This window comes from Alteromonas sp. a30, assembly GCF_026788005.1.
Lineage (GTDB): Bacteria > Pseudomonadota > Gammaproteobacteria > Enterobacterales > Alteromonadaceae > Paraneptunicella.
This window is the reverse complement of sequence record NZ_JABEPE010000003.1, coordinates 230,686-288,356: the sequence shown is the minus strand read 5'-3', so window position 1 is coordinate 288,356 and position 57,671 is coordinate 230,686. Positions and strand designations below refer to the sequence as shown.

The window sequence follows — 57,671 nt, the reverse complement described above, 5'->3', positions numbered from 1 at the left end:
ACCCCACCCATGCTCGGTACGATGGTATTAAGAATCGCGAGCACTGCTAGCTGACTCAGGGTTTCTTCAAACATGTTACTGACTGCTGCGGCCATTAGTGCGGTGGCTAGGTTTACCCCAAGCCAGACGGAACGCCTTTGGGTACTTTTTACAACAGGGGCGAAGGTATCCTCTTCATCTTCCAAACCTGCCATACTCATCATGGAGTGTTCGGCGTCTTCGCGGATAATGTCGACGACATCATCGATGGTGATTCGGCCCTTGAGTGTACCGTTATCATCGACTACCGGAGCAGAAAGCCAGTTATGGCGTTCGAACAGTTTGGCAATTTCCCCTTCTTCCATATCAACGGGGATAGTTTCTGGTTCCTCTTCCATGACTTCTTCAACGGATAAGTCCGGTGCAGAGGTCAGCAAGGTTGCGAGAGAAATTGTGCCAATTAACTTATCGTGGCGATTCGTGACGTAAAGTGTGTCAGTGCCTTCGGGAAGCGTGTTCTTAAGACGTAAATAGCGCAATATGACATCAATTGTCACTTCTGGGCGCAAGGTAATGGTATCGGTGTTCATTATGAAACCCGCAGTACCATCGCCGTAAGATAATGCTTGTTCAGCCCTCGCTCTATCTTGTGTAGCCATGCTGCGGAGTACATCCTGCACGACCTTGTCTGGCAAACCATTGAGTAGCTCGGCTAAGTCATCGGTGTCCATTTCCTCAAGGACTTCCGCGAGCTTTTCGGGGACCATGTTTCGGATGATGCCATTACGAACGTCTTCTGAAAGTTCTTCTAAAACGTCGCTGTGATAGTCAGGATCAAGCATCTGCCAAAGTACAGCGCGGCTGCGCGCTGGAGAGGACTCTAGAATGAGGGCGACATCTGCTGGAGGCATATGCTGCATCATTTTACGGACATGAACATACATACCGCTACCAAGTGCAGCATTGATTGCTTCTAATTGGTCTACGACTTGTTGTCTATCCGGTGCTTCTGGCATTGAATCCTTTGGAAGGGGTTGTTTTTATTAGTGTTTTATTAGTTTAGCGTTGAATTGTGAATTTGACGAGTTAATTAACTTTACTCATCTTCATTAAATCGAGCGCAGATTAACGTCTCTATTGCGTTCAATGCGTCTTGTGCATCATCACCTTCACTGACAACCGTCACCTCTTTTCCTTGAGAGCTTTCAAGCATCATTAATCCTAAAACGCTGGCTGCGGAAGCGGACTTTTCGCCTTGTATAATGGTGATTTCGGCATTAAAGGTTTGTGCAAGCTTGGCCAGTTGGGTTGCGGCTCTGGCATGTAATCCTAATTTATTAATGATGGTTAACTGCTTCTCGAGTCTCATGAGTTCAGTTCTCTGTGCCTAACTTGTACATCCGGGTAGGTTGTGCGAAAGACTTCGGCGAGCGTTTCAACAACATACACTGAACGATGTTGACCACCCGTGCAACCAATGGCAACGGTAACATAACTACGATTGTTACGTTCTAAGTGTGGCAACCAAGTGGAAATGAGCGTTTGTATCTGCCAAACAAACTTTGTCACTAGGGGCTGTGATCCTAAATACAGTTGCACGGGGGCATCGAGTCCCGTTAGTGGTTTAAGTTCAGGCTCCCAGTGTGGATTGGGTAAAAAGCGAACATCAAATACATAATCGGCATCTTTCGGGATCCCGTGTTTATAACCAAAAGATTCAAATACCAAAACCATCTTAGCGCTTTTCTTACCTAGAATACGTTCTCTGATAAGTTCCGATAGCTGGTGGACAGAAAGTGAATCAGTATCGATGTATAAGTCAGCTCGTTCAGCGATTGGACCAAGCAATTCGCGTTCTGCTTTGATTGCTTCAGGTAGTGAACGATTGTCTTTGGAAAGTGGATGGAGGCGTCGAGTTTCACTGAATCGTTTTAATAACACATCGTCGCTGGAATCAAGAAAAACGACAGTGAGTTCCATGTTGGCCGGCAAGTAATCCAGAATATCCGACAGATCTTCTGGCCTCTTAGGAATGTTTCTCACATCAACACTGACGGCGACTTTATCAAATTCTTCACCGACGGTATGAGTTAGTGCTGGCAGCAAATTAACGGGAATGTTGTCGACGCAGTAGTAACCTAAATCTTCTAATGAGCGCAATACAATGGTTTTACCTGAGCCTGAATGTCCACTAATGACAATAAGCTTCATATTAACGCCTCGTATAATGCGGAATCGGTTTGTGCTGTTCTTAGTTTTGCTACTACATGTTTGTCGTTGAGTTTACTGGCGACGCTAGAAAGAACTTTGAGATAGTTCTGGTTTTCATTTTCAGGAACAAGGAGAGCGAAGAACACATCGACAGGTTGATTATCTATAGCGTCGAATTCAATTGCAGGACTACAGGTAATGGCGACCGCTATTGGCTTGCTTAAGCCCGCGATGCGTCCGTGGGGAAGGGCGATGCCTTCTCCAATGCCTGTACTGCCCATTCTTTCACGACTAATTAAACTATTGAGAACCATTTCTGCGTCTATATCGACGGAGGCCTCTGCTGCAATAGCGCTTAGGGTTTCGAGTACACGTTTTTTACTTGTCCCCGGGATAGCGCTTTTTGCACTCCCAGGGGCCAAGATGTCTTTAATTTCCATTATTAAAAATTAAGAGCGTTCAAAATTAATGTTTTTTCATTTTTTCTTTGTGCTTGATAACTTGACGGTCAAGTTTATCAATTAAAGAATCAATAGCGGCATACATGTCATCATTTTCAGATGCTGCAAAGATTTCGCCACCATCAACATTAAGTTTCGCTTCTGCTTTTTGATTCAGTTTTTCAACGTTAAGAATGACATGTACGTTGTTGATGTGATCAAAATGACGTTCTAATTTTTCGAATTTGGTGTCCACATAGCTACGTAAAGAGTCAGTGATTTCGATGTGGTGGCCTGTAAGATTTATTTGCATGATCGTCTTCCTTTTATGAAGTAGCTTTACCTATATTAAGCTTTTACGTTGGTTAGACGGTGGGATCGATAACGATTCCCGGTATTTTGCAATTGTCCGCCGGGCAACTTTAATGCCTTGTTCGGCCAACAAGTCTGCAATCTTGCTGTCGCTCAGGGGTTTAGCCTGATTTTCTGCTGCAACGAGTTTTTTAATTAATGCGCGAATTGCCGTACTTGAACATTCGCCTCCAGTATCGGTTGCAACATGACTACTGAAGAAATATTTTAGTTCGAAAATGCCCCTAGGGGTATGCATGTATTTTTGTGTTGTTACCCGCGAAATAGTGGATTCGTGCATATCGACCATTTCTGCCACGTCATTCAATACCATGGGCTTCATCATCTCTGGGCCATGCTCAAAGAAACCTTGCTGTTGTTGCACAATACAGTTAGCTACTTTTAACAAGGTTTCGTTACGACTTTCAATACTTTTAATAAACCAGCGAGCTTCTTGAACATGATTGCGAATGAATTGGCTATCGTTAGCATTAGTCGCGCTTTTGCTCATGGCTGCATACGTTTGATTCACGTTCAATTTGGGAACGCTGTCTGGATTTAACTCGACAATCCAGCGTCCATTGCGCTTTGTGACGGAAACATCAGGAATGACATAATCGGGCTGTTGAGTGTTAATTTCACTGCCCGGATGCGGGTTCAATGTTTGTAGCAGGCGCATGACTTCTCTCAACTGATCTTCTTTGAGTTTCGCTTTGCGCATGAGCGTGCGGTAGTCCTTACTCATTAATAGATCTGAGTGCTCAACTAGCAAGGCTTTTGCTTCTGTAAGCCAAGGCATTTGTGAATCAAACTGAGATAGTTGTACCAATAAACACTCCTGAGGAGTAATGGAGCCGCAACCCACCGGATCAAACCATTGGATGCGTTTACGCACACATTCCACTTCATCCAGTTCAACGTCTTCAATATCAAGACTTTGTAGTATTTCTTCGCTGCTAACTTTCAAATAACCTGAGTCGTCGATAGCTTCAATTATAGCAAAAGCGATGGCTTGGTCAGTTTCTGAAAAGGGCGTTAAACGCATTTGCCACAATAAGTGGTCTTGAATAGAGTCGACAGTTTCTCCCTGATAGACATAATCGTCATCAAGGCTTCCCGAACTTGAAGAGGTGACTGGCGCGGGAGCTGAGGACGCACTAATGTATTCATCCCAAGTGGTATCCATCGGGAGTTCTTCAGGCATATTGTTCGCTTCCAGCGCATCGCTGCTGTCCATAGACTCGTTTTCACTACTGATCCCTTGTTCAGATTCAGAACTCATTTTTTTATCGAAATCATCAAGACTTTCGAAGCTCTCATTGCTTTCCTCGACTTCGAGTAGCGGGTTGTTGTCCAGCGCTTCTTGTATTTCTAGCTGTAAGTCAAGCGTCGACAACTGCAACAATCGAATGGCCTGTTGCAGTTGTGGCGTCATTGTTAGTTGCTGACTGAACTTAAGCTGTAATGATGGTTTCATCTAGTCTCAGCATTTATCATTATTTGGGTTGTTATAGGGGGCATTAAAGTTTGAACTGATCCCCTAGGTATACATCTCTTACTCGTTGATTACCGAGAATGGCTTCCGAAGTGCCTTCTGCAATAACTTGTCCATGACTAACAATATAAGCATGTTCACAGACATCGAGCGTTTCTCTTACGTTGTGATCCGTGATGAGTACACCGATACCACGATCCTTTAAGTGTTGGATTATCTTCTTTATATCATTTACCGAAATAGGGTCAACTCCCGCGAAGGGCTCATCGAGTAAAATAAATCGAGGATTTGCTGCTAAGGCTCTCGCAATCTCGACTCTGCGGCGCTCTCCACCTGATAAACTCATACCTACACTGTTACGGATGTGATTGATATTAAATTCATCAATAAGCTCATCCGCAATCTGCTCACGTTGACCATTTGCCAGTTCTTTTCGAGTTTGCAAGATGGCCATGAGGTTTTGATAAACCGTTAATTTTCTAAAAATAGATGATTCTTGAGGCAAGTAACCAATACCGTGACGCGCTCGAATGTGCATGGGTTGAAGTGTTAAATCTTGCTGATCGATATAAATATTACCTTGGTCTAAAGGAACAAGGCCGACAATCATATAAAATGTTGTGGTTTTACCTGCTCCATTAGGCCCAAGTAAGCCAACGATTTGCCCGGAGCTGACTTTTATCGATACATCTTTAACAACTTGGCGTGATTTGTAGGATTTGGCTAATCCCATTGCACACAAGGTCGACTTCACTATTGTTTATCTCCTGTTTCCTCAGGCTGACTTTCAGGGTTAAATACGGTTGTGACGCGTCCATTTTCACCGTCTTGACCCTCTGCCAATAATTGTTGTTTATCCAAATTAAAGGTAATAGATTCGCCTTTCACCATGCTGCTATTTTGGTGTAACTCTGCCTCACCTGATAGCTTAAGTGTGCGAGTGGAAACTTGATAACGTATTTCTGAGGCAACGGCTTTTATGGTGGAGCCATCTTCCATATCTTGGGTATAAACCGCAGGTTTGCCTCGAGCAATAAATACTTCTTTACCTTCTCCTTTTGATGCGTTGACTTCCACCTCGTCTGCATCAATGGCAAGGGAGCCTTGTTGTACATGGACATCTTCTCGAAAGATAGAAGTTTTGCGTTTACCATCAACAAAGTGGCTTTTCGAGTCAACGGTAATAGGCTTTTTGAAATCATCATCTTTTGCATTGACTGCGTTAACGCTAAGAACACAGCAAAGGGTGATGACAGATAAATTAAGTTTACTGTGCATTTTCTGTAGTCGGTGTAAAAATGGTTTGAACATGATCCAATAACTCAAACTTTCTGGTTAACATGTTGGCGACAAATCCATTGCTATGAATAACGTAGTCTTGTCCCGTAATGACGACAGGTTGGTCTGACGTCATGGTTTTTTCGTCGAGATTGATTTCGATAAAACTGGTGGTAATTTGCTGTACAAACTCCCCTTCACCAATACTCTTTATTTGTACGTTCTTTTCGAGTTGAATGCGATTATCTTCGTATAAGGTGCCTTCTTCCGCTATGACACTCCATGGATTTTCCGTGCGTTCAGTGAAGATGGTGTAATTGGGCTTCTCAAATAATGTAAACCCAAGTTCTTCAAAATGCTCCATTTTTTCAGCATACACCTTATGCGTTACCATACCTTTATCATTATATAAGGTACTAAGCATTTTATTCGCCAAATAATTTGGTTGGAAGCTAGAAATAGCATCCGATTTTTCCGATTCCTCGGTATCGTGCTGCCAAATAGGTAGGTTCAGCAACAAAATCAGTAAAAACAGTAGGGTGATGCTTATCGACACTCGATTCATGAGTTATCTCCCCAACCGTAGGCTGAGCTGAGCAATTGCCTGATAAGCGCTCATTAAGCCACACCTGCCTTTAAGAGATCTAGCATATTGAAAGCGCCAATCGGAACGTTGTTGTCATCCAATACAACCAAACCATTTATGCGCTTGGTTTCCAGTATATTTAAAGCCTCGGCCGCCAGCATATCTTTTCGTGCTGTTACCGCGTTGCGGGTAATCACATCACCGATAGGGGTTTGATGAATGTCGACTTTCGCATCGATAACGCGGCGTAAGTCACCGTCAGTGAAAATACCGGCAAACTGACCTGCTTGGTCAATTATGGCGGCCATGCCGAGCCCTTTAGCTGAAATCTCAAATAACGCTTCGCTAATGGTGGCGCTTTCCAGTACCAGAGGAAGTTGCTCGCCGGTGTGCATGATGTTGTCCAGCCGCAAAAGAAGACGTCTGCCCAGTGCCCCTTGTGGATGAGAAAGTGCGAAGTCATCGGAAGAAAATCCTCGGGCTTCAAGAAGCGCGATAGCTAACGCGTCACCCATAGCTAGGCTAGCCGTGGTGCTGGAAGTGGGGGCAAGTCCCAACGGACACGCTTCTTTACTGACTTTAATGCACAAGTGCATGTCGGAGTATTGGGCCAATTTTGACTTCGGATTACCCGTCATCGAGATAATTTTGTTGCCCAGCCGTTTTACAACAGGCAACAAAGACAGGATTTCATCGGTTTCCCCGGAGTTAGAAATGGTAATTAAGATGTCTTGCTTGGCGAGCATACCCAAGTCGCCATGGCCGGCTTCTCCCGGATGCATATAAAAAGCCGGTGTGCCTGTACTTGCCATTGTCGCTGCAATTTTGTTAGCAATATGACCGGATTTCCCCATGCCTGTAACAACCACTTTGCCCTGACAAGCCAAAATGAGCTCGCAAGCTAATGCAAAATCACTATCGATATATTGTTTAAGGTCGCTAATGGCTTGCTGTTCAATTTCAAGCACTTGCAAAGCTGATTCGATGAAGGAATTGGATGTATTCATAAAGGTAATAAACTATAAGCTCTGAAACAACATAACTTGATACCCGATAAAACAGGCTAACAATAAGCCGCCTTGCCATCGGTTAATGTTACGCATTCCTCCGATATTCAGGCTAAACACGACTAATAATACTGTAGCACCTAACATGACAGGCATGTCGCGACTGATTGCATTAGGGTCTATGCTTCCTGGGGCGATAATTCCGGGCATGGATAAAACCGCTAGAATATTAAAAATGTTAGAGCCGATAATATTGCCCATTGCTAGATCATCTTCGCCTTTTAATACACCCGCAATACTCGCAGCGAGTTCCGGCAAGCTGGTGCCAATGGCAATAATGGTCAAACCAATCACCAAGTCACTTAAGCCAAAATGTCGGGCGATGACAACCGCTGAGTCCACCATAAAGTCTGCGCTAACAGGTAAAGCAATTAAGCCAACGATAACCCAAAAGACAGCCTTGGTTGTGGAGACGCCATCAGGAATTTCTTCTAGCGTCTCTTTGGCTAGTGGATCTTTGCGATCTGCTTTAATGGACAGCCAAGTGACGCCGCCAATGGTGACGAAAAAAAGCAACATTAGGACAGCGCCTTCCCATTCTTGAAAAAAACTGTCTGCTAAAAACAGTGCTGCAATGATAGAAATAATGAGTAAAACAGGCAGTTCACGCTTCACCGTTGCTGAGCCCACAACGATTGGCTTCATTAGCGCTGTAAGTGCTAATACAAGTGTAATGTTAGTAATGTTTGAACCAATGGCGTTACCGATGGCGGTATCGGGTGTTCCTGCTAATGAGGCAGTCGCAGATACCATAATCTCTGGGGCTGATGACCCCATAGCTACAATCGTCATACCAATCACCATAGGAGAAATTCCTATGTTTTTCGCTAGTGCTGACGCACCAAACACAAACCTATCTGCACCCCAGCTTAGGACAACGAGACCTGCAACAAAAATGACTATTTCAATTAGCATTGTTTACTTTATCTTGACTTCAAATTGACAGCGCGGATTGTCGCAAATTGTTAGCCACATTCCTATTAGCAATAGCAGTAAATTTTGCATTTGTTCCGTTTTGTCGTTAACCATTTGACAATTTCATACATAATCGAGTGCTACCTTGCTTTAACATTGCGATACTTGAAAGGAATGCAAGGGTGACAGAGCAAAGATTATTCGAATTATTAGCAAATAAGTTGTTACTTTTTGATTTTGTCGCTAAATCTTGAAAAACGTTAAAATAGTGCATATATGTAGCACCTCTCCAAGTGAATAGCATCCTGACTGTCTTGTTCTAAGATTTAACCAAAGAGCTGAAATGGAATATCTGGTAGAAATTGAAAATATGAGCTTCAGTCGTGGCCAGCGCCCGATTTATGAAGATATTAACGTGCGTATTCCTGCCGGGAAGACTACCGCGGTGATGGGGCCAAGTGGTATCGGCAAAACGACCTTGCTGAAATTAATTGGTGGTCAGCTTACGCCGGATAGCGGTGACATCCGATTTAAAGGGCACTCTATTCCCAAGATGAGGCGTAATGCGCTATTTGCTGCGCGTCGTGATATGAGTATGTTATTCCAAAGTGGTGCATTGTTTACTGATATGACGGTATTCGACAATGTTGCTTATCCCATTCGCGAACATACTCGATTGCCGGAAGATATTATCCGAACAATGGTGCTGATGAAGCTACAGTCAGTTGGACTGCGAGGTGCGTCAGAGCTAATGCCCAGTGAGTTATCTGGCGGAATGGCAAGGCGTGCAGCTTTAGCGAGATCCATTGCGCTTGATCCAGAATTGATTATGTACGATGAGCCCTTCGCAGGCCAAGACCCTATTTCAATGGGGGTACTCGTTAAATTGATTAAAGAACTCAATGATGCATTGAATTTGACTAGCATTGTGGTTACGCACGATGTAACAGAAGTATTAACTATAGCTGATTATGTGTACGTGATGGCGGATAAACGCATAATTGGAGAAGGGACGACAGAAGAAATTCAATCTTCCGATTCCCCATTAGTGCAACAGTTTTTGAAAGGAAATGCCGATGGGCCGGTTCCTTTCCATTTCCCTGCTAGGGACTTTGCAACTGTGCTAGGAGAAGGTCGCTAATGGCGTTTTTGGCAAGTCTTGGAAGGAAAACCTTAAATATTTTTTCAACTGTGGGGCGGGCTTTTCTGATCCTTGTTGGAGCTATTGTCGCTCGACCTCAGCCGCTTAAAAATACGTCGTTGGTGATCAAACAAATTTATATCGTCGGTGTTCAATCACTATTGATTATCGGTGTTTCGGGTTTGTTCATCGGTATGGTTATGGCGTTACAAGGATATACCGTTCTGGTCGATTATGGTGCGGAAGAAAGCCTTGGCCCGATGGTGGCTTTATCGTTAATTCGGGAATTAGGCCCGGTAGTGACAGCGTTGCTGTTTGCAGGACGAGCAGGTTCGGCACTGACTGCTGAAATTGGTTTAATGAAAGCTACTGAGCAACTTAGTAGTTTAGAAATGATGGCTATTGATCCCTTGCGTCGTGTGATTGCCCCTCGCTTTTGGGCGGGCGTTATTTCGATGCCAATGTTGGCCTTAATTTTTAGTGCCGTTGGTATTTTGGGCGGTCACTTGGTTGGTGTGGATTGGTTAGGCGTAGATTCAGGTAGTTACTGGTCTATTATGCAGTCTTCCGTTGATTTTGAGGAAGACGTGCTAAACGGCGTCATAAAGAGTTTTGTTTTTGCCGTGGTAGTCACTTGGATTGCCGTTTTTAGAGGTTATGACTTAATACCCACTTCAGAGGGAATTAGTGCAGCAACAACGCAGACTGTCGTGCATTCATCCTTGGCTGTATTAGGTTTGGATTTTGTGTTAACTGCGCTGATGTTTGGTACGAATTAGGAGGCATTTGTGACATCGAGAAAAGTAGAAGTTGGTGTTGGTTTTTTTGTTGCTTTAGCTTTTGCATCGCTATTGATGATGGCGTTAAAAGTAGCGGATCAAGGCGTCAGCGGCACAGGGGAAACCTATAATCTGTATGCTAAGTTCGACAATATTGGCGGGTTAAAACCGCGTTCTCCTATTAAAGTGGGCGGTGTGGTTATTGGCCGAGTTGGTGATATTCATTTAGACAAAGAAGACTTCACTCCAGTCGTAACATTAGTGATCAGCGAAGAATACCGAGATTTTCCAGACACAAGTTCGGTCTCGATACTCACATCGGGCTTATTAGGAGAGCAATTCGTTGGTTTTCATCCCGGATTTTCGTTCGATGGAATCGAAACATTAAATGAGGGTGACTATATTGCGGATACTAAGTCGGCCTTGGTTCTAGAAGATTTAATTGGTCAGTTTTTATTTAGTCAGAATAAAGACGATTAAAAAGAGTAGGAATAGATTAAATGCATACAGTAAAAACAAGAAATGGGTTAACACTAAAAGGATTTTTAGTCGCTTTGATGTTTGTTTTTAGTGGTAACGTGCTCGCTCAAGACAACCCGTATTTGTTGTTAGAGGAAGTTGCAAGCAAGACATTTGACAGAATTAAAACGAGTCAGAAAAAAATCAAGTCAAACCCTGAAGAGTTGAAAGCCATTGTTGAGGAAGAGTTACTTCCTTATATTGATTATCAGTTTGCAGCTTTGAAGGTGCTTGGAAAATATTTTAGGAAGGTTCCTAAAGAACGAATTCCTGAATATATTGAAGTATTTAGAACCTATTTGATTGCGACTTACGCAATTGCACTAGGACAGTATGAAGATCAAACAGTAGAGTTTGAGCCACCAAAAGATTACGATAAGCGTAAAGATGTAACCGTTAGAGCGATAATTTCTGACGGAGAGCGCCCCGATATAAAAATAGCGTTTAAAGTACGCCGAAACTCTAAGACGAATGAGTGGAAGGCTTATGACATGGTGGCAGAAGGGATCAGTTTGCTATCAAGTAAGCGCAGTGAACTAGAAGGCATTCTTCGTCAAGACGGAATTGAAAAGGTAATTGAAGAGCTAAGCAAGAAAAATAGCCAACCAATTAGCTTGCAAAAAGAGACTGCTGAGGGTTAGTGAATGGCATCTGCGTGTGAAGTATTAAAAATTTCGGAAAATCAAATCCAGCTAAAAGGTATCCTAGATTGGCAGAGTGTCGCTGACGCGCTGTTCAAGGTAAGAGAAAGCTTTAAGCAAATTAGCGATGATACGATTATTCTAGAATTATCGGAGTTAAAACACGCAGATACTGCCGGTGTTGCAGGGCTCATCAATGCCAGCATCGATTGCATTAAAGACGGAAAGAAGTTGCAGTTATTGAATGCTCCTGAGATTGTTTCGACTCTTGCGAAAATTAGCGATCTTGAAGCCGTGTTAGGGTTACAATAGGCACAACTATTCAGTAAATAGTATTATTGGTTATGCAAGCAGAAGATATTAAAAAAATTCTCGAAGATAAATTAGCGCTAGATGAGATTCATGTCACGGGGGAAGGTTCTCACTTCCAAATCCTAGCTGTAAGCGATGCGTTTGAGGGCATGTCACGAGTCAAAAAACAGCAAATGATTTATGCACCATTAAACGAGTTTATCGCTGATGGTACGCTTCATGCGCTTTCGATTAAAACCTTCAATCAAGAGCAATGGCAAAAAGATAAAAAGTTATTATTGCCGGACGCTTAACATACCTATTCAACCGATTTTGATTTGGGATTAGAGACAATATTTGTTCTAATCCCTTTTTAGTTTTTATTACCTTCAAGTTACGAGGCCATTGATGGATAAGCTTCTTATTCGTGGCGGCAGACCCTTGTCTGGCGATGTTGAAATTTCCGGTGCGAAAAATGCCGCGTTGCCAATTCTCTTAGCAAGCTTGCTAGCCGACACCCCATGCCGCTTTAGTAACGTTCCCGAACTTCGTGACGTAAATACGAGTTTGGCCCTATTGAACCAATTGGGCGCAAAAGCAAAGCGCCTGTCTGATGGATGTGTGGAGATTGATGCGAGCTGCGTAAACAACCAAGTTGCTTCTTATGAGCTAGTGAAAACGATGCGAGCCTCTGTACTTGTTCTTGGCCCGTTACTGGCGAAGTTTGGAGAAGCGACAGTCTCCTTGCCCGGAGGCTGTGCGATTGGCGCGCGACCTGTCAATTTGCATTTGTCTGGAATGGAACAAATGGGCGCTGAAATTAGCGTAGAGGGTGGGTATATCAAAGCCCAAGTAAAGGGTCGCCTGAAAGGGTGTCATATTTTTATGGACATGGTGAGTGTTGGTGCAACCGAAAACCTGATGATGGCAGCGGTACTTGCAGAGGGCGTGACCGTAATTGAAAATGCGGCAAGAGAGCCTGAAATTGTTGACTTAGCAAATTGTTTGAATGCAATGGGCGCAAAAGTAACTGGAGCAGGAACACCGAAAGTCAGTATTAAAGGCGTAGCCTCTTTAAAGGGGTGTGATTATCAAGTGCTTCCCGATCGGATTGAAACCGGAACTTTTTTGGTGGCTGCTGCGGCGACACGAGGTCATATTCGTTGTCTTCATGCTGCGCCTGAGACTTTGGATGCCGTTATCGATAAGCTCAGAAAAATGGGAGCTGAGGTGGCTACAGGTCCCGATTGGATTGAACTTAATATGCACGGAAAGCAGGCAAAGGCTGTGAATATCAGCACCGATCCTCATCCCGGTTTCCCGACTGATATGCAGGCGCAGTTTGTTGCCTTAAACGCCATTGCATCTGGTGCTGCGACAGTGACTGAAACGATTTTTGAAAACCGATTTATGCATGTTCCAGAGTTGCATAGAATGGGCGCAGAAATAGAGCTAAGAGGCAATAGCGCTGTTACTAATGGTGATTCAAAGTTGAAAGGTGCGCCTGTGATGGCAACAGACTTGAGGGCGTCAGCAAGCTTGATTATCGCTGCGTTAGTTGCCTCAGAGTGTGAAACCACGATAGACAGGATTTATCACTTAGACCGAGGCTATGAAAAAATTGAAGAGAAGCTAAGCCGTTTAGGTGCTGATATTAAAAGAATCAAAGAGTAATTGGTGATTAGCTGTTACGTAGTTCGGCGATGTTAACAGGAATGGTTATGACGGCATCGTCCCTACTAATTTTGAAGCTGAGTGTCGTTCCCGGTGTCGTTTCAGCAACCAGTTCCAATGCATGTGCAGCGCCTTCAAGTTGAATTCCATTTACGGAAAGGACCACATCATTCGGTTGCAAGCCTGCAAGTGCCGCCGGGCCTCTTGGTGTAATGCTGGTAATCAAAAATCCTTGTTGCCCCGGTAGATCGTTTCCTGATACTCCTAAATAACCGCGAATTACCCTGCCATTGGAGATGATCTGGTCCATAACTTTCTTGGCAAGCTTATAAGGGACGGCAAAGAAGACGCCAGGCACATCTTTAATGCGTCGTTGTGTATCTAAGGTTTTATAATTGGCGTTGTTTATGCCGACTAAAACCCCATTACTATCGACCAACGCGCCGCCAGAGTTGCCTTCATTTAAAACGGCGTCGGTTTGGATAAAGTTCGCATAACCAGCAACGTTACTATTGATTTGCGCGCGCCCAGTAGCGCCAACAATACCCTGTGTGATCGTTTGTCCAAGGTTGTACGGGTTCCCGATGGCTAACACTAAATCACCAACCTGCGTATTAGGTTCTTCTAGTTGAGGAATAACCGGAGCATTTTCAATATTGATTTTTAAGACTGCAAGGTCAGTTAAGGGGTCGTTGCCAACTTGGTGAGCTTCGTAAAATTGACCATCAGAAAGCACTACGCCAATATAATCGGCATCTTGAATGACATGTAGGCAGGTTAAAATATGACCGCTATGGGTCATCACAACGCCTGAGCCTAAGCTGGTTCTCTCATTAGGTCTGCGACTGTAAAGAACAGAGCGAGTGTCGTAACTAAAGCTATAGATGTTGACAACTGCGGGGCCTGCATTGTGAATTGCATTGTTAAAAGAAAGCTTATCTTGAGTGTATTTGGGGCCGAATAGCCCTGAAACAGAAAAACCCTCTCCACTGCGTAATGTTGGCACTAATAATAATAAGACTCCTGAAAGAATGAGTCCTAAAGCAATAGATCTAATGAGAAAGGAAAACCAAGATTGCAAGGGTATTTGTTCCAATCAAATAGGGTTAGTATCAAACCCGCGAGCATACCACTGAATACGAATTGATAACAGGATCTGATAAAGGTTAGTGCTAAAGTGGATATAAATAAATGTTTTAGATAAAGAAAAGCCCCGAATGTATTCACAAACGAGGCTTTAGATGGGTTAACTTTTATCGGTGTGTTTTACCGGATAACTAAATAAAGTGAAGAACGACCCCGTTTTACATTTAGAGCGATAACGCCTCTTTCATCAGCGTTCAGGATGCGACGAAGTTCAGCAACATTGTTAATACGCTGACGGTTAACACCAACAATTACATCTCCTTGCTTCAAGCCAAGTCTGTCGGCATTTGAGCGAGCTGCAACATCAGAAATCTCTACGCCAGGTTCGTTGCTTTCAGTCGTACCATCTGCGAGTGTGGCTCCATCCAGCGCTGGGTGGATTTCTTCTGCTTCAATATTTCTTGCTGAGAAATCTTCCAGTACAACGTCAACTTCTTTGTGTTTGCCTTCACGTAACAAGCCTAATTCTACTTCGGCACCAGCACCTAAAGATCCAATTTTAGCTCTTAATTCATTAAAGCTTTCAATCTTCTTGCCATTGATTTCAACGATAATATCACCCGGTTCAATGCCGCCTTTTGATGCAGCAGAGTCTTCCGCGACTTCTCTAACGAAAGCACCTTGGTTTACATCTAATCCCATTGCCTTGGCAAGACCCGAGTCGACATTTTGGCCTGTAATGCCCAGTAAGCCGCGTCTAACTTCACCATATTTGATGATTTGATCAACTAGACTCTTCATCATATTGGAGGGGATTGCAAAACCGATCCCAACGTTACCGCCATTTGGGCCCACTATCGCAGTATTAATACCAACAAGTTCACCTTTGAGGTTGACAAGTGCTCCGCCGGAGTTGCCTCGGTTGATAGCAGCATCGGTTTGGATATAGTCCTCGTAGGCGTTAATACTCATTGCGGTGGAGCGGCCTAATGCACTAACGATACCAGAAGTGACGGTTTTACCTATGCCAAATGGGTTTCCGATGGCGACCACAAAGTCACCGACTCTGATAGCATCCGAGTTGGCTAATTTAACTTCACTTAGGTTATCAGGGCTGACTTTTAATAATGCAATGTCACTTCCCTTATCTTCACCAATCTTTTTAGCTTCGATTTCACGGCCATCACCCAGCGATACAATAATTTCGTCTGCGTTATCAACAACATGTGCATTGGTGACAATATAACCTTCATCAGCATCAATAATAACGCCACTGCCTAAACCTCGGAATGGTTGCTCTTGCACTTGCTCCCGTGGTGCATTGGGACCGTAGAAGTAGCGAAAAAGGTCAGGTACTCGTTGCCTGATCTTATGCTTGCCTTCAACCGAAATACTGACGACGGCGGGAGAGGTTTTCTCAAGCATTGGGGCCAAGGTCGGTACCCCATCTTCGCCGAAAGGTATCGCCGCTTGAGAGGGTAAGCTGATAGTTAAACTACTAGCGAAAATTGCCGCACAAAGAGTGGCACAAGATACAATTTTTTTCATTTGCAGATTTTCTCCGTCTTTGAATCTACTCAAGTGACTGCTGTAGTAAGGCCAAAGTTCAATGCTTCAAGTCACCCTATGACTTTTGTTCATTTTCAGTTTGGTTTTGTTGTCCACCTTTCAATAAACCAGAGGCACCCTCTGAATAATCTGGTGGCTGAAATCCAGCGTTTGAACTGACTGGCTTGGCTTCCTTTTGTTGATTCTTCAAAAAGGTCATGGCTTGATCACCAAAGAAGTTGAATGACTCCCCGTCTTTTACTTGTTTTGAACTGACTAACAAGTCTTCGTAGGCGTCCAACTGAGATTTAAGAGCGCCGCTTTGACGCTGAATTTCGTCTAACATTTTGCGTGTGCTGGCAACGTGAATGAGTGCTTGTTCGGTTAACATTTCACGTTCAGAAATAGCGTTATGCGAGACTTTTTTTGAGGTGTTAGATTGTGTAAGAAAGTATTTCGCAACGAAAAAACCAACTATAGCTCCCACAACTAAAAGTAAAGCTCCGATAGTCCAATCCATCTTTTTTCCTCTTTCAATAACCTATGCTTCGTTCTAAGCCTCTGTTTAGGCTAGAACCCAGTAGTCAATAGCTAGCTATTATCGGCATATTCTAGCTGCTGTGAAGTAGTTTATTATCATATGTCCTACTGGTTGGATGGGTTCCCTTATTTTTTTGTAACCTTATAATGCAAGATTCCGATCGAATGAAGCATTCCAGAGTCTTTATAAAGAATTGAGAGAACCAAACTTATGTTGAATCTAACGCCGTTGCAGAAGTATCAAGAAGATTTGCAGCGGGATGATTTCCAATTTGATGCGGCTCAAGAGAACGCAGTCAAAGAACTACAACGTTTATATGATGATTTAGTTGCTATTCAAAATCAGACCGGCTGGAAACATAAATTCAAAGGCATATTGCCGGGTAAGAAAAGGCATGTCAGTCGAGCAATAGCTAACATTCAGGGGATTTACTTTTGGGGTGGGGTTGGTCGAGGAAAAACCTATTTAGTCGACACCTTTTATGATTGCTTACCCTTAACAAACAAAATGCGTGTGCATTTCCATCGGTTTATGCACCGAGTGCATGAAGAAATGAAGTTGTTAGCAGGGCAAAGTGACCCCTTAAAAATCATTGCTAAAAAGCTGGCGAAAGAAACACGCATTATTTGCTTCGATGAATTTTTTGTTTCCGATATTACTGACGCCATGATTTTGGGAACCTTATTTGAGTTGCTGTTCGCAGAAGGTATTGTTTTGGTAGCAACATCTAACATCGAACCTGATCATTTATATAAAAATGGGTTACAGCGAGCTCGTTTCCTGCCAGCAATTGCTTTGCTTAACAAACACACCAATGTTGTGAATGTGGATAGTGGTATTGATTACCGATTGCGAACACTCGAACAAGCAGAGATTTATCACTACCCACTTGATGAGCAAGCAACGAAAAATTTACATGCGTATTTTACCCAGCTTGCCCCCGAAGCTGTTGAACAAGATGAAGCACTATCCATTTTAGGACGTGAGATTGCCACCATTCGCAATGCAGATGGGGTGGTGATGTTCGATTTTGAAGTGCTTTGTGGGGGACCACGTAGCTCAAATGACTACATGGAATTGAGCCGTATTTATCATACCGTCTTGCTTGCGGACGTGACTCAAATGGGGGCAATGGTTGATGACAAGGCGCGTCGTTTTATTGCTATGGTTGATGAATTTTATGAGCGCAACGTGAAGTTGATTATTGCCGCAGAAGTGGCGATTGATGAGCTTTATACTTCTGGTCAATTAACCTTTGAATTTAAACGATGCATCAGTCGCTTGAAGGAAATGCAGTCCCATGAGTTTTTGGCGCGCGAGCATCTGCCTTAATTTGCATGTTTTTTATCAATAAAGGGGTGTAATTTTAGTGGAGTTCTGTATAATTCGCGCCCTGCCCAGTTACGGCTACATGGATTGTGCGTACAAACCAGTGTGCTCGAAGGGGTAATCAAACTGGTCTTTAGGCGTCTCCGATTCGGATAGATGCCGGGTTGATGAGATAACGTTAACGTCTGAATTTTGGGTAATTTTAAGATGAAAACATATGTAGCAAAACCAGAAACGGTAAAACGTGAATGGTTTGTGATTGATGCCACCGACAAAACTTTAGGTCGATTGGCAACCGAGGCTGCGCGTCGTTTGCGTGGCAAGCATAAGCCAGAATATACGCCTCACGTAGATACTGGTGATTACATTGTTGTTGTTAATGCTGAAAAAGTTGTTGTAACAGGCAACAAAAAGCAAGACAAAATGTACTACTCTCACTCTGGTTATCCAGGTGGCTTGAAAGAAGTAAACTTTGAAAAGTTACAAGCTTCTAAGCCTGAAATGATCATTGAGAAAGCAGTTAAGGGTATGTTGCCTAAAGGTCCTTTGGGTCGTGCAATGTTCCGTAAGTTAAAAGTTTATGCTGGTACTGAGCACGGTCATGCTGCTCAAAAACCACAAGTTTTGGACATTTAAGGAGCACTGATCAATGGCTGATAATCAATATTACGGTACTGGTCGTCGCAAAAGCTCAACTGCTCGCGTATTTTTGCGTCCAGGCACAGGCAGCATTACTGTAAATAAGCGTCCCCTAGAAGAGTTCTTTGGTCGCGAAACTGCACGTATGGTTGTTCGTCAACCGCTTGAGTTGGTTGAGATGACTGAAAAGTTTGACCTTTACATCACTGTTACTGGTGGTGGAATTAGTGGTCAAGCAGGTGCGATTCGTCACGGTATTACACGTGCGTTGATGGAGTTTGACGAAACATTACGTCCTGCTCTTCGCCAAGCTGGCTTCGTTACTCGTGACGCGCGTCGCGTTGAGCGTAAGAAAGTTGGTCTTCATAAAGCACGTAAGAGACCTCAGTTCTCCAAGCGTTAAAAGCTTTATATTGTTTCAAAAAACCCGGTTTATCCGGGTTTTTTATTGTCTATTGTTTGTCAAATAGCACTTATTTGTTTCAAAAATTTACCTAGCGGTAAAATAAAAGGTCATTAATCTTCAATTGACCGTTAAAATTCCCTAGCAAATCTAATTTGATTATTACTGCATTATGAATGAATCCCTTGAGATCCATAGGGGTTTTATTTATCATGCAGCCCGGGTAAAAACCGGAATATTATTTGTTACAAAGTCGAGAGTTAGCCTATAGTTCATCTTGCGCTGATGATCATATTTAGTGGGCTAATTTTTAGAGCCCAAAAATATTGTTAATCGATATTTAGTAGATTGCGTATCAAATTAGAATAACTCACAAAATCCAACCTCTGGGGAAAATTGGATGAGCAACACGCCTGTAGATAATAGCCGGCGACGCTTCTTAACTGTGGCTACATCAGTAGTTGGCGGTGTGGGAGTGGTTGGAGCCGCAGTACCATTTATCGCTTCGTGGAATCCGAGTGAACGAGCTAAAGCAGCTGGTGCGGATGTTGAAGTTGATATTAGTAAGTTAGAACCTGGTCAGATGATGCGTGTAGAATGGCGCTCTAAGCCCGTTTGGATCGTTCGTCGTACCAAAGCCATTCTTGATGCTTTAGCTGGTCATGAAGATCAACTCAGAGATCCAAACTCTGAAGAAGATCAACAGCCTGCATTCGCAAAAAACCGTTACCGAGCTTTGAAAGAAGAGTATTTGGTATTGGTTGGTGTGTGCACACACTTAGGCTGCTCTCCTCAGCACATGAAAAACGGCCAGTTCGAAGAATTTGTAGAAGGCGTTCCAGATGGGTTCTTTTGTCCATGTCACGGCTCTAAATTCGATATGGCTGGGCGTGTATTCCAAAGTGTTCCTGCTCCACTAAACCTAGTTGTTCCTCCTTACTACTACATTGATGACAATCGAATTTTGATCGGTCAAGAAGGGGAGGTTGCTTAACATGTGGAAAAATCTTTTAGATTGGATTGAATATCGCATTCCTATGATGCGCGTTGCGAACATGCACGCCATTCAATATCCAGCACCGAGAAATATGAACTTCTGGTATGTATTTGGCTTTTTAGCCACTATCGTACTGGTTAACCAAATCGTCACCGGTATCTGGTTGACGATGAATTTTGTACCAAGTGCAGAAGGCGCTTTTGCTTCCGTTGAATACATCATGCGCGATGTTGAGTATGGCTGGCTACTGCGGTACATGCACTCAACAGGTGCGTCTGCCTTCTTTATTGTCGTTTACATGCACATGTTCCGCGGCATGATTTACGGCTCCTATCAGAAACCAAGGGAATTGCTTTGGTTATTTGGTATGTTCATTTATTTAGCGCTTATGGCCGAAGCCTTCATGGGTTACGTGTTACCTTGGGGACAAATGTCTTATTGGGGCGCGCAGGTAATTGTATCTTTATTCAGTGCAATTCCTGTTATTGGACCAGGTTTAGTTGAGTGGATTCAGGGTGACTTTGTTATCTCTGGGGCAACACTTAACCGTTTCTTTGCGTTACACGTTATCGCGCTCCCGCTTGTTATTGTGATTCTGGTGTTCTTGCACATTGTTGCGTTGCACGAAGTGGGCTCTAATAACCCCGATGGTATCGAAGTTAAGCGTCCTAAAGGTTCTTTAAAAGAAGAAGAAAAAACTAAGTTCGCAATGCATGAGTATTACACAAACAGGTACGATATTATCGATGACGTAGTACCTTTCTTCCCTCACATTGTGTTGAAAGATTTGGTTGCCTTTACAGTGTTCTTGGCCTTGTTCTCTTATGTCATGTTCTTCAATCCCGAAATGTGGGGCAAATTCCTAGAACATCCAAACTTTGAAATTGCCAACCCATTGAAAACGCCTGCACATATTTTCCCTGTGTGGTATTTCACGCCGTTCTACGCAATTTTGAAGGCCGTTCCTAACAAGTTGTTCGGTGTTATTGCCATGTTTGCGGCTATCGCAGCGTTAGCATTATTACCTTGGTTAGATCGCGGGAAAGTTCGCTCATGGCGTTACCGTTCAGGTTTGCACAAATGGAATCTAATTATTTTCGCGATTGTTTTCATTTTCCTAGGTTACTTAGGTGGTACACCTCAAGCTAACTGGAAGATCCTTGCCTCTCAGATTTTGACTGTAATGTACTTTGGGTTCTTCGGTTTACTGTGGTTATACAGTAAAAACGAAAGCACTAGGCCACTACCTACGAGGATCACGAAATGAAAAAGCTGATTTTATTAGTTTGTTTATTAGTGCCCGGTTTAGCCTCGGCAGCGGGTAGCGAATATCCATTAGATCACGCTGACTATGATTTGACAGACAAAGCATCATTACAGCGCGGTGCTCAGACTTTTATGAACTATTGTTTGGGCTGTCACCAAATGCAATATCAGCGTTATCAACGCACATTTAAGGATTTAGGGATCCCTGACGACATTGGTCAAGAGAACCTACAATTCACAGGTGAAAAGGTGTTTGAGCATATTAAAAATGCGATGCCTGTTGATTCTGCGAAAAAGTGGTTTGGTGCACCGCCGCCAGATTTAACTTTGGTTGCGCGTGTTCGAGGACCAGATTGGTTGTATACCTATTTACGTACTTTCTATGAGGACCCATCAAAACCGTTTGGTGTGAACAACAAGGTTTTTCCTGATGTTGGTATGCCTCACGTTCTTCAAGAGCTGCAAGGCTTGCCTCGTGAAACCTCTGAAGAGCAACTGGTCGATGGTGAGAAAGTGATGCGTGAAGTTGGTATTAAGACTGATGGTTCAGGCTTACTCAGTGACGCCGAATATGACAAGGTCGTTTTAGATTTAGTTAACTTCTTAGTTTATACAGGTGAACCTGTTACCTTGGAGCGTCAAGCGCTTGGTAAGAAAGTCTTGATATTTATTTTAGTGTTGTTTGTGTTTGTATTCTTGTTGAAAAAAGAATATTGGCGTGACGTGCACTAAACAGACTAAATTCTGTTAAAATTACTGGGGGCATCACTGCCCCCTTTTTTGCTATGTACGCACGAGTTTATTTGTCACCTTGCTGATAAAATCATCAGAGTGTGTAGGGCATTGAAAGAATTAAAAATTGACGGCATACGATGCGTATTTCCGTTAATAATTAGCTATCGAATATTATCGGAGGAGTGTTAATGGCTGTAGCCACAAATAAGCGATCAATCATGACTTTGTTTTCAGGAACACTGGATATTGACAGTCATCAAGTGCGTATTGTTCTCGCTGAAAAAGGTGTTGGAGTTGAAATCAACTATGTTGATGTGAACAACCTTCCTGAAGATTTGTTTGAAGTTAACCCTTATGGCACCATTCCTACGTTGGTTGACAGAGAGTTAGTGCTTTATCAATCTAACATCATTATGGAATATTTGGATGAGCGCTTCCCGCATCCTCCTCTTATGCCTGTTTATCCCGTAGCGCGTGGTACAAGCCGCTTGATGATGCACCGTATTGAGAGTGATTGGTACTCTCTCGCTCATCAAGTGTTATCTGGCGAAGGTGATGTTGTTGCTGCACGTAATGACCTACGTGAGCAAATTTTGGCATTAGCGCCAGTGTTTAATGAGCAGCCATTCTTCATGAGTGAAGAGTTTAGCTTGGTCGATTGCTACTTAGCACCGTTATTATGGCGCTTACCTGCTCTCGGTATTGAGCTTACAGGAAACGGTAGTCGTGAGATTAAGAATTATATGACGCGTGTATTTGAGCGTGATTCATTCAAAGCCTCTTTGACTGATCAAGAGCGCGAAATTCACAATCCGTTGTAAGGTTATCCATGACGTCAAATCAACCTTATCTTATTAGAGCTTATTATGAATGGATCATTGATAATGAGCTAACACCGCATTTAGCCGTTGACGCGACGGTTGATGGGGTTGAGGTACCAATGGAGCACGTTAAGGACGGGCAAATTGTGCTTAATGTAGCGCCATCTGCTTGTGCTGATATGCAAATGAGTAATGAGTGGATTATGTTTAATGCCCGGTTTGGTGGCGTTTCACGTAAGCTCATTGTTCCGGTGGACGCTGTTATAGCGATTTTTGCACGTGAGAATGGTGTAGGTACTGTTTTCATGCAAGAAGAGCAAGATATGCAGCAAGAGGATGCTGAGCTGGAAGATACGCCGGTTAGTCAACCAGAACCCACTTTGCAAGGTGTGCCAAGCAACAATGTTGAAGACGATAAGGAAAACACTTCGGCATCAGCTTCTAAGCCTCCGGCCAAGGGGAAGCCTACCTTAAAAGTCGTCAAGTAAGCGCTGTTTTTTGCTTCAAGCAAAGACAAACAAAAAAGCCGCCTAACAATGTTATGGCGGCTTTTTTAATACTTCACAGCGGCTATTGAATTTCGAACATATTAACAACCCGCGTTACACCATCAAGATTACGTGTAATTTCAATGGCGCGATCGGCATTGTTTTGAGTGACTAATCCCATTAAGAAAACTTCTGAGTCCTCTACGGTGACATCCATTTTTAAAAAGTCGACGTGTTTATCCGCAATTAAATTTGCTCTCACCTTGCTGGCGAGCCAAATATCGTAAGCACGAGTTGAGGGAGCGGTTGGTTTACCCACTCTTATTTGGTTATAAACGGTTCTGATGTTTTCAAATGAAAGCGCAATATTTTCAGCCTCGATACGAAGTGACGCAGTGGGCGTTTGACCGGTTAATAAAATTGCGCCATTAAACGATTTTACGCTGATATTTGAATCATGCTTAATTGCTGCAACTTTATTAAGTGCTCCGGTGATTTTGTTAGCGACCGTTGTGTCATCAATTTGAGTACCCACTGTACGCTCATCTTCTCCAACGGTAACGGCACTAACGCCCACCCCACCTACAACAAGCGCCGCACATCCTGACATGCCTAATGAGCCAATGATCAATAAACTGCTAACAGTTAGCTTGGATAGGCGAGCCTTCATAATTAGCCATCCTCTGGGAATAGTGTGTTATCAATGAATTCACATAAACAGTGAATTGCTAATAGGTGTACTTCTTGAATGCGGGCAGTGCGATTAGATGGAACGCGGATCTCAACGTCCTCGGCACTTAGTAAACCCGCCATTTCACCACCGTCTTTACCTGTTAGGGCAACAATACGCATATCACGACTCACCGCAGCTTCCATCGCTTTGGTCACGTTGTGAGAGTTTCCGCTGGTCGAGATTGCAAGTAAAATATCCCCCGGTTGACCAAGTGCTTTTACTTGCTTAGAGAACACTTCTTCGTAGCTATAATCATTAGCAATCGACGTTACTGTTGAAGAGTCAGTTGTTAGCGCCATTGCTGGTAGGCTAGGGCGCTCTCTTTCATAACGGTTGAGTAACTCTGATGAAAAGTGCTGAGCATCGCCTGCCGAACCACCGTTTCCACAGCTTAAAATTTTGTTGCCGTTCATGAGTGCTTCAACCATTAATTGGCCGCCGCGGGTGATGGTTTCTGGTAAGATTTCGCTGGCTGCGATTTTGGTTTGAATACTCTCGGTAAAATTCGCTTTGATTTGTTCTATCATAGTTTTGTCTTTTTTGTGTTGAATCGATGCAGGTTGCTATGTGCACAACGCCGCAAGCACTTAAATCGCCTGTATCCATTGATAATGTTCGCCGTCTATGGCGACAAAATCCAGACGATAAGGAGTCATCTGTGAATTAACTCCTACTTTTAGTAAATAATGGTAAATTGCCTTTTCCACTTTGAGTCGTTTTTGCGGCGTGAAATAATCAATGGCTGCACCAAAGTGTTTTTGACTTCGGAATTTGACTTCAACAAACACAAATTGCTCGCCATCGGTCATGATTAAATCAATCTCCCCGGTTTTGCAGCGATAATTTTGTTCGACAAACTGCAATCCTTGGGTGAGCAAAAACTCTTTTGCCCTTTGCTCTGCTTGCATCCCTACAGCATGGGATACTCGACTTTTACTATTTCGTGTATTTGACCACTTTTTCATCCTTGATTTGCCCCCAAAGTAACTCTCTTCTGAGTTGGTTGTTTTCGTCCATGTAAACTTTTCCAGTTAACCCTTGGTATTGGTACTGATTTAAATATTTCAATGCCTTCAGGTGTCTAATTACATTATAGGCATCGAATCCCATTGCAAATAGTCTCTGGTCTCCATCACGTCGTTCTGGCCATAATAGTTGGCTCGTTTCTTTCAGTGGAAGAGAGGAATCAGTGGGTAACATCCAAGGAATATCTAGGAAAATAAGATTCCGTAAATCCCTGAAACTATTTAAATTTTTGTTGGTGCTATGACTCCGAGAAGAGGCATAAATCGGCAAAATAGGAGAGAAAGGGCTAGTATTAGCCTCGATAAAAGGTGTGATGAGCTCAGTTTGGGTGGCATTTGCGAACACAATAATCGCATCAGCATCTCTACGATTACGTTCAAAACTATGCACTTCTTTTAATACCAATGCCTCAACTTCTTTGATTCGTTGTTTACTATTCGATATTTCCAGCATATTGCTAATGCCGTTTCTCATAGACTTTGTATCGGTAAACGGCACTTCTTCGATAGAAGCCTGAGGATTCCCAGAAAGATGTTTCCATTGCTGAATAAATGCATCGGCCATCCTTTGAGTGGAAGAATTACTGGCTTTTATAATGAGTGGTTTGCGGTATTGCTGCTGAAACAAGTGATTTGCCATTTGAATGCCTTCATCTTCGGGTGAAAGAGCAAAGTAATAGCGGGACAGCAGGGTAGCCTCTTCTTCTGCGCTAACAGGCTCATCAAGGAAGTTTAGAGCGAGCCAAGGGCTTTGAATATAAGGCTGGAATTTGTTGATATTTTCCTTTAACAAAGGACCTAGAACGAAGTCCAAGCCAGACAACTGCGCTGAAATAGTGTCTGGTTGCGTTTGACTATCGATAAAGATAATTTCTGCCAGTGGGTTACTGTTGTTTGTTAAGTGATTGTGTTCTTGTTGCGCAAAGTACGCTGCTAGAATGCCTTCTTTAATCGTTTCTCCCTGTGCGGCTAGCCGTCCAGACAAGGGAAGAATAACGCCTAAGCGCTTAGGTGCATAAGGAGAGGCGCTTAAGAGTCTTTGCAGCGAAAGTGGCGGGGTTTGGGTGAATGTATGCCATGAGTGAGCACGCTTCCACTCTTCCCATGCGAAGTTCAGGCGTTCAGGCTGAGTCGCATATTGTCGTTGAATTAACTGTAATTTTAATTGTGGTGCAAGTAGCGAAGCGTGTTCTAGGCTGGTTTTTACTTCATCTGTGCTTAGTGCATTAAGCATTGCCCATATATCTTCTTCATTAACGTTTGTCTGTTGTGCCAAGTTATATGCAGCTTTCAACCACTGTTGTTTGTGAGCGAGGATGTTAGCTTTTAAGCCGAAAACCCGTTCAGAAAAAGCAGGTGTCGGCGTGAGTGTATTGGCAAGTTTTTCTGCACGTTCAACGTTTCCTTGCTGCCATAAGCACTCTGCTGTGATCAGGTTAGATTGGTTTCTATGCAGAGGCTCTTGAATGTGGGGCGCTAAGTGCTCAAGAATGATAACGCTTTTACGGCAATCTTCCTTCGATACCAATTGGGCGGCTTGCAGCAATAAGTTGACTTGCTCTCTTGATTCGGCAGTCTTCGCTTGTTCGATGTAATCACGATATGAATCAGGCTCTGCTCTAGAGGCTACTGTTTGTTGAGGCTCTGGTGTTTGAGTGCCTTGGCGCTTTGGCGGTGCAGCACAAGAGGCGATCACCATAGCAAACAATGAATACACTAACCCACGTTTTAAACGAGAGAAGAGAGTATTGACGCCTTGTTTTTGGGGAGCATGTACTCTAGTTGAGCCATTGGATGGTGAAAAAATCATAAATCCTATTATGTTATTGCGCGTTCGCTGCTATTTGAGCCGCTTTAGTTTAGAATGCCTGCCCGCATAACACAACAAAGAAGACAGGCGTGACAATGGGTAACTTATATATCGTTGCGACACCAATTGGGAACCTAGAGGATATTACTTTCCGTGCCGTGAACATTTTGAAACAGGTCGACCTCATTGCCGCTGAGGATACTCGTCACAGCCAAAAACTGTTGCAACATTATGCCATTAATACCCCAATGTTTGCGTTGCATGACCATAACGAAAAACTAAAAAGTGCAGTATTAATTGAAAAACTAAGATCGGGGCAGGATATTGCGTTAATTTCCGATGCAGGAACCCCGTTAATTAGCGACCCCGGTTATCACTTGGTGAGTCAGTGTCGTGAAGCTGGTGTGCATGTTGTGCCTATTCCCGGAGCAAGCGCTGTTATTACGGCAATGAGTGCAGCAGGGTTAGCAACGGATGCTTTTTGCTTTAAAGGTTTTTTGCCTGTTAAAGCGGTTGCTAAAGCGCAAGTCATTACTGCCTTAAAAGATACTGTCGCAACCAGTATTTTTTACGAAGCACCGAGGCGGATAGAAGATACGCTGAAAGTCTTCCAGCAAATTCTTCCCGAACGTGACTTGGTGCTTGCAAAAGAACTAACCAAACATTACGAGAACTTTGTGTCGGGCACGGCAGAGCATATCCTAGCTTGGTTGGCACAAGACCCAGCTCATACAAAAGGGGAGTTTGTGTTGATGGTCTCTGGTGCACCGAAAAACCAAGAAACGATTCCTTCTGAGGCCATCGCTTTATTGCATGAACTGGCTAATTTGCTTCCTTTGAAGCAAGCGGCGGCGGTGGTTGCTAAGCACTATGACTTAAAGAAAAACGCGTTATATCAAATCGGTCTAGACCAAAAGTCTTCTACTTAATGCGAATGGTCTCACTTGCTTTGTTCCACACATTTTGGAAACGAGCGTAGGAGAAATATTCAGTTGGAAACCAGCATTTAGGAATTAAGTCTAGGTGCTTCCTTTGCTCGTAGTTCGACCATAGTAGCCTAAGAATTTCCTCTAATCTTTCTTCGCTGACGCGTTCTAATTTCTTTTTTGCACCATTAAAGTAGAGATTGTTATCTTTACCGATAATCACATTAACGCCAAAAGCATTAAATGCGAGATTCCTTGTAGCGATGCGGCACACAGGTTCTTCAATATCCTCAGGATAAAGACCCACCACAATACCATATTCATAACGATCAAGATCTTGTCTGTCAGAATCTTGGGGAATAAAGGTTACTCCGTAGCCTTGTGGGAATACGCCCGTCATCTTTATCAAAGAATCTGAAACTGCTTTGCTGTAAGCGCCTACTTCTGCGCCTTTTTCCATTACCAGCTTAACCCGAGGCAAGGTTTCATAGTTGTAATTATGTTTAGTTGATAGCACAACGGAACAATAAACTTGTGGCACTTTTAGTAGATTACCAATGCCTGACTCAGGATTGATTGCGCTTTTCAGCAGAATTCGAGTGAATTTGAGTTTTTCTTGCTCTTCCTGATAAAACGCTTTTCTTTCTTCTTTTGAATTGCCGCGGTATGAAGCGACGCCAACACCAAAGGTTGCGTATCGCAAGGCTTGTTGATAACTAATCTTCAGTAACGAAGAGCGCTCTTCTTTATTCAGTGCTCTAAATTCATCCATATCTCCTTTTGGCCCCTTGAGAATTAATTGTGCTTCGGGGTGATAGTGACCCACATCCTGAAACAAGGCGGCAATGATAAGCGGAATTTGAATATCTGTTCTAAAAGGAGAATATTCGGGTTTGGTTTTATCTTTACTTTTTTCCCAAACCTGATGTTCCTGATATTTCTGTAATACGTAGCTATTCGTAATAAGTTTTTGCTTTAATAAATCATCGAGCAATTTAATGCAGAGTACCACTTTGTATAAGTGTTTTGCTCGTTGGTTAAAGGCGGGAACAGAATTGCCTTCAATAGGCGCAATAAGCTGAATTGTGCCTAAAATTTTAGCGGCATTATGCGTTGTTTCGTTTTCACCTGTTTGGCCCAAGAGATCTAGAATTTCATTGCAGATCTTGATGACGTTATTGTATCTATCGACACGTTTAGCTTCTTGTTCCCGCTTTAATCCTTTTAATAGTGATTCGGCCTTTTCTTTCTTATGATTAATTTTAGCGGCTTGTTTGGCATCGGTTGCGGCTTCTAATTCTTTTTCGACTTCGGCGATTTGCCCTTCTGCAAATTGAAATTGTTTTTCAGTTTCGATGAGCTCTTTAAAGTAAATTGTTGCCTGTTCGTATAAAGAATCTTTTACATGAGTATGGTCATGAATTCTTTTAACCAAAGACGTAACCGCTTTCGTGAAAATAGAATCATCAATTTTACCGTGAAGCATTTATTAGACCTTTCTCATAAATTCGTTTGAATCACTATTCGCCTGACAGTCATTGTATTTACAATCACAACATCAAGGTTTTACATATGAATATTCAGGTGATAGACAAGCTGGCATTTCGTCACAGTGAGGTGATCGTTTTTAGCTTATCTAGATATTATTTCATCGTTATCACTCTAGTCTTTATAGGTGAAAATGAGAGTGAATTCTAATCCCGAACCTTAAAGATTAAGTAAAATGACGTGGCTTAATGAGTGCGTATTATTTTTATCTAGGGCCTACCAATACTGGGCTAGAGCTACCAATATAAGTAAAAAGGTAAAAAATTGCACATCACGTATTCCCCACCATTTTACAGCCATTCATCGTTGTGTAAACCGCAAAAGCATTTTTAGGAACGATAAATTTAATGTGGGTAGGGTTCTTGTGAGTGAGGAAATGAGTTATTGTTTTTTGACCAATTTCAAGGGCTTTTACAATATTGATTGATAAAGTCTTGGTGTAGCGGAATTTTATCTACTTCTCCCCTTACATGTTGCTTTAAGCCGTTAAGGAATCGGCCAAGTTCATCGTCACCCATCGCTTCAACTATAGGATGATAGCGTTCGGGAATAATGTGCTGACCAATCATGACTTGTGTCCATGAGTCCGTTTGGAATAGCTCTTTTTCTTGCAGTGGTATGGTGCCAGTTTCCTTGAAGAGTTGAATGCGGTGGGACAATTCTGCGGGAATCTCCATATTTTTACAGTAGCGCCAGAAATCGCTGTCTTCACGTTTTGTGGCATGGTAGTGCAAAATAATAAAGTTACGGACGCGTTCAAATTCGACTTTTGTTTGCTGATTAAATTCGTCAACACAGGCTGCTGGCATATCTTTTAGTGGCAGCAGTTTAAGTAAACGTAAAATAGCAGACATTGCTAAATGTATAGAAGTGGATTCAAGTGGCTCTAAAAATCCGGCGGCTAAGCCAACGGCAATGCAGTTTTTGACCCACGCTTTTTGGCGTCGTCCAGTTGTATATTTAAAGGCTCTGGGTTCAGTGATTGCTTTGCCTTCAAGGTTATTCATAAGTGTGTGAAGCGCTTCGTCGTCGGAAACAAAACGGCTGCAATAGACCATGCCGTTACCGCTTCTATGTTGCAAAGGTATGCGCCATTGCCAACCAAAAGCATGGGCAATGGATTGAGTGTAAGGCCGCGGAGCACCAACATTTTCGGTTTGAATGGCAACGGCTGAATCGCAAGGTAAGTAATGACCATAAGGCTCTAATTGGGTGTTTAACGCACCTTGAATTAACCGTGCGCTAAACCCGCTACAGTCAATGAAAATATCGCCGCTGATATTACGACCGCCTTGCAATGTTAATGAATCAATCGCGCCGCTTTGAGGGTGTAAATGCACATCGGTAATGGTGCCTTCGATATGTTTTACGCCGTGCCGCTGGGAAAAGCGTTTTAAAAAGCCAGCGTAAAGGCCAGCATCTAAATGGAACGCATAATTAAAGCCAGATTGTTCGCCACCTGTTGCACGACCTTCTTGCGCGGCAATAAGCTCTCGACAATAGCTGCCGATTGGGTCGTGAGCGATGCCTTTTTGTAAGCCTGCCACCCAAAAATGTTGAAAGTCACACGCCCAGCATCCTTTTCCGTTAACACCAAAAGAGTGAATGTAACGATCACCTATGTCTCCCCAGTTGCTAAATTCAATACCAAGTTTAAATGTGGCTTGAATGTCTCGCATCATTTCGGCTTCGTTGATGCCTAACAAACGATGGAAGGTTCGAAGTGGTGGGATGGTGGCTTCGCCAACACCAATACGCCCGATGGATTCAGATTCAATCAGGCTAACATCGAAAGCTTTACCGAGTAGCTTGCCAAAAGCTGCGGCTGCTAGCCAGCCAGATGTGCCGCCACCCACGACGATGAGGTGTTGCTTAGTCGATTGAGGTGATGTTGCATGAGATGAGGCTTGATGAGTCATGCGTAAATCCTGCGGACGTTTGTATATTGGAAAAATAGCGTTAGGGTGCCAGAAAATGTCGAGGCATCATAGTGCTAATGATGCCTCGGTCTCTCGTCTTTCTTTTAGAACACGTAGCGTGTTGAAAGTGCGTAGCGTGCGCCCAGAATTTCTAAGCTTCTGAATTGGCGCTCGGTTCTACCAAAACGGCGTACATCTTCTTCGAAAATGTTAATGCCTTCTAAGGAAACCGACCATGCGTCCGAGATGTTATAAGCAATGGAGAAATCCACTTGTTCATAAGCATCTGTGAACTCTGGCTCGTTACCACCAACGTTAGCGCTATTAAGGAACTGGTCACGCCAGTTGTAAGTAATACGCGCTTGCAGCGGGCCTTTTTCGTAAATAAGCACGAAGTTAGCTGAGTCACTTAAACCGGTTAAGGCAAACTGTGCTGCGCCGCTGGTGTCTGCTACATCGTAGCCAACGGAGCCATTTACCAAGGTGACATTTGCTTGTACACCAAAGCCGGTTTCACCAAAGAAGTGCTGTGCAGCTATTTCCCAACCAGATATTTGCGCGTCGTTGGCGTTAACTTGGGTGGCGGCATTAAGTACCGCGAATGGGTCTTCTGGTAAAGCGACTAAGTCTACGCCGTTTTCCCAGCCATCTGCGCCTTCATAATCGGCTGAGTCGAAGTCCGCGCCACATAAATTAACAGGTGCGAGTGGGTTGGCGATACAGCCGCCTTGGCCGTTATCTAAAGAGGCTATCATGCGGAATAAATTCTGCTGATTAACAGCCAAACCTCTGGCGTTTAATTCATCAATGGCTGCTTGGGCGCGAGGGCCGTTAGAAGGATCGCGGGTTGTATCTGCGATAGTTTCCACTTCCTCTGTACCAATAAAGTTTGGCACGCGTTTATCGAAATACCCGACAGCAACGTAGCTATCCGCCTTGTAATACCATTCCAAAGAGAGGTCGATATTATCGGATTCAATGGGGCGTAGGCCAATGTTACCGTTCGTCGCAGTGCCGTTACTTGCGCCAAGGATTGTTGGGCCGCCAATCGGGCCTGAAATGTTACTAACACCGTGTTGCAAACTGGCGTAATCAGCTCGTGCAATGGTCTTACTCCACGCCATTCGAGCAACCAATTCATCGGTAATGTTTAAGGTTAAACTTAAACTAGGCAATACATGGTCGTATTCATCTTCACGCTCAATGATGGGCGCAGATGCGGCATCACCACCTTGCACAAGGAAGTCGTTATCACCTTGCCAAACAATGACAGGCTGCGCTACTTGAGCAACGGATTTTACCTCTGACTTTTCAAAGCGCACACCGGCCAGAATGTCGTAGGTCATGTTGCCTGTCTCACCGGAAAGCTGGAACTGTGTATAAGCGGCAGTAATTTTTTCTTCGATCAGGCGATTCACGTCATCCACTGGATTCGGTACCCAATCAAGGCCAATGTTGGAAGATAACAACGCGCCTAATGCATTGGAGTCACCAATGAAAGACACTGCGCCGAAAGTTTCTAATTGACCTTGCGCTTCGCCACCATAATTGGCGTTGAAGAAATCACGAGCACCATCGCTCATTTCTGAGCGGTAGCCGTCGAATAATGATCTGAAATTCAACACATCGACCATATCAGCGGGAATGTCGCCGGGGTTAGACGCGCCCCAGTTACCTTCAAGAGTTGTTTGGTCGAACGAACTGCGGTTAGTGTATTCCATGTCTCTGGACTCAATACCAAAGTCGATGGAAAGCTCATCGGTGATTCGATAATCAAAATCTAACCTTGCTTGAGTAATGTCGGATTCGGTTCTGTCGTAGAAAATTTGGCGTACAGTTGAGCTTAAATCACCAGTATCAATTTCACCGGCAACATCACCTACAACTGGCTCGCGCTCATCCCAAATGCCTACTAACAAAGGTAAATCACCGGAGTTGTCGATGCCTTGAACCGATACGCCCTGCGCACCAATCCCAACGTTCCAGAAGTTGCCCGGGCCATTTCCGCCCGGAGAAGCTTTTGCTGTACTGTCATGAACATCTAATTTGATGATTAAGTCTTCGCTGGCTTCCCATTTTAGGTTTAAGCCTACAGAGTCTAATTCGTTTTCAACATGACCACCTTGCACACCAAAGTTCACATCTCTGGATAGGTAATTCGGTGGGTTTTCTGTTAGCCAATATAATGGAGTGGCAACATCATTAGTGACATCAAACTCTACTGCGGATGTTGGAAATGCACCGCCACCAAACCAGAATGAGAGTTCGTTACGATTGGACTCAATTTCTTGGTTGGCATAGGTGTAATCCAATACCGCTTCGAAGGTGTCGCTTGGACGAAATTGAAAGGTGACTTGCGCATTTTGACGGCGACGCTCGAAATCAAAATGATTGTAGCGTAAGCCGGGCGTAAAGTTGGTTTGCGTGCCTTGTGCCGGCTCATTATCAATGACCAAATCGTCGGTATAACCGTTAGGAATAAAGTCTTTGCCTGTCCACGGGCCTGAGAAATCGTTCCAGCCATTGGTAAACGCACCAGAACGACCGCTGTCTCTATCTTGATGCGATGCAGTAATTGACACGCCCCAAGTATCGTTGGACCAGCTTGCTAAGCCAGATAATTCCGGTGTGACGTCATCACCAATGCGATTAGTGGTGTCGTGAACTGCCTTGGCTCCAACGGTATAGTGTAATCCTTTCTCTTGCATCGGTTTACGAGTTTGTAAATCAACTGTTGCACCAATACCCCCAGAGGTAATGTTCGCTTGGCCTGATTTGTAAACCGTTACCCCAGAAACGCCTTCCGATGCAATGTTACTCATATCGAAAGAGCGGCTAGTATTTAAGTCGCCAGCTTCGTTGAGCTGAGCGGCTGGCATGGTACGTCCATTTAGCGTCACCTGATTGAACTCAGGACCGAAACCACGCACGGTGATTTGGAAACCTTCGCCGTTTCTACGGTCGATAGACACGCCGGTGATGCGTTGAAGCGACTCAGCAAGGTTACTGTCCGGGAATTTGCCAATATCCTCCGCCGTAATCGCATCTACAACACCAATGGATTCGCGTTTTACATCCATTGAACGGATTAAACTGCTGCGGATCCCCTTAACTTGAATGACTTCAACACCTGTTTGTTCAGTGCTCGATGAATCTTGCGCCAGAACAGGCATACTCGTGGTACCTAAAATCACCGATAAACTTGCTGCAATCGGTGTTCTCATAAATTTTGTGTGCTTCACTGTCTTTCTCTCTATTAACTCTCTATGCATATTAAAAATATGTTTGTATAGAAAGCGCTTCCTGTTAATGCTGAAGAAAGCGGAGAAAGCGCTTTCTCAAAGGTAATTTAGATTACACCTAAACGTCAACATTAATTTTACATTTGTTTCATCAATGTAAATTAATGACTGACGTTTAATATTGATTATTCAATAAAATCATATGGTTATACTGAGCAAGACAATGTGGCTTTTTCTGCTTCTTTTGACACAATTTGTACATCAGCAATACCGATTTGGCCTTGATGCTGACTGCTCAAGCTAAATGGCATTACCGTATGGGTGAATTGCATTCCTTGTTTTTCAAAACAACGTAAGTCGATAGACAAGGTTTGCCATTGTTGACGAGGCAGCGTGTTAAGCAGAGGTGAGAGGTCGATGCTTGCGCCACATTGCTCACCGGCATCACATTGCATGTTGAGAAGCAACGGCCCTGAAAAAGGTGAAAGTAGATTAATGCTGAACGTCAAAGCCGATTGTCTTTCTAAATCGGCTCGGAGATCTTCTCTAAATTGACTCTTGCTGATAAAAGCGAGACTGACATCTGCTTTACCATCGAATGTGAGTTGCAACGCGTCTTCTTGGACAGTCTTATCGATGTTCTTAAATTCAAGCCCGGCAATATTTTGAATACTGGTGGTAACGGCGGTGCGTTGCCCGGTTTTGTTGTCAATTAACCACATCAGCCAAGGCGAGTGCATTTTCGCTTGGTAAAGAACACGGTTGGTTGGTGCTGTTTGCGGGGCCTCAAAATGTTCATTTAGCACCCGGTTCAGCACATCCTTTTGATTTTGTTCAGAATCATAGCTTAGGCCAAACCCATAGGGTAGTAGCGGTGGCTCGGCGTAGGGTTTATTTGCTATTTGATAAGGACTATTGGGCCAAGAGAAGCTGAGTTTGCCCGTAAAGGGAGCGATGATTTTGCCTGTAGCATCGGTAAACAATACATCACTAACGGCAGCACCTTCACTGCCGGGTAGCCATGCCGCAACAAAGGCGTTAGATGCATTTATTTCTGGGTTAACCCACATCGGTCTGCCACTTAAAAAGACAGAAACAACAGGAATTCCTTGGCTTTTGAGTTTGCGCAGCAACAGTAAATCACGCTTGTTACCTCGCTGATATTCAAGGTTTTCTCGGTCGCCATGCCCTTCGGCATAAGGGTCTTCACCGAATACCACAATGGCTACATCAGGCTTTTCAGACCAAGTATCTTTTGGGTTTTCACCATTTGGGATGAGGGTGACTTTGCCCCCCGCTGACTCAACATGTTGGCGAATACCTTGGTAAATGGAACTGCCGCCGGGGAAGTCTTCATTGGTGTTGCCGGTGCCTTGCCAAGTGATTGTCCATCCACCGGATTGCTTACCGATGTTGTCGGCACCATCACCTGCAACCAATACGTGCTGTTTGGGGCTTAGCGGCAATAACTGATTTTGATTTTTCAGCAGCACCAAAGATTCACGCACGGCTTGCGCGGCAATGTCCCGGTGTGCCTGTGCGCCAATTAACTTGCTGTTTGCAGACAATGGGCGGTTAGCGGGGCTGGGTTTGTCGAATAATCCGGCGCGCAGTTTTACCCGCAAAATACGCGTCACGGCATCATTAATTCGACTTATTGGGATGTCGCCGCTTCGAGCCTGTGCAAGGGTATTTTCGTACAAGGGTTTCCATGCCTGTGTCGGGGACATGAACATATCAAGCCCGGCGTTAATGGCTTGTGGACAGCTTTCATTACTACATCCTTGAATTTGGCCGTGGCCTGACCAATCACCGACAACAAAGCCATCGAAGCCCATTTTGTCTTTTAAAACTTGTGTGAGCAGGTATTGATGACCATGAATTTTCTTGCCGTGCCAACTGTTAAACGAAGCCATGACGGTTTGGGCGCCAGCACTTAAGCCGGTGACATAACCTTGCCCGTGAATGTTAAATAACTCGGCTTCATCATCAATGTTATCGCCTTGGTCATCCCCCTTAACGGTACCTCCATCGCCAATGAAGTGCTTTACCGTGCTGATCACTTTGTCATCAGCCATAAAGTTGTGTTTTGCACGGCCTTGTAGACCATGAACAACGGCTTCAGCGTAGAGTTTTACTATTTCGGGGTCTTCCGAGTAGCCTTCGTAAGTTCTTCCCCAGCGATCGTCGCGTACAGTGGCAACGGTTGGCGCGAAAATCCATTCAATGCCTGTGGCTAACACTTCTTTTGCGGTTGCTGCGGCGATTTTCTCGACAAGCTCTGGATTATGGGCAGCACCAAGACCGATATTATGAGGAAACAGCGTAGCCCCGATGACATTGTTATGCCCGTGTACCGCATCGGTTCCCCACATGGTGGGAATGCTTGAGCCGTCTAGACTGTCGTCGATCGAGGCTTGATACATACTTTCTGCTAGGTTTAACCATTCTTGTGGTGTGGCGTATTTGTTAGCGTTAGGAAACGAACCGCCGCCGTTAAGATAGGAGCCAAACCCATATCGGCGCATGTCTTCCACACTAATATCGCGAATTTCGGGTTGGATCATCTGCGCGACTTTTTGTTCCAAGGTCATAGTATTAAGAATGCTCTGGGCGCGTTCTTCTATTGCGGGGTCGCGCTTTATCTCGAGGTTTAATGTTGGCCAAACATTAATATCTGAGTAGCTATTCGTTGCATGTAGCCCCATGCTCGTGCTGATTAAGAGGGCAAGTGTATAACGCATTATTGTTTCTCCATTGAATCTAAGCAGGTGCGATCGGTGCGTTGAGGGCGTGATGGGGTATAGCCACTTAAGCCGTAATATAAAATATAGAGATAGCACAACACTGGAATAATAAATGCCGGTTGCAGCCCTAAACTGTCCGCGAGCATGCCTTGAGCAAGGGGGACAATCGCACCACCAACGATAGCTAAACATAAAATTCCAGAGCCTTGGCTGGTGGCGTTACCCAACCCATGTAGCGACAAACTAAAGATTGTGGGGAACATAATTGAGTTGAACACGCCAACAAGCAATAGACTCCAGATAGCAATATTGCCATCACTACTAAGGGTAATAACTATCAATACGCAAGCCATTAGTGCGTTGAAACTTAACAAACGATTCGCCCGTACTTTTTGCATAACAAGCGCACCAATAAACCGACCAACCATAGCGCCACCCCAATAATAGGAAACATAAGTAGCTGCTTGGGTTTCTGTTATGCCAGTGATGCCCGCGCTTTGAATAAAACTGACTAGAAAGCTACCTATCGCAACCTCCGCACCAACATAGACAAAAATACCTATTGCCCCCAGTTTCAAATGGCGATAATGCCAAGCTCCTTTGTTAGCATTCGGGGTGTTTAAGTGGGGGGTAGATTTGCCAAAATCGGGCAAGCGTAGTTTGCTGAAAAATAACGCCAGAAATAATAAGGTGCCAGCCAACAATAAATAAGGTGTTTTAACACTTTCAATGCCTGAATCTGCTTCGCTGGTGGCAAACAGTAATAAGGCGCCAAAAAGCGGCCCTAACGTTGTCCCCAAAGAGTTAAAAGCTTGCGTTGTGACGAGTCGAGCGGAAGCGGTCTGTGGGGAGCCTAGGACGGTAACAAAAGGGTTAGCTGATACTTGTAGCAAGGTCACGCCAGACGCAAGAATAAAGAGTGACAACAAAAACAGCGGGTAGGCCGTAAGTGCTGCGGAGGGATAAAATAGCAAGCAGCCAATAGATGCAAGCACGAGCCCGGTTACAATGCCTTTTTTAAAACCAATGAATGAGACCAGCTTGCCAGCGGGTAACGACATGACAAAATAGGCACCGAAAAAGCAGAATTGGATCAACATCGCTTGGGTGAAATTCAATTCAAAGGCATTTTTAAAATAAGGGATTAAAATGTCATTTAAACTGGTGATAAATCCCCACATGAAAAACAATGAAGTGAGTGAAATCAGTTCAATCACGTATCCTGTTTTGGCGGGCAAATCGCTGTTGCCCCTTTCTTTTTTATTATCATTTAATTCAATCACTTAATACTAACCTCAATGTTTTAATCGTGTTCCCTATACCGCTTAGTATTATTTCTGCATTGGATTGAAATTGTTATTTTACGGGACAAGGAGGTCGTTTAAAATTTTTAAGAAAGCGCTTTCTCATTTTAAGAGTTACATGTTATAAACATAAATTCAACAAAGAAAAAACATCATGAGTGTAAATGCCTTTTTCGGCTTAAAACTCATTACAATTGTGCGAATTGATTTGAAAAGACATGAAAAAAATAACTTTGCCTGAACATTCAAAATTGCTGGATAAATCCTTTCTTTTTGGCGTTGCTACGTCTTCTTTTCAAATTGAAGGTGCGAGAGATTCTCGGTTAAAAAGCATTTGGGATACATTTTGTGAAACACCGGGAAAAATAATTGATAAGTCGAATGGGCTGGTTGCTTGCGAGCACATTGAGCGTTGGCTTGAGGATATTGATCTGATACAAAGCCTTGGTGTGGATACCTATCGTTTTTCTATATCTTGGCCTCGGGTAATGCATGAGGACGGTTCACTCAATCATGAAGGATTAGGTTTTTATATCCAATTGCTTGATACGTTGAATGCGCGTGGAATTAAGCCCTTCGTGACTTTGTATCATTGGGATTTGCCACAATTTATTGAGGATAACGGCGGTTGGCTAAATCGAGAAACGGCGTATCTGTTCCAAGATTATGTTGACAAAGTAAGCTTGTTCTTTGGTGATCGCGTGCATTCTTATGCCACGTTTAATGAGCCCTTTTGTTCGGCGTATTTAGGGTATGAGATTGGCGTTCATGCGCCGGGCAAAACAGGGGTAAAATCTGGACGTCAGGCTGCGCATCATATTTTGCTTGCTCATGGCTTAGCCATGCAGGTATTGCAAAAAAATAGCCCAAGTAGTTTAAATGGTATCGTGCTTAATTTTACCCCATGTTACCCAGCCGACGATTCTGAATCTTCGTTAAAGGCAGCGGATTACGCCAATCAGTACATTAATCACTGGTACATCAAGCCTCTTTTACATGGCGAATATCCCGCAATGTTGGCGGAGCTTCCTGACGACCAAAAGCCAGATATCGAGGCTAACGATTTGCAAATTATGGCACAGCCACTGGATTTTCTTGGTGTGAATTTTTACACTCGATTAACTTATTCTGCCCCAACGGTAACGGATTTTAGCGATCCCGAAAAAAGCCCATTTTATACAGAACATGCGCATCTGCACCCACAAACCGATATTGGTTGGGAAATCTATCCGCAAGCATTAACGGATTTGCTGACTAAAATATTGTCTGACTATAACCTGCCGCCTATTTACATCACTGAAAATGGTGCAGCCATGGCTGATGAATTAGTAGATGGCGCTGTTCATGACAATAGTCGCATTGACTATTATCAATCACATTTACTTGCGGTACATGAAGCGGCTGAACAAGGTGTACAAATTGATGGTTATTTTGCCTGGAGCTTAATGGATAACTTTGAATGGGCAGAAGGGTATTTGAAACGTTTCGGCTTAGTGTATGTCGATTATCAAACCCAGCAACGCATACTGAAAGATAGCGCACTCGCTTACCAAGCGTTTCTTTTGTCACGTACTCATAACGATAATCACGTCAATAAATAAGCCCAAGGAGAAACGGTATGAGTCAATTATCACTTATTGAAAAAGTGGGCTATGGTGCAGGCGATGCAGCGGCGAATTTAGTCTGGCGTGGCGCATTAGCCTATTTGGCTGTGTTTTATACCGATACCTTTGGGTTATCTGCGGCGGCGGCGGCTCTTTTGTTTTTGGTTGTACGTTTATCTGATGGTGTTACCGACATTATCATGGGAATGATAGCCGACAGAACCCACACTTCGTGGGGAAAATTTCGGCCGTGGATCCTATGGTCGACCCCCTTTCTTGGCTTGTTTATGGTGCTGTGTTTTTCCACGCCCGACTTAAGCGATTCTGCAAAATTAGTGTACGCCTATGTGACTTACATTGGCTTAACACTGGCTTACACCGTCAATAATGTTCCTTATTCTGCACTGATGGGGGTGATGACAACAGATGACAACGAACGTACGCGTTTGTCTGGATTCCGTTTTGCTGGTGCATTCCTTGGCGGGTTATTTGTGATGGGGTTCTTGCCCATGATGGTCAAATATTTTGGAGGGGACAATCAAGCGTTAGGGTATCAACAAACGATGTTTGTGTTTGCCGGTATTTTAATGTTTCTGATGTTTGTCACTGTGGGGACCACCAAAGAACGTATAATGCCGCCTAAGAGCCTAAAAGGCAGCTTAGCCAGTGATATGCGAGATCTGGCTAAACAATTGCCATTTTTACTGATCCCTTTAGGTTCAATCACTGCTTTTTTTTACTACCGAAATTGGTTAACAGGAGTGATCTTTGCTTTGGTAATAGCAACGAGCGTCGTCGTGGTTCGTCGTATGACACAGGTGCCGAACAAAGCTTTGTCTGGGAGCCAGCAAGATATAGTTGATTTAATGACCAATAAACCGTGGTTGGTTTTGCTCGGTATTGGCTTTTTAACCATGATGTTTAACGGTATCAAATATGGTGTCATTGCTTACTACTTTAAGTATTACATTGGTGATGAATTGTTAACCGGCCAATATTTCATTGCCCTGCTATTAGTTTCCATTGCAGGAGCTTTATCTACATCATGGTTAAGTCGGCGTTTCGGCCGTAAACAAGTGCTTATTTTTTCTCTGTTAACCGCCAGCTTATTTACTTGTTCCTTTTATTGGTTGCCTGCTGAAGAAGTCACCTGGGTGTTTATTTTAGGCTGCATCGCGGAGTTTTTTGCCGCCATGATGCCAACCTTGTTCTTTTCCATGCTTGGGGACGCTGCCGATTATTCCGAATGGAAAACGGGGCGTAGGGCAACGGGGTTGGTGTATTCTGCGGGAACTTTTGTACAGAAAACAGGTGGTGGCTTTGCTGGTGCGCTTGTTCTGTTGGTGCTCGGTTACTATGGATATAACGGAATGGATAGTAGCAGTATTCAAGCATCGTTGCCGGGGATGCAATTGCTAATGAGCTTTATTCCGGCGCTGTTTGGATTTGCTGGTGCGTTATTAATGTTGATATACCCGATTACTGACGCAATGCAGGAAAAAATGACCCATGATCTCATTCGCAGACGTAGCGATTTAGTTGACGGAGCGGCATAATGAGTCGGATTTTCAAGTGACCAACTGAGGTGTGAATGACCACAATATACAAAGTGGCTGAGCGAGCGGGTGTTTCGCTTTCAACGGTTTCGCGTGTATTAAATGGGCGAAAAACAGTTAACGAAGCACTACGTTTGAAAGTTGAGCAAGCTATGAAAGAGCTGGATTACCGTCCTAATTCATTAGCTCGTTCGTTAGCTTCAAATCGCTCCGATAGCATTGGTGTTGTGGTGTCTGAACTATCCACACCTTTCTTTGGCGAAATGTTGCAATCCATTGAAACAACGCTTAGAGAATGTAATAAACACGTCATCATTACCGTTGGTCACAACGATTTAGCACAAGAAAAAGAAGCCGTAGAATTCCTGATTAGCCGCAATTGTGATGCTTTAATTTTGCAAGTTGGGGCGCTGGATGACGCCTACATTCAAGAACTCAATCAAAATAGATTACCCGTTTCTCTTGTGAATCGTTGTGTAGAAGGCTTAGAAGAGGCTTGTTTTACCTTGGACAATGAAACCGGTGGCTACCTTTGTACAAAACACTTGTTGGAGCAAGGGCATACTGAAATTGCTTATATTTCTGGTCCGAGTGATAAAACCGATGCGATGCAACGTTTCAAAGGGCACAAGCGCGCCCTTGAAGAGGCTGGAATTACATTTTCTGAGGCCCTGTACTACGAAGGAAGTTATCAAGAAGAAGATGGTGAAGCAGGGTTAATACATTTACTTGAAAGCAATAAGCATTTTACGGCGTTAGTGTGCGGTAATGACTGGATGGCTTCTGGCGCAATTCGTTGCGCCCGAGCCCGAGGTATTCAAGTTCCACAAGCATTATCCGTTGTTGGATTCGACAACATTGTGGTTGCTCGTCACGTATTTCCTACCTTAACCACTATTAATCATCCCATTGCTGACATGGGGAAAATGGCTGCCAAATACGTGATTAATAAGGTTTACTCGGGAGAAAATATGATTCAAAACCTGTTTGCGCCCAGCTTGGTGATTCGGGACTCCTGCTCTTCTCAGCGTTAAATTTGCAGGATTATCGGGTTTTAAGCAGATTTTGTTTTACAACGAGTCGCGAATCTTTAGAATACTGCCTCGGAGTTGGCCAGACAATCGCCGCCTTGTAAAAGGGGGAGGAAAGTCCGGGCTCCATAGGGCAAGGTGCCAGATAACGTCTGGGCGGCGTGAGCCGACGACAAGTGCAGCAGAGAGTAGACCGCCAGTTCTTTGAATTGGTAAGGGTGAAAGGGTGCGGTAAGAGCGCACCGCGCAACTGGCAACAGTTTGTGGCATGGTAAACTCCACCTGGAGCAAGACCAAGTAGGGTTCCTGACGGCGCGGCCCGCGTTGGAACCGGGTAGGTTGCTTGAGCCAATGAGCGATTATTGGCCTAGATGAATGATTGTTCTCGACAGAACCCGGCTTATCGGCCAACTCCGTTAATTTTCAAAAGCTTATTGCTGATACACAATTATACATGGCTTAATTGGTAATATGGCAAAATGGACGATGAACAAAGTAACCCTTTATGAATAGTCTGAAGTAATGAGCAAACCCCGTCTTTTCCCTCCGCTAAAAGCCAGTGTACTAGGTTCCATTTTATTGTTATCTGCCTGCGCTAATACCGGCGTAAATTATCGGCCTGTGGTGGATGGAAGTGAATTGGCGCATTATGAAACGGACCTTGCTAATTGTCAGAAGTTAGCCGTTATTGAAGAAAAGGCGAGGAATGAATCCGAGTCGGACGCATTGTTTGGCGCTATGATTGGGGCGCTAGCAGGGATTACCGAAGGAGCAGAAGAAACCATTGCGGGCGCAGCAATCGGGGCGTTAATTGGGGAAGGGGTAGGCCAAAATGCCGATAACCAAGTGAGCCGTCAAACGGTCATTAATTGTATGCGAGGCAAAGGCTACAACGTCGTTGAGTCCGACAATTAATCGCTGCTTTGTGAATTTATTCTTGTTTCATCCGCTTCTCTGGCCAGCTTAATATAAAACGCGCACCACCTAATTCCGAACGCTCTAATCTAATATTTCCTTCATGAAGCTCAATGTAGCGTTTTACAATAGCGAGTCCTAAGCCAATTCCTCCAGAATTTCTATCTCGACTTTTATCGAGTCGCACAAAAGGATCAAAAATACTAGACCAGCTTGATTCAGGAATGCCCGGACCATCATCATTAACACTAAGTTGTACGTTTGTTTCTTTGCGTGTTGCGCAAATAGTGATTTTGGTATTGGCGTAGCGCACGGCATTTCGGATGAGGTTGTCTAACATTCTGGCAATGGCGTCATCGTCACAATCACAGAGAAATACTGCTGAATCATCTGACCATAACACTTCAAACTGTAGGTGTGGGTGGGTCAATTCAAACTTATTCACGACTTCGGTAATAATTCGCTCTAGATCATGAGAAAGGATGTTTAACTGAGGGTCTTCTCGATCGAAGCGGGCGTATGTGAGCAATTCATCGACGAGGCTATCTAATGCCTCTATGCTATCGTCCATGCTATTAATATATTTGTTTCTGGCTTCTTCGGAGTCGACATCTTTTACCATTTCCATAGCAAAGCGGATCCTCGCTATGGGAGTTCGTAACTCATGAGAAACTGCGTGGGAAAGCTCTTTATGTGATTTAATTAATCGCTGAATTCGTGACGCCATAGCATTAAATCGCTCGGCAAGAGGACGTAATGTGGCGCTAATACGCGTATCAACTCTAACCGACCAGTCCCCTTTGCCTAGCGCAATGGCAGATTTGGATAAACGCGCTAACCCTTTCGATATTGGCCATGCCCAAATGAAGGTGATAAGTGCTAGAAAGGCGAAGAATAATACAATGAATAGCACTTCCGATCGGGCTTTTACATTCATCATAATCGGACCTAATACGAGCAATTTATCAGAGCCTGTTAGTCGGTATAAAAACCAGCTTGTTCCCTCGAAATCATCGAAGATGGCAACAATGCCACCTTGAACCAAATAATGTCGTTGTTGCTCGCTAATTGGGTTGTCTTGTAATTCAGGGAGCTGTGCTAGTTCTGATATTGTGAGTAGCTTAACCGGATAACCAAATGACGGGGCAACGGCCTCAAGGTATTGAGCTTGAGTTTCAGGCGTATGTCGAATGAGTTCTTTGCTGAGTAAAAACAGTGTCCCTTTGTGCAGTTCAATATCGGTCGTTAGGGCTTGAGTTTGGCTATAACTATCGTAAAGCGCCTCTATACTCCAGCCTAAGCCAATAAAGGTTGCGATTAATAAAATATAAAGCCGGAAAAACAGATTCTTCATACAGTGCAGAATGCCCGAACTCGATTACTATTGCCAAGCATCAGATACAAATAAATAGCCCTTTTTCCACACGGTTTTAATTTTTTGCGGTTTGGATGATGAATCTTTTAGTTTTTTACGTAAACGAGAGACTAGCATGTCTACAGTGCGATCTAAGCCATCGTAACCAAAACCCCTCAGGTTGTTGAGCAAATCATCTCTCGACATCACTTGGTCTGCTTGCGAGGCAAACAAACACAAAAGTTCTAGTTCATTCGTGGTTAACTCAATTACCTCATCGCCAATAAACACTTCCTGTTTGATTTTATTAATGCTCAAGTTACCAAATCGAAACTCTCCACGGTTAACATCCTTATTGTGCGCGTCGACAGGGGGCGTTGTCCTTCTTAATAGCGCGTTAACTCTGGCTAATAGTAGCCTCGGCTGCACGGGTTTACAGATGTAGTCGTCTGCACCGACTTCCAATCCTACTATTTGGTCGATTTCATCTGTGCGTGCGGTGAGCATGATAACGGGCACATCTGTTTGCCCGCGCAATTCCCGACAAATATCCAGTCCATTTTTGCCGGGAAGCATAATATCAAGTATGACCAAGTCGGGTTTTTCACGCAGGATAGCTTCTAATGCGTTATCGCCTTTGTGCTCCATAGAAACGTCAAATCCTTGCATTGACAGATAATCTTTGACTAGGTCGGCAAGCGCCAAGTCATCCTCGACCAAAAATACATGACCAATGTTAGGTGGTGTTGAATGCGACATAGTAGTTATGACCTGTATCCCTTTAATTGAATAATGATAAACAAAGGCGTGGTTCGTGTTTCCGTTTGCTAAAACCGATATGTAAAGTAAACCCCTAAGCCTTTACGAAAATGCTCATCGGCATCGTAGCCATTCCGAGCATAGTCAAAATTGGTTTGACCGTAAGATACGCTTATATCAACGTCCTTCCTAATGTTATAAGTGGCGCCAATATTCCAAACATAAGCATCATCTTGAGCAAAGTCCTGTAAATCTCGGTATGTGTAGCTCGCGCTGAGTGTTACCCCTTCGAATAGCCGTTTTTGTATTCCTAAGCTAAAGTCGAATTCGCTTTTGTTTTCTCGATGATCTTCATTCCAGCGAATATATCCGACGTTGAAAACGGCTGCCATATCGGAGCTAAAAACATATTTACCCGTAATATCTATGCCATAAGCATGCGAATCGCCAAACTGCTCAGACTCTAATTCACCTCGTACGCCAAGACCCGCAGTTAATTCCAATCCGGTGCCGTTTTCGGGACGTTGCATAAAGCGATAACGTAGCCCTGAAAAATCCAGCGTAAGGTGCTCTGTTATTCCGTATCCAAGTTGAATATCCGCGCCCCAGTTATGAACGCCATTTTGCTTTTCCCCATAAACTGCGCCGAGGGAAAGCGAGGTTTCGCCATCGGCTAAGGTTATTGGCCTTTCTACTAAATTGCCGGGGGAGGAGGCCGCTTGGACAGAAGTAGAGGCCGATAAACCAAGTAAGACTAGAGCAATAATGCGTTTTTCCATTTTGAGATTCCTAATAAAACAACTCACCTTGTTGGTGCGAATGCATAATAGGAAACTCCTTTGTCTTAATCTTTGCTGCTTCTGTGGCAATGTGTAGCGTAAATGTAAAAGCGCTTAGTGTTTGTCAAAAAGTGTTTGGCTATATGTCAAATTCTGTACTCAGCGGGTTTTAGAATAAACTCCATAGCCCTCTGCGTCGCCTTGAGCGCATGCGTTGCTCTATGGTGCCAGTGACTGCGACCACCGTATTCGCCGCAATAGTACCTGAAGGTCCACGAGTGAGGATAAAGGTTTGGCTATTGCTGGATGTGAAATGGATTTGGTGGGTTCCAGACCAGCTATTTTTCCAGCAACGTAACAGTGATTTTGATTCTGCTTCTTTTAGGCAAAAGTGCCCAGCTTTAGGGACTTCCCAAATAAGGGTTGCCCTCATCTCACAGACGGTTTCTCCCACATCAAGTTCGCAAATTCCGGGGCTGGCGACTAACGTTGGAATAAGCGTTTTTAACGTTAAACCTGAATCAGCGCGCAGGGGAATAGGTAACATTAAAAGGGAAATGCTAAAGAGAAAAAACGTGAGTAAATATTGCTTGCTATCGTGCATCATGCTGATTAAAACGCCCACAGCACACCGAAGTTAATGTCATAGCTATAGCTGCTATCAACAATGGGACTACGACTGATTTCATTGCCAACATAAGCAAGGTTAAATGCTGCAACGAATGACCAATGCTCATTGATTGGCCTATCTAAATATAAACGCGCTGCGGCAATCCAGTCTCCGCTGGGGTGATATTCAGAACGTGAATTTGTGGTTTCGTCGGCGTCAATACCGTAGTAGTAGTTAGTGGCATTTTGAGTAATGTATGCCAGTCCAATAGATGGACGAATATAAAATGTTTTAGTGAATAAGGACTTGCCAATATTAAGGTTGATAATAGTACCGTTGTGAACGGAAAAGGCATCGTGGAGCACGCGGAATTGGGTATCAAATCCATACTTTAATGTATTGTACTCAAGCCCCACTTCTGATGTTCGTTTGCGCTTTTTTATGCCATCAAGTCGTTGTGAAGATGACTTTTGATCACTCGCTGAAAACGGATAAAACCAAGAACTGGTGATTAAATTAATTTGCTTTTTCGGCGTGTTAACTAGCGTATAGCCTAGGGTGAGTTGGTTGTTTCGATTTGGGGTCGACTCTATAAAAATGTTTTTATAGTACGCGCCACCAGAAAACCACAACTTGAGGTCGGCATCAAAATTGACTTTGTCTAAACTTTGAACAACGGATTTGCGTTGACTCAATACTACGCCGAGATCAACTTCCCAGTGAAAATCATCATTATCCTCAACAGGGTAGGGGGAATTCGACGCTTGTGCAGTGCCTGAGTCAGATACAAAGAGCGACAATGATAAAAGCAAAAAGAGTGCTAAACTGCGGGTTACTGCCATTTTCACTTAGCCTGTGCTGAGAGTGTATTGGGGGCTTGAAAATTGAGGCTGTACAATAAGAGTGCTTGCTTCTGTAGTCAAGCGCTTGTCTTCTTTGCGTCATCTACAAAGCTGAGTCTCGTGCTTTTTATTGCTTGTGTCTTGGTGTTTTTTTCGTAATCTAACAGAGCAAATGAAGTGGGTGAGAGCGAAAAAGTATATGTCAGGTTTTGAGTGGCGTAGAGCCGTAATTAAGATAGGTAGCGCATTGATCGCGCCCGATGGGACTCAGTGTAGCGCTAAGTATCTGTTGGCGATTGCTCGCTTTGTTACTGAAAGTCGCCAACAAGGCAAACAGGTGATATTGGTGTCTTCTGGCAGTGTTGCGGCGGGACGAGTGAATGTGCCAACACGCCATTCTCCGTCGATTGCTGAGAAACAGGCAATGGCAGCCATTGGGCAAACTCGGATGATGGCCAATTGGGCACGCTTTTTTGACTTTCCCTGTGCCCAAATATTGCTAACGTATGACGATCTTCGTAATCGTACGCGTTATGTTAATGTTCAAAATACAATACGAGAATTGTTAGCGCGTGAGGCACTGCCTATCGTTAACGAAAACGACTCGGTAGCGGTGAATGAGCTGAAAGTTGGTGATAATGACAATCTTGCTGCTTATACCGCGCTTGTTGCTCAAGCCGATACGCTTATTATCTGTTCTGATATTGATGGTTTATACACCGCAGACCCACGAAAAAACCAAGACGCTAAACTAATTCCTGAAGTGGAACGTATAACCTCCGATGTGTTTCGTTTAGCCGGTGGAGCGGGGACACGAGTCGGGACCGGAGGAATGAGAACCAAGCTCGAGGCCGCTGAAAAATGTGTGAATAGTGGTATTCAAACCTTGATTGTAAATGGTTCAAAAGGTGAGGTTTTCGACAGCTTATTAGCTGGGAAAGTGCAGGGAACCTTGTTTTTTGCACAAGAGCCCCAAGATAATGCACGTACCCGTTGGTTAAAACATACGTTAAAAACCGCTGGAGAAATTGTTGTGGACGCTGGTGCGAAGCAAGCTATTTCCGAACATGGAGCGTCTTTGTTACCTTCCGGCATTTTATCCGTGAATGGTCAATTTCGATCGGGTGAAGCGGTACATATCCGAGCAAACGATGAAATCGTAGCAAAGGGGCTATCTTTATATAGTTCAGACGATTTAATCGCTATCAAAGGCCTGCAAAGCGAAAAAATAGAGCAAACAATAGGCTATACCTATGGTAAAGCTGTTATTCATCGAGATGATTTAGTGCTCTTATAATGCATCAGGTGTAATCAAATTAAGAGGAGAAAGTTATGGGATTTTCTGTCAGCCAAGCCGCGAAACAAGCGAAAACGGCAGCTCGCCAACTTGCAAAACTAACGAGTCAGCAAAAAGATGCTGTGTTGTTGAGTGTGGCAGAGCAATTAGAGGCTGATATCCCGAACATTTTGGCTGCGAATCAAAAAGATTTGGATGCGGCAAAAGAAAATGGTTTAGCGGAGTCGCTACAGGATAGATTAAAGCTAGATGAAGGGCGAGTGAAAGCGATCGCGAATGCGGTAAGAGACATTGCAAGACAAGATGACCCTGTTGGCAGCATCAACAATATTAAATCGCTACCTAGCGGAATTCGTGTTGGTAAAATGCGCATTCCTCTGGGGGTGATCGCCATGATTTACGAGGCGCGTCCGAACGTTACAATTGACGCTGCGGCCTTGTGTATTAAAGCGGGTAATGCCGTTATTTTACGTGGTGGTAAAGAAGCACTGTACTCAAACTTAGCGATGGCAAGCTGTTTGCACAACGCACTGAAAGAGCATGGTATTGGCGTGGATGCTGCTGTGGTGATTCCTGATCCAGACCGCGCCATTATGCAAGAGTTAATGACGTTAAGTGAAGATGTGGATTTGATTATTCCGCGTGGTGGAGAAGGGCTTATTCGCTATGTCACCGAAAACAGTCGTATTCCCGTTATCCAGCATTATAAAGGGGTGTGTCACTTATACGTTGATGCAGAAGCGGATTTAAGTAAAGCATTGAATATTCTCGACAACGGTAAAACACAGCGAGTCAGCGTGTGTAACTCGTTAGAGACGTTGTTAGTTAATCAGGCGGTTGCCGCAGAGTTCTTACCGGAAGTCGCTAAGTTGTTCCAAGATAAGTCCGTTAAAGTTCACGCTTGTGAACGGGCATTACCTTACTTTGAAGGGCTAGCTAACACTCAAGCCGAGTTAGCATCCGAAGATGATTGGAATGCTGAATATTTAGCAATGGAAATAGCCATTCGTGTTGTCGATGATTTTGATATGGGAGTGGAGCATATCCAAGACTACGGTTCGGGTCATACTGAAGTTATCGTTACCCAAAACTACAGCTTGGCAAACCGATTCACGCGAGAAGTAAACTCCGCAGTAGTCATGGTAAATGCATCTTCTCGATTCTCCGATGGTGGAGAATTAGGTCTTGGCGCAGAGATTGGTATCTCAACGAGTAAACTCCACGCCTACGGCCCGATGGGAGCTGAAAGTCTCACAACAGAAAAGTTTGTGGTGCTGGGTGAAGGGCAAATTCGTCACTAATAGACTTATTGACAGCGAGTTGATAGGTCACTGGCCTCAAGCTGGTTTTTATTAAGTGGGTACTCTTATGAGTACCCTTTTTTTGATCACTGCGGAGTTATGCATTTTATCAATTTACTTGAACGCCCGAGGTTCTGAAAAGTGGCTGGTGGAACAAGGCAAACATTACACGACTGCGAGTGGCTTTGTGTTATTTCCTAGCTTTTGCGAGCCATCTATCGAGCTGATTAGCGAACTCTCTTTGTTCCGTTTGGCTGATTGGCGGAGAGCCTCCAGTATCGACGCCGCTTGCTCGCATGGTATCCATGAAGTCACGAATGTTTAAACGCGATCTGATATTGGCGGTAGTGAACATTTCCCCTTTTCCTGACAACGCCAACGCGCCTTTATCAATGACTTCAGATGCCAGCGGTATATCCCCTGTAATCACTAAATCACCGGACTGTGCGAGTTCAACAATTTTATGGTCGGCAATATCAAACCCTTTCTCTACTTGTATAAAACGGGTGTAACGAGACGGAGGAAGCTTGATAAAGGTGTTGGCGATAAAGGTAACATGAGTTTGGGTTCTGTCGGCTGCCCGGCATAGTGTTGCCCTGGCGAATTTTGGACAGGCGTCTGCATCTACCCAAACTTGATTTGTCATGATTCTATTTCTCTGCGTTCATGGATTTTGCTTGCTGCTCGCGGATGAGAATGTCGTCTTTGGAGGCAACTTTCCAGCCGTGTAAATTGTCTTTTATAATGTTTGTAAGTGCCTGAATATGACCATCGGTACTGTTTAAACATGGGATGTATTGGTAACTTTCTCCCCCAGCTTGCATAAAGTAGTCACGGTTTTCTTCACCAATTTCCTCAATGGTTTCAAGGCAGTCCGAAGAAAAACCAGGGCAAACCATTTGTACAGACTTAACACCCTCAGAAGGCAGTGCCTTTAAGGTCATATCCGTGTATGGCTGTAACCACTCTTCTCGTCCAAAACGTGACTGAAATGTGGTCATATATTCGTCTTTATTTAACCCGAGTTTTTCCGCTACTAATCGAGTGGTTTTGTAGCACTCGCAATGGTAAGGGTCGCCATTTTTTAGATAACGAAGTGGGATGCCGTGGTAGGTGAAAATGAGTTTATCTGCTTTCCCATTTTTATTCCTGTGCGCCTGAATACTATCAACTAATGCATCAATATACCGATCATCATCATGATAATGATTAATAAAACGGAAGTCAGGAAGCCAGCGACGTCGCGTAAAGTCTGCGGCAATCGCATCAAACGTGCTACCGGTAGTTGAAGCAGAATACTGAGGATACAAAGGTAACACGAGAAGCTTGCGTACACCTTGTTGGAGCATATTATCGATGGTTTTGGAAATCGAAGGCTCGCCATAGCGCATTGCCATTTCCACGACAATATCATCACCATATGCTTTTTGCAGCTCCGCTTTAAGTGCATCCCGCTGATCTTGTGTGTGGTAGAGCAATGGCGATCCTCTATCCGTCCATACCGTTGAATAGGCATGAGCGGAGCGTTTAGGGCGAATGTTTAAAATGACGCCATTGAGGATAAGTTGCCAGAGCAAGCGAGGCACTTCTACCACTCGTGGGTCCGACAAGAACTCTCTTAAATAGGGCTTTAGTGCTGCTTTCGTTGGTGCCTGAGGTGTACCCAAGTTGGTAATGAGTACACCAATTTTATCTGCCTGACTATGCGTAAATGCCGCATTTCCTCTGTATTTCATGTTTATCCTGTAAGCTGTTCACAGAGCAAGCGCGTTAACTTGTGTAATAGGTCGCGGCGCCTGGCCCCACTGGTAATCCAAGTAAAAATACCCATACGTAGAACAATACGGTCCAACCGACAATATAGACCATTGAATAAGGTAACATTGTGGCAATTAATGTTCCCATTCCCAAATCTTTTTTATACCGAGCCGCAACAGCGAGAATGAGTCCGAAGTAGCTCATCATAGGGGTGATGATATTAGTCACTGAATCACCGATCCGATAAGCCGCTTGAATGACCTCTGGTGCAAAACCAACGAGCATCAACATAGGAACAAAAATAGGCGCAGTAACCGCCCATTGTGCAGAGGCGCTACCCAACGATAAATTGACGACACCGCACATTAAAATAAATAACACAAAGATTTCTGGGCCATCCAAACCAATGGCTTGCAAAAAGCTTGCGCCTTTCACTGCTAGAACCGTTCCTAGGTTAGTCCATTTAAAGAAAGCAACAAACTGAGCCGCAAAGAAAACAAGTGTAATGTATAGTCCCATCGAGCCCATGCTCTTAGCCATCGCATTAATAATGTCTTTGTCATTTTTCATCGTGCCTGCCACGCGACCAAACACAAATCCCGGCACGGCAAAGGTAATGAAGATGAAAGCAACAATACCTTTTAGGAAAGGCGAACCCGCGATTTCCCCTGTTTCTGGATGGCGTAATATTCCCCATTCTGGGACAACGGTTAGTGCTAATAACCCGGCAAGTATAAGAAATGAAAGACCTGCATATTTGAGCGCTTTTCGTTCTTGTGAGGTGGGTTTTTCAATATTCGGTTGTTCTAAATCAATTGCGGCTTCAGATGGGTCGTAAGTTCCCAGTCGAGGTTCAACAATTTTTTCGGTAACGAATGCCCCCATCGTAGCAACAACAAAGGTACTAACGAACATGAAGTACCAATTTACTTCGGGTCCAACGGCATAGTCTGGGTCTATCATGTGTGCGGCTGATTCGGTGATCCCTGAGAGCAGAGGATCGACTGTACCCAAAAGTAGGTTCGCGCTGTAGCCACCGGAAACACCCGCAAAAGCTGCGGCAAGACCCGCTAGAGGGTGACGACCTAGGGAATGGAAAATCATGGCAGCAAGAGGGATTAAAACCACGTAGCCTAATTCGGAAGCTGTGTTTGAAATGATACCTGCAAAGACAACAACAACTGTTACCGCTCGGCGAGAAGCATTGACGACTAACGAGCGCATGGCGGTTGAGAGTAAGCCTGAATGTTCAGCAACCGATACTCCTAGGAGTGCGACTAACACGGTTCCTAACGGTGCAAAACCGGTAAAGTTGGTGACCAGTCCGGTTACGATGCGTTGTAACCCTGCTGCATTCATTAATGAGATGACCTCAATAACGCCATCGGCTTCACGTCCTTTGGCACCAACAGGGCGGGGATCGGCTACGCTGACATCGAAATAGCCCAAAATGCCACTTAAAACAACAATGAATAAGGCGAACAATGCGAATAACGTCACTGGATGCGGTAGTAAGTTTCCGAGCCATTCGACCGTCGCTAAAAATTTAGCGAATGCGCCAGACTGCTTTGTGTCGTTTGAGTGGTTATTTGTCGACGATACCAAACCTAAGCCTCTTATGAATTCTTTTAAACAAAAAAAGGGCGTTAGTTTACCTGATTCAATGCGCTAACCACAACTCGGTGAAATTAATTCTAAAAGTCGATTAACGGTTTGAGTGTCAACAAGCGGGTATTTTTAAGAGACGGGCAAGCGCCGATATAAAAAATGCAGTCAAAGGTTTCCCAATTGACTGCCAAACGTGTTACGAGGAATGATGAAAATTTAGCACTAACGCTTTAACAATATTGTTTAATGTAGGCTCGACAGCATCGACTCAAAGTCTAGTCCTTGGCGAGCCATTTTCACTTTCAAGAGTCCTAATCCATCTAATTGGATTTGACGCACTCTTTCTCTTGTTAAGCCCACTTCATGTCCAACTTCTTCAAGTGTGGCAGCGTCGTAACCTAATAATCCAAAACGGCGAGCTATGACTTCACGGTGTTTTGGGCTTAATTCGTATAACCAATTGACAATTTGGTTTTGAATTTTGTTGCTTTGTAATGAATCTTCTGGAGTTGAGCCTTGCTCGTCTTCCATAATATCGACAAGCGCATTATTCTTTCTTTCGCCAATTTGAGTATCGACCGAGGTGACGCGTTGATTTAGGCGCATCACATCTGCCACGTCTTGAACGGGCTTGCCAACTACCTGAGCAATATCTTCAGCTGTTGGTTCATGATCTAACGTTTGCGCAAGTTCACGAGAAGCTCTCAAATAAGTGTTTAACTCTTTAGAGATATGAATCGGGATACGAATAGTACGATTCTGATTCATGATGGCTCTTTCCACTGATTGGCGAATCCACCAAATAGCGTAAGTAGAAAAGCGGAAGCCGCGCTCAGGGTCGAATTTCTCAACCGCTCTGATTAAGCCCATGTTGCCTTCTTCAATAAGATCCAGCAATGGCATTCCACTTTTAATGTAGTTACGGCTAACACGTACAACCAAGCGTAGGTTGCTGACAATCATTTTGCGGCGGTATTCTTCGTCACCGCTTTGCGCTTTTCGAGTGTACTCAACTTCCTGCTCAGCGGTGAGTAATGGATAACGGCTGATGTCTCTCAAATACATTTGAGTTGCATCGCAATTATCATTGGAAGTCGCTTCATATTTCTCTTGAATAACTTCATTTTTTTCTGAAGAGGCCACAGCAACTTCGGCACCCGTAGTGTTTTCTTCAACCGTTTCTAAATCGTGAGTTTCTAGAGCCATAACGACCTCCAAGAATGCAAAACAAATTGTCAATTAATATGACGACTTTCAATGTTGTCTCGTTGAAATAATTATCGGTTGAATGGGGTATTTAGAGCTATTAGCCTTTAGTTGTATTTTTATTAGTCTTTAGTCTTAACAATAGTATGTTTGGGCGATATTTTTTCTAATTTAAATGGTGTGGAAATTCGTTTTGTGAATTAAATTTGGCGAGTTTTATTTATTTTTTAGTGTGTCAATAATTACTTTTTATTGAATCGGCTGTTTTTAACAATTTTTATTTTTGAAATGCGCCAAGTGAATAGGATGTCAACGATATTATTGGTAGCAAGCATTTGCTAAGCCTTGGTGGTAAAATTCGTGCATTGAATGTATGACTTTTGAAGCCAAAAGTAGTTTACCGTTAGTTCTTCTTGAGGAAAGTAAAGTTGGTAAGTTTGCAGGATTTGCATAGCTTTGGTCTTAGCGCTAAAGCTGGTGTTGTTAAGAGATTGAGCAAAATGGAATCGTTGCCGAGTGTAGGTATGAACGACGAACCATTTTTGGTCTTGGGAGAGGGGACCAATACCGTTTTTGTTGATGATTATGAAGGGGTGGTGGTCAAGCCAGAACTTCGGGGAATAGCGATAAAAGAGGAAAAAGAACGCTATTTGGTAGAGGTTGGTGCGGGTGAGAATTGGCATCAATTAGTCAATTATTTGTTAGCCAGAAATATTAATGGGCTTGAAAATTTGGCATATATTCCAGGAACAGTTGGGGCTGCACCCGTACAAAATATTGGTGCCTACGGTGCTGAGTTTTCTTTTTTTTGTGAAGCTGTTCGCTGTTATGACCTTGAATTAAATAAAATGGTCAGTTTATCCAGGGAGGAGTGTGGGTTTGGATATAGAGAAAGCCTTTTTAAATCTTCGGAAATAAAACGTTTTATTATTACTTCCGTGACGCTCAGTTTTGTTAAGAATTGGTGTCCCAATTTAAATTACGCCGGGTTGGATGAATTACCTGAAAATACATCAGCGATGGATGTTTTTAATCAGGTGATAGCGATTCGAAGAAGCAAGTTACCTGACCCTAAGATTCAAGGAAACGCCGGTAGTTTTTTCAAAAATCCCATTATCACTAAATCCGCTTATGACATATTGCGAGCAGACAACGCAATTCCTCAATTCCCCGTTGATGCAGAACACGTTAAAGTGCCAGCGGCTTGGTTAATAGAACAATGCGGCTTTAAAGGAAAAACATGGGGAGGCGTGCAGTGTCATCCTGCTCAGCCTTTAGTGCTTGTTAACTCTGGGCAAGCAACGGGGAAAGAATTACTGGAAGCTGCAAGGGAAATTCGTAAAAAGGTCTACGACACTTTTTCAGTTCACTTAACAAATGAAGTACGGCTTATTGGGCGGGAAGGAGAGGTTGCGTTATGAAGTCCTCATCGACAATTAGAAACGACATTCTCGAGCGCCTGATAGGTGGAAATTTTTGCTCCGGCGAAACATTGGGTCGAACTCTCGGGGTCTCTAGGGCGGCAATTTCCAAACACATAAAAGCATTGCAAGAGTTGGGGCTTGATATTTATTCAGTGACTGGAAAAGGTTATCGGCTGGCGCATGAAATTCATCTCTTTGATAAAGAAAGGCTACTAACTGAGCTGCCAAATTACCGTCCTGAACAAATTCATCTTTTGCCCGTTGTGGATTCAACCAATGATTACTTAAAGCAGCTTTTACAAACAGAGCAAGAAGTCGTCCCGGGGACGCTTTGTATAGCAGAAGCTCAAACCGCAGGTCGTGGAAGACAAGGGAAACGTTGGGTATCTCCCTTTGGATGCAGCTTATATTGTTCGTTTTATTGGCCGTTTGACGGAGGCTTTCAAGCGGTTTCGGGGTTAAGTTTAGCGGTAGGTTTGGCCTTGGTTTCCGCCTTGGAAGGCTTCGGCGCGAAACAGTTAGGTTTAAAGTGGCCTAACGATATCTATCACGACAATAAAAAGGTGGCCGGTATTCTTGTTGATGTAGATGGTCAGATGCATGGAAGTTGCCACTGTATCATTGGGTTTGGCGTGAATTTAGTATTACCCAATAACATAGATGAAATCAGTCAACCTTGGAGCGACTTGCGGCAAATAGTGGGGCATGTGCCCGACAAAAATGCGCTAGCTGTTGCGATGATTCAACAATTGAATAAAACAATGCTTCAATTTCAGCATGATGGATTGAAGTCTTTTATTGATAAATGGAATGACTACGACATCTATAAAGAACAAGAGGTCGCGTTAATTATGGGTGAAAATCGTATTTATGGCGTTGCGAAGGGTATCGATCAAACCGGTGCGATTCGATTGGCGATAAAAGATGATACTGGTCAAACCGTCGTTCGTTCATTCTTTGGAGGGGAAATCAGTGTTAGAGCCGTATGACTCTCCAATAAGTTTGTTGGTTGATATTGGTAACACCCGCACAAAATATGTTTTTTCTGATTCTCAAGGGGCTTTTTCAAAAGTTGACTATCTATATAAAGAAGAAAATTTGGATTCACTGCTATCGCTTTGTAGCGAAGTCGTAATTGCGTCAGTTAATAATG

57 protein-coding genes and 1 other RNA gene (2 of these 58 only partly in view) are annotated in these 57,671 nt (G+C 43.7%); 26 read left to right on the top strand and 32 right to left on the bottom strand.

Features of this window, described 5'->3' with window-relative positions:
* The 11 genes from mgtE to HJG39_RS05195 form a co-directional block, all read right to left on the bottom strand.
* Positions 1-995 carry the 5' portion of a magnesium transporter gene (gene mgtE, locus HJG39_RS05245; protein WP_268407499.1) on the bottom strand. Its footprint begins 385 nt before the window's first position, so only the first 995 of its 1,380 coding nucleotides appear in the window; it begins with the start codon at positions 993-995; its stop codon lies beyond the left edge, outside the window.
* Positions 996-1,075: 80 nt separating this feature from the next.
* Positions 1,076-1,348: an HPr family phosphocarrier protein gene (locus HJG39_RS05240; RefSeq protein WP_268407498.1), complete on the bottom strand. Its 273-nt coding sequence runs from the start codon at positions 1,346-1,348 to the stop codon at positions 1,076-1,078.
* The gene (gene rapZ, locus HJG39_RS05235; protein ID WP_268407497.1) at positions 1,345-2,190 is read right to left on the bottom strand and encodes an RNase adapter RapZ; all 846 of its coding nucleotides are present in this window, start codon (positions 2,188-2,190) and stop codon (positions 1,345-1,347) included. The genes HJG39_RS05240 and rapZ overlap by 4 nt, the downstream gene beginning before the upstream one ends.
* Complete coding sequence (gene ptsN / locus HJG39_RS05230) at positions 2,187-2,630, bottom strand: PTS IIA-like nitrogen regulatory protein PtsN (RefSeq protein WP_268407496.1); 444 nt, start codon at positions 2,628-2,630, stop codon at positions 2,187-2,189. Before ptsN ends, rapZ begins: the two co-directional genes overlap by 4 nt.
* 25 nt (positions 2,631-2,655) lie before the next feature.
* Positions 2,656-2,943, bottom strand: a complete 288-nt coding sequence (gene hpf / locus HJG39_RS05225; protein WP_268407495.1) for a ribosome hibernation promoting factor — start codon at positions 2,941-2,943, stop codon at positions 2,656-2,658.
* Between the two features lie 30 nt (positions 2,944-2,973).
* Positions 2,974-4,458, bottom strand: coding sequence for an RNA polymerase factor sigma-54 (locus HJG39_RS05220; protein ID WP_268407494.1), 1,485 nt, complete (start codon positions 4,456-4,458; stop codon positions 2,974-2,976).
* Positions 4,459-4,501: 43 nt separating this feature from the next.
* Positions 4,502-5,230: an LPS export ABC transporter ATP-binding protein gene (lptB, locus tag HJG39_RS05215; protein WP_268407493.1), complete on the bottom strand. Its 729-nt coding sequence runs from the start codon at positions 5,228-5,230 to the stop codon at positions 4,502-4,504.
* Positions 5,230-5,754: a lipopolysaccharide transport periplasmic protein LptA gene (gene lptA / locus HJG39_RS05210; RefSeq protein WP_268407492.1), complete on the bottom strand. Its 525-nt coding sequence runs from the start codon at positions 5,752-5,754 to the stop codon at positions 5,230-5,232. The genes lptB and lptA overlap by 1 nt, the downstream gene beginning before the upstream one ends.
* Complete coding sequence (gene lptC / locus HJG39_RS05205; protein ID WP_268407491.1) at positions 5,744-6,319, bottom strand: LPS export ABC transporter periplasmic protein LptC; 576 nt, start codon at positions 6,317-6,319, stop codon at positions 5,744-5,746. The genes lptA and lptC overlap by 11 nt, the downstream gene beginning before the upstream one ends.
* A 53-nt stretch (positions 6,320-6,372) precedes the next feature.
* Entirely contained in the window at positions 6,373-7,347 is a 975-nt protein-coding gene (locus tag HJG39_RS05200) for a KpsF/GutQ family sugar-phosphate isomerase (protein WP_268407490.1), read from the bottom strand.
* Between the two features lie 12 nt (positions 7,348-7,359).
* Positions 7,360-8,322 (bottom strand): calcium/sodium antiporter, encoded by a 963-nt coding sequence (locus tag HJG39_RS05195; protein ID WP_268407489.1) that lies wholly within the window; start codon positions 8,320-8,322, stop codon positions 7,360-7,362.
* 343 nt (positions 8,323-8,665) lie between these two features.
* On the opposite strand from HJG39_RS05195, the gene HJG39_RS05190 reads away from it, so the two are divergent.
* The 7 genes from HJG39_RS05190 (at position 8,666) to murA (ending at position 13,367) form a co-directional block, all read left to right on the top strand.
* On the top strand, positions 8,666-9,463 hold the full coding sequence (locus tag HJG39_RS05190; protein ID WP_268407488.1) for an ATP-binding cassette domain-containing protein: 798 nt from the start codon (positions 8,666-8,668) through the stop codon (positions 9,461-9,463).
* Positions 9,463-10,242, top strand: coding sequence for a lipid asymmetry maintenance ABC transporter permease subunit MlaE (gene mlaE / locus HJG39_RS05185; RefSeq protein WP_268407487.1), 780 nt, complete (start codon positions 9,463-9,465; stop codon positions 10,240-10,242). The genes HJG39_RS05190 and mlaE overlap by 1 nt, the downstream gene beginning before the upstream one ends.
* Before the next feature lie 9 nt (positions 10,243-10,251).
* Positions 10,252-10,722: an outer membrane lipid asymmetry maintenance protein MlaD gene (mlaD, locus tag HJG39_RS05180; protein WP_268407486.1), complete on the top strand. Its 471-nt coding sequence runs from the start codon at positions 10,252-10,254 to the stop codon at positions 10,720-10,722.
* Positions 10,723-10,742: 20 nt separating this feature from the next.
* A complete protein-coding gene (locus tag HJG39_RS05175; RefSeq protein WP_442780999.1) occupies positions 10,743-11,402 on the top strand; it encodes an MlaC/ttg2D family ABC transporter substrate-binding protein in 660 nt (219 codons plus the stop codon).
* Positions 11,403-11,405: 3 nt separating this feature from the next.
* A complete protein-coding gene (locus tag HJG39_RS05170; protein WP_268407485.1) occupies positions 11,406-11,714 on the top strand; it encodes an STAS domain-containing protein in 309 nt (102 codons plus the stop codon).
* A 32-nt stretch (positions 11,715-11,746) separates the two neighbouring features.
* A complete protein-coding gene (locus HJG39_RS05165) occupies positions 11,747-12,007 on the top strand; it encodes a BolA family protein (protein WP_268407484.1) in 261 nt (86 codons plus the stop codon).
* A gap of 94 nt (positions 12,008-12,101) precedes the next feature.
* The gene (gene murA, locus HJG39_RS05160; RefSeq protein ID WP_268407483.1) at positions 12,102-13,367 is read left to right on the top strand and encodes a UDP-N-acetylglucosamine 1-carboxyvinyltransferase; all 1,266 of its coding nucleotides are present in this window, start codon (positions 12,102-12,104) and stop codon (positions 13,365-13,367) included.
* Between the two features lie 7 nt (positions 13,368-13,374).
* Here the strand turns inward: murA and HJG39_RS05155 are convergent, their stop codons facing one another.
* From HJG39_RS05155 to HJG39_RS05145, 3 genes are all read right to left on the bottom strand, one after another.
* Positions 13,375-14,373: a trypsin-like peptidase domain-containing protein gene (locus HJG39_RS05155; protein WP_326849240.1), complete on the bottom strand. Its 999-nt coding sequence runs from the start codon at positions 14,371-14,373 to the stop codon at positions 13,375-13,377.
* A 260-nt stretch (positions 14,374-14,633) separates the two neighbouring features.
* Complete coding sequence (locus tag HJG39_RS05150; protein ID WP_268407481.1) at positions 14,634-16,001, bottom strand: DegQ family serine endoprotease; 1,368 nt, start codon at positions 15,999-16,001, stop codon at positions 14,634-14,636.
* A gap of 76 nt (positions 16,002-16,077) precedes the next feature.
* Complete coding sequence (locus HJG39_RS05145) at positions 16,078-16,521, bottom strand: ZapG family protein (RefSeq protein ID WP_268407480.1); 444 nt, start codon at positions 16,519-16,521, stop codon at positions 16,078-16,080.
* Between the two features lie 231 nt (positions 16,522-16,752).
* On the opposite strand from HJG39_RS05145, the gene zapE reads away from it, so the two are divergent.
* From zapE to HJG39_RS05105, 8 genes are all read left to right on the top strand, one after another.
* Complete coding sequence (zapE, locus tag HJG39_RS05140; protein ID WP_268407478.1) at positions 16,753-17,874, top strand: cell division protein ZapE; 1,122 nt, start codon at positions 16,753-16,755, stop codon at positions 17,872-17,874.
* Between the two features lie 204 nt (positions 17,875-18,078).
* On the top strand, positions 18,079-18,507 hold the full coding sequence (gene rplM, locus HJG39_RS05135) for a 50S ribosomal protein L13 (protein ID WP_268407476.1): 429 nt from the start codon (positions 18,079-18,081) through the stop codon (positions 18,505-18,507).
* 13 nt (positions 18,508-18,520) lie between these two features.
* Positions 18,521-18,913, top strand: a complete 393-nt coding sequence (rpsI, locus tag HJG39_RS05130; RefSeq protein WP_268407475.1) for a 30S ribosomal protein S9 — start codon at positions 18,521-18,523, stop codon at positions 18,911-18,913.
* A gap of 400 nt (positions 18,914-19,313) precedes the next feature.
* Positions 19,314-19,907, top strand: a complete 594-nt coding sequence (gene petA, locus HJG39_RS05125) for a ubiquinol-cytochrome c reductase iron-sulfur subunit (protein ID WP_268407473.1) — start codon at positions 19,314-19,316, stop codon at positions 19,905-19,907.
* Position 19,908: 1 nt separating this feature from the next.
* Positions 19,909-21,177, top strand: a complete 1,269-nt coding sequence (locus HJG39_RS05120; RefSeq protein ID WP_268407472.1) for a cytochrome b — start codon at positions 19,909-19,911, stop codon at positions 21,175-21,177.
* Positions 21,174-21,908 carry a cytochrome c1 gene (locus tag HJG39_RS05115; RefSeq protein WP_268407470.1) on the top strand — a complete coding sequence of 245 codons (735 nt, stop codon included), beginning with the start codon at positions 21,174-21,176 and terminating at the stop codon, positions 21,906-21,908. The genes HJG39_RS05120 and HJG39_RS05115 overlap by 4 nt, the downstream gene beginning before the upstream one ends.
* A 191-nt stretch (positions 21,909-22,099) precedes the next feature.
* On the top strand, positions 22,100-22,732 hold the full coding sequence (gene sspA / locus HJG39_RS05110; protein WP_268407468.1) for a stringent starvation protein SspA: 633 nt from the start codon (positions 22,100-22,102) through the stop codon (positions 22,730-22,732).
* Positions 22,733-22,740: 8 nt separating this feature from the next.
* On the top strand, positions 22,741-23,220 hold the full coding sequence (locus HJG39_RS05105) for a ClpXP protease specificity-enhancing factor (RefSeq protein WP_268407467.1): 480 nt from the start codon (positions 22,741-22,743) through the stop codon (positions 23,218-23,220).
* Positions 23,221-23,302: 82 nt separating this feature from the next.
* Here HJG39_RS05105 and HJG39_RS05100 read toward each other — a convergent pair whose 3' ends face one another.
* From HJG39_RS05100 to HJG39_RS05085, 4 genes are read right to left on the bottom strand one after another with little or no spacing between them, the layout of a single operon-like run.
* Positions 23,303-23,890 (bottom strand): BON domain-containing protein, encoded by a 588-nt coding sequence (locus tag HJG39_RS05100; RefSeq protein ID WP_268407465.1) that lies wholly within the window; start codon positions 23,888-23,890, stop codon positions 23,303-23,305.
* Positions 23,891-23,892: 2 nt separating this feature from the next.
* Positions 23,893-24,480 carry a phosphoheptose isomerase gene (locus tag HJG39_RS05095; protein WP_268407463.1) on the bottom strand — a complete coding sequence of 196 codons (588 nt, stop codon included), beginning with the start codon at positions 24,478-24,480 and terminating at the stop codon, positions 23,893-23,895.
* Positions 24,481-24,540: 60 nt separating this feature from the next.
* Positions 24,541-24,918: a YraN family protein gene (locus HJG39_RS05090; protein WP_268407461.1), complete on the bottom strand. Its 378-nt coding sequence runs from the start codon at positions 24,916-24,918 to the stop codon at positions 24,541-24,543.
* Positions 24,890-26,788: a penicillin-binding protein activator gene (locus HJG39_RS05085; RefSeq protein ID WP_268407460.1), complete on the bottom strand. Its 1,899-nt coding sequence runs from the start codon at positions 26,786-26,788 to the stop codon at positions 24,890-24,892. The genes HJG39_RS05090 and HJG39_RS05085 overlap by 29 nt, the downstream gene beginning before the upstream one ends.
* Positions 26,789-26,883: 95 nt before the next feature.
* Between HJG39_RS05085 and rsmI the strand changes: the two genes are divergently transcribed.
* On the top strand, positions 26,884-27,717 hold the full coding sequence (gene rsmI / locus HJG39_RS05080) for a 16S rRNA (cytidine(1402)-2'-O)-methyltransferase (protein ID WP_268407458.1): 834 nt from the start codon (positions 26,884-26,886) through the stop codon (positions 27,715-27,717).
* Here rsmI and HJG39_RS05075 read toward each other — a convergent pair.
* The 5 genes from HJG39_RS05075 to HJG39_RS05055 form a co-directional block, all read right to left on the bottom strand.
* Positions 27,710-29,200, bottom strand: coding sequence for a hypothetical protein (locus HJG39_RS05075; RefSeq protein WP_268407455.1), 1,491 nt, complete (start codon positions 29,198-29,200; stop codon positions 27,710-27,712). The genes rsmI and HJG39_RS05075 overlap by 8 nt on opposite strands.
* Before the next feature lie 463 nt (positions 29,201-29,663).
* Entirely contained in the window at positions 29,664-31,181 is a 1,518-nt protein-coding gene (locus HJG39_RS05070; protein ID WP_268407453.1) for a tryptophan halogenase family protein, read from the bottom strand.
* Positions 31,182-31,285: 104 nt separating this feature from the next.
* Positions 31,286-34,423: a TonB-dependent receptor gene (locus HJG39_RS05065; RefSeq protein ID WP_268407451.1), complete on the bottom strand. Its 3,138-nt coding sequence runs from the start codon at positions 34,421-34,423 to the stop codon at positions 31,286-31,288.
* 206 nt (positions 34,424-34,629) lie between these two features.
* Positions 34,630-37,167 (bottom strand): glycoside hydrolase family 3 protein, encoded by a 2,538-nt coding sequence (locus HJG39_RS05060; RefSeq protein ID WP_442780998.1) that lies wholly within the window; start codon positions 37,165-37,167, stop codon positions 34,630-34,632.
* Positions 37,167-38,450: a sugar MFS transporter gene (locus tag HJG39_RS05055; RefSeq protein WP_442781003.1), complete on the bottom strand. Its 1,284-nt coding sequence runs from the start codon at positions 38,448-38,450 to the stop codon at positions 37,167-37,169. The genes HJG39_RS05060 and HJG39_RS05055 overlap by 1 nt, the downstream gene beginning before the upstream one ends.
* Positions 38,451-38,692: 242 nt before the next feature.
* Here HJG39_RS05055 and HJG39_RS05050 point away from each other — a divergent pair, with 242 nt between their 5' ends.
* From HJG39_RS05050 to HJG39_RS05030, 5 genes are all read left to right on the top strand, one after another.
* Positions 38,693-40,075 carry a GH1 family beta-glucosidase gene (locus tag HJG39_RS05050; RefSeq protein WP_268407449.1) on the top strand — a complete coding sequence of 461 codons (1,383 nt, stop codon included), beginning with the start codon at positions 38,693-38,695 and terminating at the stop codon, positions 40,073-40,075.
* A gap of 17 nt (positions 40,076-40,092) precedes the next feature.
* On the top strand, positions 40,093-41,634 hold the full coding sequence (locus HJG39_RS05045; protein WP_268407447.1) for an MFS transporter: 1,542 nt from the start codon (positions 40,093-40,095) through the stop codon (positions 41,632-41,634).
* A gap of 35 nt (positions 41,635-41,669) precedes the next feature.
* On the top strand, positions 41,670-42,668 hold the full coding sequence (locus HJG39_RS05040; protein WP_268407445.1) for a LacI family DNA-binding transcriptional regulator: 999 nt from the start codon (positions 41,670-41,672) through the stop codon (positions 42,666-42,668).
* A 71-nt stretch (positions 42,669-42,739) separates the two neighbouring features.
* An RNA gene (rnpB, locus tag HJG39_RS05035) (RNase P RNA component class A) lies at positions 42,740-43,084 on the top strand.
* A gap of 103 nt (positions 43,085-43,187) precedes the next feature.
* Positions 43,188-43,580: a hypothetical protein gene (locus HJG39_RS05030; RefSeq protein ID WP_268407443.1), complete on the top strand. Its 393-nt coding sequence runs from the start codon at positions 43,188-43,190 to the stop codon at positions 43,578-43,580.
* A gap of 16 nt (positions 43,581-43,596) precedes the next feature.
* On the opposite strand, the gene HJG39_RS05025 is transcribed toward HJG39_RS05030, so the two are convergent.
* The 5 genes from HJG39_RS05025 to HJG39_RS05005 all read right to left on the bottom strand — a co-directional run bounded on the left by HJG39_RS05025 (position 43,597) and on the right by HJG39_RS05005 (position 47,924).
* Positions 43,597-44,934 (bottom strand): ATP-binding protein, encoded by a 1,338-nt coding sequence (locus HJG39_RS05025; protein WP_268407442.1) that lies wholly within the window; start codon positions 44,932-44,934, stop codon positions 43,597-43,599.
* A 27-nt stretch (positions 44,935-44,961) separates the two neighbouring features.
* Positions 44,962-45,669 carry a response regulator gene (locus HJG39_RS05020; RefSeq protein ID WP_326849243.1) on the bottom strand — a complete coding sequence of 236 codons (708 nt, stop codon included), beginning with the start codon at positions 45,667-45,669 and terminating at the stop codon, positions 44,962-44,964.
* A 92-nt stretch (positions 45,670-45,761) separates the two neighbouring features.
* On the bottom strand, positions 45,762-46,472 hold the full coding sequence (locus tag HJG39_RS05015) for a porin (protein ID WP_268407440.1): 711 nt from the start codon (positions 46,470-46,472) through the stop codon (positions 45,762-45,764).
* Positions 46,473-46,641: 169 nt separating this feature from the next.
* Positions 46,642-47,079 carry a DUF3019 domain-containing protein gene (locus tag HJG39_RS05010; RefSeq protein WP_268407438.1) on the bottom strand — a complete coding sequence of 146 codons (438 nt, stop codon included), beginning with the start codon at positions 47,077-47,079 and terminating at the stop codon, positions 46,642-46,644.
* A 5-nt stretch (positions 47,080-47,084) separates the two neighbouring features.
* On the bottom strand, positions 47,085-47,924 hold the full coding sequence (locus HJG39_RS05005) for a MipA/OmpV family protein (protein WP_268407436.1): 840 nt from the start codon (positions 47,922-47,924) through the stop codon (positions 47,085-47,087).
* Between the two features lie 199 nt (positions 47,925-48,123).
* Here HJG39_RS05005 and proB point away from each other — a divergent pair, with 199 nt between their 5' ends.
* Positions 48,124-49,221 (top strand): glutamate 5-kinase, encoded by a 1,098-nt coding sequence (gene proB, locus HJG39_RS05000; RefSeq protein ID WP_268407576.1) that lies wholly within the window; start codon positions 48,124-48,126, stop codon positions 49,219-49,221.
* 35 nt (positions 49,222-49,256) lie between these two features.
* The gene (locus HJG39_RS04995) at positions 49,257-50,522 is read left to right on the top strand and encodes a glutamate-5-semialdehyde dehydrogenase (RefSeq protein WP_268407434.1); all 1,266 of its coding nucleotides are present in this window, start codon (positions 49,257-49,259) and stop codon (positions 50,520-50,522) included.
* Positions 50,523-50,712: 190 nt separating this feature from the next.
* Here HJG39_RS04995 and HJG39_RS04990 read toward each other — a convergent pair whose 3' ends face one another.
* From HJG39_RS04990 to rpoS, 4 genes are all read right to left on the bottom strand, one after another.
* Positions 50,713-51,168, bottom strand: a complete 456-nt coding sequence (locus tag HJG39_RS04990) for a YaiI/YqxD family protein (protein ID WP_268407433.1) — start codon at positions 51,166-51,168, stop codon at positions 50,713-50,715.
* A 4-nt stretch (positions 51,169-51,172) separates the two neighbouring features.
* Positions 51,173-52,258, bottom strand: a complete 1,086-nt coding sequence (gene hemH / locus HJG39_RS04985; protein ID WP_268407431.1) for a ferrochelatase — start codon at positions 52,256-52,258, stop codon at positions 51,173-51,175.
* Between the two features lie 34 nt (positions 52,259-52,292).
* Entirely contained in the window at positions 52,293-53,885 is a 1,593-nt protein-coding gene (locus HJG39_RS04980) for an AbgT family transporter (protein WP_268407429.1), read from the bottom strand.
* 246 nt (positions 53,886-54,131) lie between these two features.
* On the bottom strand, positions 54,132-55,094 hold the full coding sequence (gene rpoS, locus HJG39_RS04975) for an RNA polymerase sigma factor RpoS (RefSeq protein ID WP_268407428.1): 963 nt from the start codon (positions 55,092-55,094) through the stop codon (positions 54,132-54,134).
* Between the two features lie 428 nt (positions 55,095-55,522).
* Between rpoS and murB the strand changes: the two genes are divergently transcribed.
* The 3 genes in view from murB to HJG39_RS04960 are tightly spaced (each overlapping or abutting the next) and all read left to right on the top strand, a layout consistent with a single transcriptional unit that may run on beyond the window.
* Positions 55,523-56,515, top strand: a complete 993-nt coding sequence (murB, locus tag HJG39_RS04970) for a UDP-N-acetylmuramate dehydrogenase (protein WP_268407426.1) — start codon at positions 55,523-55,525, stop codon at positions 56,513-56,515.
* Positions 56,512-57,507 (top strand): bifunctional biotin--[acetyl-CoA-carboxylase] ligase/biotin operon repressor BirA, encoded by a 996-nt coding sequence (birA, locus tag HJG39_RS04965; protein WP_268407425.1) that lies wholly within the window; start codon positions 56,512-56,514, stop codon positions 57,505-57,507. The genes murB and birA overlap by 4 nt, the downstream gene beginning before the upstream one ends.
* A protein-coding gene (locus HJG39_RS04960) for a type III pantothenate kinase (protein WP_268407424.1) crosses the window boundary here: on the top strand, positions 57,491-57,671 show its 5' portion. The gene runs 566 nt beyond the window's last position; 181 of the gene's 747 nt are visible here — the first part of the coding sequence; it begins with the start codon at positions 57,491-57,493; its stop codon lies beyond the right edge, outside the window. Before birA ends, HJG39_RS04960 begins: the two co-directional genes overlap by 17 nt.

What these genes read in the sequence shown, in the direction of transcription:
- rpoS (WP_268407428.1), bottom strand. Translation starts at nt 55,094, where the DNA reads ATGGCTCTAGAAACTCACGATTTAGAAACGGTTGAAGAAAACACTACG.
- HJG39_RS05220 (WP_268407494.1), bottom strand. Translation starts at nt 4,458, where the DNA reads ATGAAACCATCATTACAGCTTAAGTTCAGTCAGCAACTAACAATGACG.
- hemH (WP_268407431.1), bottom strand. Translation starts at nt 52,258, where the DNA reads ATGAAATACAGAGGAAATGCGGCATTTACGCATAGTCAGGCAGATAAA.
- HJG39_RS05175 (WP_442780999.1), top strand. Translation starts at nt 10,743, where the DNA reads ATGCATACAGTAAAAACAAGAAATGGGTTAACACTAAAAGGATTTTTA.
- murA (WP_268407483.1), top strand. Translation starts at nt 12,102, where the DNA reads ATGGATAAGCTTCTTATTCGTGGCGGCAGACCCTTGTCTGGCGATGTT.
- HJG39_RS05015 (WP_268407440.1), bottom strand. Translation starts at nt 46,472, where the DNA reads ATGGAAAAACGCATTATTGCTCTAGTCTTACTTGGTTTATCGGCCTCT.
- HJG39_RS05120 (WP_268407472.1), top strand. Translation starts at nt 19,909, where the DNA reads ATGTGGAAAAATCTTTTAGATTGGATTGAATATCGCATTCCTATGATG.
- zapE (WP_268407478.1), top strand. Translation starts at nt 16,753, where the DNA reads ATGTTGAATCTAACGCCGTTGCAGAAGTATCAAGAAGATTTGCAGCGG.
- lptC (WP_268407491.1), bottom strand. Translation starts at nt 6,319, where the DNA reads ATGAATCGAGTGTCGATAAGCATCACCCTACTGTTTTTACTGATTTTG.
- ptsN (WP_268407496.1), bottom strand. Translation starts at nt 2,630, where the DNA reads ATGGAAATTAAAGACATCTTGGCCCCTGGGAGTGCAAAAAGCGCTATC.
- HJG39_RS05010 (WP_268407438.1), bottom strand. Translation starts at nt 47,079, where the DNA reads ATGATGCACGATAGCAAGCAATATTTACTCACGTTTTTTCTCTTTAGC.
- HJG39_RS05050 (WP_268407449.1), top strand. Translation starts at nt 38,693, where the DNA reads ATGAAAAAAATAACTTTGCCTGAACATTCAAAATTGCTGGATAAATCC.
- HJG39_RS05045 (WP_268407447.1), top strand. Translation starts at nt 40,093, where the DNA reads ATGAGTCAATTATCACTTATTGAAAAAGTGGGCTATGGTGCAGGCGAT.
- rplM (WP_268407476.1), top strand. Translation starts at nt 18,079, where the DNA reads ATGAAAACATATGTAGCAAAACCAGAAACGGTAAAACGTGAATGGTTT.
- HJG39_RS05150 (WP_268407481.1), bottom strand. Translation starts at nt 16,001, where the DNA reads ATGAAAAAAATTGTATCTTGTGCCACTCTTTGTGCGGCAATTTTCGCT.
- HJG39_RS05070 (WP_268407453.1), bottom strand. Translation starts at nt 31,181, where the DNA reads ATGACTCATCAAGCCTCATCTCATGCAACATCACCTCAATCGACTAAG.
- HJG39_RS05240 (WP_268407498.1), bottom strand. Translation starts at nt 1,348, where the DNA reads ATGAGACTCGAGAAGCAGTTAACCATCATTAATAAATTAGGATTACAT.
- HJG39_RS05060 (WP_442780998.1), bottom strand. Translation starts at nt 37,167, where the DNA reads ATGCGTTATACACTTGCCCTCTTAATCAGCACGAGCATGGGGCTACAT.
- HJG39_RS05165 (WP_268407484.1), top strand. Translation starts at nt 11,747, where the DNA reads ATGCAAGCAGAAGATATTAAAAAAATTCTCGAAGATAAATTAGCGCTA.
- rpsI (WP_268407475.1), top strand. Translation starts at nt 18,521, where the DNA reads ATGGCTGATAATCAATATTACGGTACTGGTCGTCGCAAAAGCTCAACT.
- mlaE (WP_268407487.1), top strand. Translation starts at nt 9,463, where the DNA reads ATGGCGTTTTTGGCAAGTCTTGGAAGGAAAACCTTAAATATTTTTTCA.
- HJG39_RS05095 (WP_268407463.1), bottom strand. Translation starts at nt 24,480, where the DNA reads ATGATAGAACAAATCAAAGCGAATTTTACCGAGAGTATTCAAACCAAA.
- HJG39_RS05190 (WP_268407488.1), top strand. Translation starts at nt 8,666, where the DNA reads ATGGAATATCTGGTAGAAATTGAAAATATGAGCTTCAGTCGTGGCCAG.
- HJG39_RS05170 (WP_268407485.1), top strand. Translation starts at nt 11,406, where the DNA reads ATGGCATCTGCGTGTGAAGTATTAAAAATTTCGGAAAATCAAATCCAG.
- lptA (WP_268407492.1), bottom strand. Translation starts at nt 5,754, where the DNA reads ATGCACAGTAAACTTAATTTATCTGTCATCACCCTTTGCTGTGTTCTT.
- HJG39_RS05195 (WP_268407489.1), bottom strand. Translation starts at nt 8,322, where the DNA reads ATGCTAATTGAAATAGTCATTTTTGTTGCAGGTCTCGTTGTCCTAAGC.
- HJG39_RS05085 (WP_268407460.1), bottom strand. Translation starts at nt 26,788, where the DNA reads ATGATTTTTTCACCATCCAATGGCTCAACTAGAGTACATGCTCCCCAA.
- HJG39_RS05040 (WP_268407445.1), top strand. Translation starts at nt 41,670, where the DNA reads ATGACCACAATATACAAAGTGGCTGAGCGAGCGGGTGTTTCGCTTTCA.
- petA (WP_268407473.1), top strand. Translation starts at nt 19,314, where the DNA reads ATGAGCAACACGCCTGTAGATAATAGCCGGCGACGCTTCTTAACTGTG.
- HJG39_RS05145 (WP_268407480.1), bottom strand. Translation starts at nt 16,521, where the DNA reads ATGGATTGGACTATCGGAGCTTTACTTTTAGTTGTGGGAGCTATAGTT.
- HJG39_RS04995 (WP_268407434.1), top strand. Translation starts at nt 49,257, where the DNA reads ATGGGATTTTCTGTCAGCCAAGCCGCGAAACAAGCGAAAACGGCAGCT.
- HJG39_RS05005 (WP_268407436.1), bottom strand. Translation starts at nt 47,924, where the DNA reads ATGGCAGTAACCCGCAGTTTAGCACTCTTTTTGCTTTTATCATTGTCG.
- birA (WP_268407425.1), top strand. Translation starts at nt 56,512, where the DNA reads ATGAAGTCCTCATCGACAATTAGAAACGACATTCTCGAGCGCCTGATA.
- HJG39_RS05200 (WP_268407490.1), bottom strand. Translation starts at nt 7,347, where the DNA reads ATGAATACATCCAATTCCTTCATCGAATCAGCTTTGCAAGTGCTTGAA.
- HJG39_RS05105 (WP_268407467.1), top strand. Translation starts at nt 22,741, where the DNA reads ATGACGTCAAATCAACCTTATCTTATTAGAGCTTATTATGAATGGATC.
- HJG39_RS05030 (WP_268407443.1), top strand. Translation starts at nt 43,188, where the DNA reads ATGAGCAAACCCCGTCTTTTCCCTCCGCTAAAAGCCAGTGTACTAGGT.
- sspA (WP_268407468.1), top strand. Translation starts at nt 22,100, where the DNA reads ATGGCTGTAGCCACAAATAAGCGATCAATCATGACTTTGTTTTCAGGA.
- HJG39_RS05090 (WP_268407461.1), bottom strand. Translation starts at nt 24,918, where the DNA reads ATGAAAAAGTGGTCAAATACACGAAATAGTAAAAGTCGAGTATCCCAT.
- rsmI (WP_268407458.1), top strand. Translation starts at nt 26,884, where the DNA reads ATGGGTAACTTATATATCGTTGCGACACCAATTGGGAACCTAGAGGAT.
- HJG39_RS05075 (WP_268407455.1), bottom strand. Translation starts at nt 29,200, where the DNA reads ATGCTTCACGGTAAAATTGATGATTCTATTTTCACGAAAGCGGTTACG.
- proB (WP_268407576.1), top strand. Translation starts at nt 48,124, where the DNA reads ATGTCAGGTTTTGAGTGGCGTAGAGCCGTAATTAAGATAGGTAGCGCA.
- HJG39_RS05115 (WP_268407470.1), top strand. Translation starts at nt 21,174, where the DNA reads ATGAAAAAGCTGATTTTATTAGTTTGTTTATTAGTGCCCGGTTTAGCC.
- HJG39_RS04990 (WP_268407433.1), bottom strand. Translation starts at nt 51,168, where the DNA reads ATGACAAATCAAGTTTGGGTAGATGCAGACGCCTGTCCAAAATTCGCC.
- HJG39_RS05100 (WP_268407465.1), bottom strand. Translation starts at nt 23,890, where the DNA reads ATGAAGGCTCGCCTATCCAAGCTAACTGTTAGCAGTTTATTGATCATT.
- rapZ (WP_268407497.1), bottom strand. Translation starts at nt 2,190, where the DNA reads ATGAAGCTTATTGTCATTAGTGGACATTCAGGCTCAGGTAAAACCATT.
- hpf (WP_268407495.1), bottom strand. Translation starts at nt 2,943, where the DNA reads ATGCAAATAAATCTTACAGGCCACCACATCGAAATCACTGACTCTTTA.
- HJG39_RS05025 (WP_268407442.1), bottom strand. Translation starts at nt 44,934, where the DNA reads ATGAAGAATCTGTTTTTCCGGCTTTATATTTTATTAATCGCAACCTTT.